Origin of the sequence: Neochlamydia sp. EPS4 (genome assembly GCF_000813665.1) — a bacterium.
Classification (GTDB): Bacteria; Chlamydiota; Chlamydiia; order Chlamydiales; family Parachlamydiaceae; genus Neochlamydia.
The window spans coordinates 1-41806 of record NZ_JSDQ01000089.1; the positions used below are offsets into that span (position 1 = coordinate 1).

Consider the following 41806-nt stretch of genomic DNA (forward strand, 5'->3'; position numbering starts at 1 on the left):
AATTCATTGGGCAAGCTTTCAATAGATGTCGATGAGATAGGATGCATTTTATTTCTTTGGGGGAGGGATAACTTTTCAGTATTTTTATTTTCTAGAACAATATAATAATTAAAAAAGCAAGTCAAAAGAATTCGTATCCTTATCAATAGACCTCTTTCGAAATTCACTCAATCAACTCTAAATTATAAATTCCTGCGATTAAATTGAACCTTAACGAAAATCTTTTGCGCCTATTTCGGTAGCGATCGCATATAATTTTAAATCGCTTCAGATTACCAATAACCCACATTCCGCAGGTTAAAACAATGGTTGGATAATTTTTTTTATTATTTTGAGAAATTAACTTAAGTTTTTTTTAAGAAAAAACTAAGCTTGTTCCTCTCAAAGCAAAGAAAGAGAGGATATAAACGATGGAAGAGTATAGTAGCAAAGATCTTGACCACTTAGGGATTGTTTCTGCCATGTGTGACGAAATCAATTTAGTGAGCATGATAGATCAGCTAATTCCCCCCCGATCCCCGAGCTATTATGACAACAGGAGAATGTATCAAATTAATGGTCATCAATGAGTTAGGTTTTACTTCGTGTCCCTTATATTTAGAAGCACAACTTTATGCAAGTAAACCTGTGGAACGATTATTAGGAAGAGTATGTAAATCTGAAAATGTATCTGATGATCGTTTAGGTAGAGCGCTAGGCCGCTGCTACGGATATGGATGTGATGCTATCTTTTCAGCCATTGCCTTGCAAGTCTGCTCAAAATTTAATGTTAATAAAAAATTTCAACATTTAGATACAACAAGTATGTCTGTTCAAGGTCAATATTCATCGGAGGAGCAAGTTCCTATTATTACGTTTGGACATTCAAAAGACTATCGACCTGATCTTAAATAATTTATGATTTCTTTAATTTGCAGCCAAGATGGAGATGTTCCTTTATTAGCCCAAGCGCTTGCAGGTAATACCTCGGATAAAAGCCATTTTAGGAAAACTTTAAAGGAGCTTAAAGCCCAAATTAAAGATAGATCCAAACCCCATTATTTCGTTGCCGATAGTGCTATGTATACCGCTGACACACTAAAAGATATTTCCAATGGTATGAAATGGGTAACGCGTGTTCCAGAACAAATAGGAGCAGCCTATGAGCTTGTATCTAGTTTTTCTAAAGAAGAAATGGAAAAGCTGTCTGCGGATTACTGGGACGTTGAATTAGGTTCTATCTATGCAGGAATTCCCCAACGGTGGCTTTTAGTCCATTCTGAACAAGCTTTTATAAGGGAAAAGAAAACCTTAGATAGGCAAATAGAAAAAGAGCTGCAAGCAAAAGTCAAAGAATTAAAGCAGCTTGCCTCAAAAGCTTTTGATTGCGAAAAAGATGCTAAAGCAGCCTTGAAAGCTTTTGAAAAAAAGCTTAAATATCATCGTCTAGACAAAATAAATACTATACAAAAACGAAGCAAGCAAGAACCTGGCAGGCCTAAAAAAGAGCAAGCTTTATCGGTCCAGTATAGAATGGAGGCAGCCTTAGCAAAAGATGAGCAAAAAATTTCCAATAGCTTACAAAGAAAAGGAAAATTTATCCTGGCCACTAATGAGCTGAATGCCGAGCTTCTTTCAAATGATGATCTGTTAGACAATTATAAAGGCCAACAATCGGTGGAAAGAGGATTCCGCTTTCTAAAAGATCCATTATTTATGACTTCTTCGGTATTCCTTAAAAATGAGCAAAGAATTATAGCTTTAGCCATGATCATGTGTCTTTGCTTGCTAGTTTATACCCTTACCCAGCGCCATTTACGTCAACAATTAGAAAAGCTGTCTACCTCTATTCCTAATCAATTAGGAAAACCTACAAAGATGCCTACCATGCGCTGGATTTTCCAAGTTTTTGAAGGTGTACACCTTTTAATCAAACGGACTCCTGAAGGCATAAAAGAGTTAATCCTTAATTTAAATCCTAATATGAAACACATTTTACATGTTTTAGAGCCTCCTTTTTCAGAAATTATATACTCATGGAGATTAACTTGCGGAATGTGGGTTTTTGCCTCGATAGAAAAGCTTTCAAAAATTAAAAAATATTTTTTATCCTAGCAAATTAAAAATATGACGACTTTTTACCGAGAAGGCTAAAGCAAAAAGATATATTAAAAAATATTTGTTTACTTATGGGGATAAAGGAATAATTTTCCAGCAACGATGAATTTTAGGATCATGAAAATCTAAAGGCAAAGTTTTAGTAGAGATGTCGATAATCGAACAAGTGCTAAAAAGGCTTTTATCAAAAATAAAGGTGCGCGAATTCGTGCTGAAAAATATTATTCCTTTTTTGCAAAGAAGTTTAATAGCTTTAGACAATAACTCTACATAATCGATTTGAATATCAAACATTTCAAGCATTTTTTTCGAGCGCGAGATAGTAGGAGGATCGATAATGATAATATCGTATTTAGTGCCTGTACGGCTTTCTTGGTTTAGAAATTTTAAGCAGTCTTCACGAATAATAGGATTTTTTTTCAAGGGAAGAGCATTAAGCTCAAAGTTGTCAGCTCCCCAGGCGGTGTAAGTGTTCGACATATCCACGCTTTTTGTAAAAGTTGCTCCAGCTCTCGCCGCATGTACACTAAAAGCGCAAGTGTAGGCAAACAGATTTAAAACCCTTTTGCCTGGACAGGCTGCCGCCACTATTTGACGAGTCTCCCGATGATCTAAAAAAAGCCCGGTATCTAGGTAATCACGAAGATTAATTTTAAACTTCACCCCATATTCATGCCCGATAAAATACTCTTTAGAGCTCTCCTTCTTCTCATATTGCTCCATTTTTTGTCGCCGCACACGCGTGCGCCAATAGATCAACTCAGGGGTGACGCAAAAAAGAGATCCTAAGACTTGCTCAACTTCTTCCTTTAATTCAGCGGAAGGTTCAGGAGCTTCTCTCGTGCGAGAAAAATAATGTACACAAAACCTTCCTGCATAAAAATCGATCGCTAAAGGATAATGCCTTATCTCACGATCATAAATGCGAAAGCAATCAGTAATCGTGCGCTTTGCCCATTTGCGAATGTGACGGTAATTCTTTCTAAGGCGATTTTTAAAAGAAGAACTTTTATCTTCTCCATCTGCTATGGACGGAAGATATAAGGCGGCTTCATTCATGACTATTATCTCATTCCTATTTTTTAGAAAAATTGCATTAGAAAGGCTATTAAAAATCAGTAGACTTCGTAAGAATATCTGACAATAATAAAATATTTTTAACGTTTAAGGAAAGCTTTTTAATAGAAATCTCTCTTCAAACAATTAATCTTTAGGGCGAAAAAATTCTATCTAAAATCCTAGGTGCTGTCGTAAGGGCTTAGAAGAGTCTAGCTACTTGCCTACCAATAACTGAAGGGAAATGACCTAAGAAATTATTAATATTTAGAAGGGGAATATTTATGGAAGAATAGGTAGAAAAGAGAATAGAGGCACAATAATCTACCCTTTAATAAGGTGTTTAAGAACGTTTACTTTATTATCCTAATTTTTAAGTAAAAAACTACTCAGGGGTGCTTTAAGGCACCCCTGAACATCAATTCTTAAAGTTTGCTTTCCGATGTCTCGTTTGTGGAAGAGATATCTTTAGCTCCTTCGTTTTTCATGATCTCGTAAGCACGAGTCACTTCCTCACGCGTATCAGCATGCGCGCTGATTAAAATATTGCCAGCCTTTAAGCCAGCTTCATATCTTTTTGCTTCATTTTCTGGAATTCCTGCACCAACAATGGCTCCTACCAAAAGACCTAAGCCTCCCCCTACAGCCGAACCACTTAAAGCAGCCATAATCGGGCCAGCAGCAATAAGAGCTCCTAGTCCGGGGATAGCTAACGAACCAATTCCAGCCAGCAATCCCAAAGAACCACCAAGCACTCCACCTGCCGCAGCTCCTACAGCTCCCATTTCAGAAGCTTTGGAGCCCGTGCTGCTAGAAGAGAGGTCCTTATCAGCCGTTCTTGCAAAGTCTCCTTCCACAGCTTCGCCATACCTATTGGAGGTAGCTGTCGGCTGATTTTGATCAGGAGAAAGGATAGAAATATCCTCATTATGAAATCCGGCAGATAAAAGTTGTGATACAATTCGTTGAGCCTGAGCTTCATTACTAGCTAAGCCAAAAACTACTTTTTTCATAACAGCCTCCATAAATTAATATTTTTTTCCGGTTATTTCTAGTTGATTTTCTATTTTTCTTATTCCAGGAATCTCTTTGGTTTTTCCAATAATAATTTCTCTTTCTTCAAGTGTGGCAATAGGACCCCGTAAAGTTACCACTCCATCAATTGTTATAATTCTAATGTTCTTTGCATTCATAGACAAAGAATCATCTTTCACTATAGCCTGGCGAATTTTTTGGGTAATGGTACGATCTGCTTCACTTTCCGATTGATCTAATGGAGTTTTTTCTACTGCATAGCGATCAGCTTTATCCCTTAAATAATCTGAGGGCTCTCCTTTGGGTGAAGAAGGGACAGATTTATCCTTGGTATCACAAGAAATAACAGCTAAAGATAACAGCGTCATTAAAAAAACTTTTTTCATAGAAACCTCCTAAAAGTTAACCATAGTTTGTAAATAGAGACTTATATGCAAATCTTAATTTCAATCTAACGTGGTGGCATTATCTAACAATACACCCAGTAGAATAAAAATTTTCCTCGCAAGATCAAATTAACAACAGGGCACACTGTCACCTATCGAACGCCATTTCTAACCTTAACTTTAGTGTCAGGAGATGGCGGGATAGGGAACACTCAATAAAAAAAACTAAACTAACAAAAACTCTTTAGAGTAAAACCTAATTCTTTAGTATTTCAGCTTTTAGCACTTTACTCACTTCTTCTTTTAGATTTATAAAAGTATAGTTGTGTCGGCACAGCTTTTTTGTTATTAAAGTCCTTATTTAATTTAAGGCTTTTTCCAGTGCTTTAACTTTTAAAATATTTTCTCTTAATTTTTAATTTTATCAATTAGGCTGTATGAGATATACAATCTATCTTAAAGTAATTTTTGTCTACAGTAAATGTTGCTTTCTTGATTGAATAAATGCTTTTTCAAAAAACAAATTATTACATTAAAGAATCAGGAAAAACGCTCTAAAAGAGGCTTAAACTCATTCTTTTTAAAATTATTCATAATAATGAGCCTTTGAGTATCACCATCGCCAAGGTAAAATAGATGACAATTCCTACTACATCTACAATGGTAGCCACTAAGGGAGCTGAAGAGGTAGCGGGATCAAATCCTAGACGGCGTAAAACAAAAGGCAACATAGCTCCTGAAAGTGATCCCCATAGTACCACTCCTATTAAAGAAAAAAAGATAGTAACGGCCATTAAAAACCAATGTTCACCATATACATGCCCTAAAGTCCCCCATAGCGAAACCCGAATAAACCCAACCACCCCTAATACTAAGCCTAAGGAAGCGCCTAAAAGAAATTCTCCCCGCATAATATTCCACCAATCTTTGAGCTTCACTTCACCTAAAGCCATTGCGCGAATAATGAGGGTAGAAGATTGTGAGCCCGCATTTCCCCCACTGGAAATTATCAAAGGAAGAAATAAAGCTAAAACGACAGCTCGTGAAATTTGATTTTCGAAGAAACCCATGGCTGTAGCTGTAAACATTTCGCCTACAAATAGTATGACCAGCCAACGAGCTCTTTTTTTTATTAATTCAAAAAAAGGAGTCTCCAAATAAGGCTCATCTAGAGCATCACTTCCACCAATTTTATGCACTTCGTTAGTATTTTCTTCAGAAGCTAATCGTAAAATATCATCAATGGTGACGATACCTAGCAAAACTCCTTCATCATTTATAACTGGTAAAGCAACGCGATTATACTCTTTAAATAGATTAATAGCTTCTTCAGCTGCATCATGAACGGATAAAGCTAAAAATTTTTGATCCGTAATTTGGGCAATTTTATACTCTTTTGGATGAAAAAGTATCTCTTTAAGCCTTAAATCATCAATCAAGATACCTGCATCATCCACCACGTAAATTACATCAATCGTTTCACTATCTTTTCCATACTCTCTAATATAATCAAATACCTGTTCTATACTCCAATTCATCTTGACTGCTATATAATCCGTAGTGATCAGCCGTCCTACGCTATCTTCCGGATAGCCTAGCAAGGTTAAAGTTTCAAGGCGTTGCTCAGGGGGCAAAAGTTTTAAATAATCTTCCACCACCTGCTGAGGTAATTCCTCTAAAAGAGCAGTACGATCATCAGATCGCATAGCTGTTAGCATGCTTGCAATTTGCGTAGAAGATAATGAGCGCAAAATTTGCTTTTTTTGCTTATCAGAAAGGTAATCAAATGTTTCAGCTGCTTGTTGAGGAGATAACAAAGTAAAAACAAATAATCGATCAGGCATAGTTTTTTTTTCTATCAGATCGGCTATTTCAAATCCTGAGAGAGATTTTAAACTCTCCTGTAATTCTTGATCTTTTTTATCTTTAATTAAATGATTGAGGGAGGTCAAAGGGGAGACTTTCATGAAAAAACCTTCTTCTACTCTTTTGTAAGCTTTTATTCATAGCCTATGTGCGATTATCTTCACAATTTATTTCTTGGCCTTGCCCACCTAAGGTCCCCCAAGATAAGAAGCTTTTTATTTGCTATGGCTTCCTTACAAAAAAGTTATAAGCTTGCTCCTGTTTATATATAAACGGTCTTGATAAAAATAATTAAATTTCCAATCAATTGGACATACAACATAAAAAAACGGATAAGAAAAAACTTCTTACAGCTTATTCCTCCAAGCTAACTTAAAGGATATAAATCAAAGAAGAACTTGTAGATGAAGATTTCTTGAAAACTACTCAGAAAGATAAATAAAAAGAATACTTTTTATTTTTCAGCAAACCAAGAAAAAAGGATTTTTGGATGGAAAAACACTATCAAGGTGCCTCTCCTATTTTTTCTATTTCATGCTCACTCAAGAGATTACATAAAAAATTTAAACAAACCTAAACGGTGCCAATTATATTTATATGTATATAAAATAAATTTTAATGTATTTTGAGGTTAGCATACATAGTTTTTTTTTAAGAGGTTTTATGAATATAAGCTTTACTCGTTGTTGTGGTTTTTCTCTTTTCATTTTAGGGGGAATTTTATTACCTCTTCAGGCTGATCCTAGTGATCAAGGCAAGCATACTCTTTCGCAATATCCTCAGCCCAGTCCTAAAAAATCGCAAGCTTATAGGCCTCCGTCTGATGATCAAAATTATAATAACCTTACTGACCCTTCTGCTAATCCTAGCAATATTCCCCCTTCTAATCCTCCTGGCTTTTATGGCGGTTTTTATGGGTCACCGCCACCCCCTACAGCTAAGCAGTCATTTCCCGATAAAGCTGCAGCAGATGAGCTCTATAAGCATATTCAAAGCAGGTGAGCCTTAATTAAGGCTAATCTGCAATTTTAGCCTTAAAGTGGATAGAAACCGGCAAGGGGTAAGAGCCAGATATAAGGATTTTTATCGTATTTAAGTTAAAAGAGGATTTTGTCTGATAGCCAATCCAAAGATTTTTTTTCGTAGCGCCTCATCTTTTTTGCAGAAAAATGGGTTCAAGACGCCTTTTTTTTGAAAAAAAAGCAAGGTAGGGAACGGAAATAATTTTAGGAGCAGCTGAGTGTGTTTAAAATGACTCAGTCCGCTCTATTAGCTATATTTTAAGAGTTTTGTGTAGTAGAAGGTAATATACCTTTTACCTCCACCCCTCTCCCTGTTTATTATTTTTCACTTTTAACAGAGATCCGCTTAGCTTCAGAAGATTTGGCTTTTTGAAAGCTAATCTGTAAAACACCATCTTTATAAGAGGCTTGAGGTTCTTCACGATCGTTAACTTGTTCGGGGAGAGCTACGCTATAAGAAAATGAACGCATCGATCTTCTATAAAATTTCTTATCTCTATCACTTTCTTCTTCTTTTTTCTCGCCTTTAATCCAAAGAACACCTTTATTTAAATTAATTTCAATCTCTTCTGGATTTAAACCAGGCATAGCGGCTTCTACGATAATGTTATTATTTTTATCCTCATAAATAGTAAGCCCTTGATCTCTTTCCTCACCATAAAATTGCTCAAGCTCACGCATGAGGTTTTTTGGAAAACGAAATAAGGGGTCACGATTGAAAATGGAAGGGAATAGGTTAAAAGACATTTTATACCTCCTTAAAATCAGTTATAGGATTAAACGAACGATATAAATTAATACTTTTTTATCATATCTAATGATTAACTGTCAAAAGGATACGCGTCACTAATAATTTGAAAAGTGACTCGGCAGATTGCCGGCAATTTTTCGGACTTGCTGTGGAAACAACCCAATCTCTTGTCTTTTATGGCCCCTCTTATACTAGCCTTTATTCCCTATATTAACGCCTCTTAAGCTTTGAGGCCTTGAATCTCTTTCATTTTATTTATAGTTAAAGGCTTAATGGAGAATCCTGCTTGTTTTGCAGAACGAAAATTTCCTCCAAAGCACCGCTTCATGCAATCCATAGCTATGCCAGCAAGAAAGCTTTTTTAATACTCGTAAGTCTTCTGCCAAAACTTCCTAGCGCTATTATCTTCTCCCAGCCTTTAGTAAATTTTGAGCCATCTTTTCTCTTCTCCTCTATGAATGGCTCGCCTCTTCTCTTAACCTGACTCCTCGTCGCATTCTTGGTATTTATGGATGATTTGTCACCCCGTTTTTCCTATTATCTATCGATTTATCTATCGATCGATAAGCTATTATCCCTCTCCTGGCACAAATTCTGTTTGCCTTCAGGCCATGGTCTAATTGTATATAGGAATAGATCATAAGCAAAAGGAGTAAGGATTTCTCTGGCTCTCAAGTGTCGTATCCAACAGGACAGCTTGATCCCTAATCCCTAGGATTATAGAGTTAAATACAATTTTTGAGAAAAACCTGCCAAAGAAAAGAAAAGCCCATAACTTGGTAAGTTTCAAAAGCTTTTGAATAAAATGTTAACTTCTTTTTCTTAGAATAAATTTTTACCACCCAAGTTTTCAGAAAACTTAAGTCATCTACCCCTGTAAAAAATTATATTTATGAAGCTTGGTTTTTTGCTAAAATCAGGCTTTGAAGCCTTTTTTACCCAACTACAAGCAAGCTAAATAAGCAAATAAAAAATATAATTAATATTTTTTTCATCAACTTTGGTGACACAAAAAAGACAAAAATGTAAAAGGAGTAAGCCAAGCGTTTGACATAAACAAAGCACTTATTTAGCATAAGTGTCATTTTTACTGTAATCTCTCGAGTACTAGGCTATAATACTAGAGCATTATTAAAATTGCCCATTTTTATTTCATAAGCTGACCCTTACACGAGAAGCTGAAAACTTAATCTACAAGCCTTAAGGAAACATTACCATGCTAATTCACAACTTTTTTCTCCAGCTTGTCATTATTCTATTTATGGCTAGAGTGTTAGGAGAATTTTTCGCTAGGTTTAATATTCCCTCTGTTATTGGTGAACTTTTTGCCGGCGTTCTCATTGGACCTAGCCTATTTAACTTAATAGAGCCTAACGAGATGATTAAGTTATTGGCAGAAATAGGAATTATTCTTCTTCTTTTTGAAGTAGGACTTGAAACGGATATGGGAAGGTTAGCAAAGACAGGCAGCAAACCTTTTATAGTAGCAGTAGGAGGAGTTATCATTCCTTTTACGCTCGGTTTTCTTGTCAGCTACCAACTATTTGACTTAAGCCTACTTGTATCTTTATTTATTGCAAGCACATTGACAGCGACTAGCATTGGAATAACAATTCGAGTGCTTACTGATCTTAAAAAACAGAGTAGCGATGAAGCTCAAATTGTACTTGGCGCAGCTGTCATCGACGATATCATAGGTATTATTTTGTTATCTATCCTTTATGAATTCTCTCAAGGAGGAGGGATTAGCTTTATAAATATTGGCAAAGTGCTCGTATTTATCTGTTTATTTCTTATTTTAGCCCCTATCGCTGCTAAATTTATTTCTAATGTTATCAAACATTATGAAGAGAAAAGTGAGATTCCAGGACTTCTTCCCACCACTATCGTTTCTCTAATATTATTGTTTGCTTGGCTAGCTCATCAGATGGGAGCTCCTGCACTTTTAGGAGGATTTGCAGCAGGCCTTGCGCTTTCTCGACAATTCTTCCTACCTTGGGGAACTTATTCTCCTCTTAACGAAGAGTTTTCTCATAAAGTGGAAACCCAAATGAAGCCAATTGTTCATTTATTTACTCCTCTATTTTTTGTCACGATAGGTTTATCTTTAAACCTTAGCGAAATCAATTGGGGCTCAACCTTCATTTGGCTACTCTCTATTTCTATACTTATCGCCGCAATAGTGGGTAAGCTATCATCAGGCTTCCTTCTTTTTAAAGAAAGCAAATGGATCAAATGGGCTGTGGGTATTGCGATGGTGCCTCGAGGAGAAGTAGGGCTAATTTTTGCAGAAGTTGGGAAAGATAGCAAAGTTTTTGATAACGATTTGTACGCTTCTATGATCATTGTGATTGCCATTACTACGGTCTTTACCCCCTTCTTTATGCGATTCTTCTACAATCTTCAAGCTCAGGCAGAAAATGAAGTAAAAAGCTAATCGATAGGTAACATTAATGATAATAAAAAAGGGCTCTAAATGCTGCTATTTAAAGCAAAATTTTTTGTTAGCTTGCATAGTGTACCTTTCGTAGCCTTCTACCCCTAGCTTTGCTAAGAGTCTAAAGTACCAAATTGCATAGGGAAATTTAATAAGAAGATAGGAAAAACTTATCTCAGATGGCCTTAAGTTCTTATTTGTAAGAAACGCTTTAAGGGGGCTTTTCTTACAAAAAATTATAAGGGATCAAGGAGACACTAGTATTGCTTGGCATGTAAAACAATTTCTAGGCTTTTGATTTTCCCATCCCCTGCTGGCTTATAAGGTTTTTTTATACAAGCATTTTTATATCAAAATGCTGCACAGGCCTGTTGGTTGATTCTAGGAGCAACGGTTATTACCTCTTGCATAAAGCCAGGCATGGTGCTAGCTTGAAGTCTTAAGCTCGCTTAAGAATTAAAGAATAGCTAATAAGCTTTAAAAAAACTAAGCCTGCATACCCAGCCCTCTGAAAGCTGTCTCTTTACCTAAGGAGATTCATTTATAAGGCATGCGATTGCATAAAGGGTAGCTCAAACGCTTGGAAAAAGCTACTTCTGCCGATAGAAAAGTCAAGCCTTCATCTGCTTGTTAGTGCAGAGGGTTGACCTCATTAGCTTTAGGGTAACCATTAAAAGGCTCACAGCTAGGTAGAAATATTTAGTTTATCATTTGCAAAAACACTTATGGGAGTAGCCTAGGAGCATACAGCATTGCAAATAGGAAAATTCCATCATTTATACTATTTAATGCAAACTCTTCTAAAGTCTAAATTTTGCTTAATCCCCGAACCAACAGGCTTGACATTACGAGGTTTTTCTTGTATAAAACCCTTAAATATTAGGGGATTTATGACAACTCCAGAGTCGGAACTTTTTGAAATAGCAGAAACCCAGCAAGGATATTTTACCTTTCAACAAGCGACAGCTGCTGGATTCTGTGATAAAAATCATGCGTATCATATCAAAACCGGTGATTGGGTTAAAGCTTTTAGGGGTATATACCGTCTCGCCAAATATCCGGTAGGCGAAAGAGAAGAACTCGTTCTTTGGTTCCTATGGTCTAGAAATCGATCAAATGTCCCACAAGGAGTATATTCTCATTATACAGCTCTTGATCTGTATGAGCTGTCGGATAACATGCCATCAAAATTACACATGACTGTTCCTTTGGGATTTAGAAGAATGGCAAAAATTCCAGAGATTCTGATTTTGCATAGAGATAATTTACACACCGATGAAATTGTGATGAAGCAAGGCTATAAAGTCACAACGCCGTTGCGAACCTTGATTGATGTTTTAGAAGATAGTGTGCTCTCTGAAGATTTATTAATGCAGGCTGTTCAGGATGCTAAGAAAAAGGGGCTAATCACAAAATATGCTATTAAAGCCAATCAAAGATGTCCTGCTAAAGTCGCTGAAAGGCTCCTAAAAATGATGGAAGAAGCATATGGGTAAAATATTTAAAACGGTAACAGCTTTATTGGAGAGGAAAACCTGTCTATAGTGGCGTGTGAATTATTTATAAAACCTGTGGACGGTAAGAAACGTCCAAAAGAATGGGGGCGGTTGGACTCGAACCAACGCAGACCGAAGTCGAGAGATTTACAGTCTCTTGCCATTGCCACTAGGCGACACCCCCAGAAGGATGCTGACAGTAGGAATTGAACCCACAACCGTCCGATTACAAGTCGGGTGCTCTACCAATTGAGCTATGTCAGCTTACACAATACTCGTTTAAAAGATAGCGTTTAATTATGCGTAATTTATAGCAAAAATGCATGATTAGCGGCAAGTTATTTTATAAAAAAATAACGGTATATTCTAATTTTTTAGTGTTCAAGAAGTTAGTGCATTTTTTTCAAGAATCGTTTGGCTTAACAATCCTACGCAGGCTATAGGCAAGCTTAAGAGAAGCCTTAAGCTTGCTCTATAAAAAGATCTTAATCAATCATTCCGTCTTCTCTAAAGAGGGGGCTTCTACAGAAGAGACTTCCTTTTCCACATGGAGTAGGGGCGGTTGCTGCTTAAAAGTTTTAGCAATAGAATCTCCGAAAGTGCGTTCCATAAGATTAGGCATAGCAGGCTGATTTAACCATTTAGCAGTAAGTTTCTTTTTAGTGTACTTTTTTCCCCAACAACAATTTTTATATTTCTTTCCTGATCCGCAGGGGCAGGGATCATTACGGCTCACTTTTTCTGTCATATCCATATCCTTTAGGCTATATTGGTAAGATTTAGAGCAAATTTTAGAAATGCCTTGACTCCGCCTCTAAGGGTACTATAAAGTATTTGGTAATTATTTTTAAATAAAAGTTAATTTTTTATGACTATCTCTATACCTATTGCTCAACCGCCCTGGTCGCGCTTAGGTAAAAAATTAGAAAGCACTTTTCGTCGAGCTCTTTATGACTATCAAATGCTAGAGAGCAATAATAAGATAGCGATAGCCCTATCGGGAGGAAAAGATAGCTTGACTCTATTATTTTTACTAAAAGCTATATCAGGTAAGGGCTTTCCTGAATTAGATATATATGCCATCCTTGTTAATGGCGAATTTTCTTGCGGTGCAGGCGTAAATGTCACCTACTTAAAAGCTATTTGCGATCAGCTAGGCGTCCATTTTATTGTTAAAGAATCTAAGCAAAAACTCGAAACACTTGAATGCTACAGTTGTTCTCGCGAAAGAAGATCTCTTCTTTTTGAAGCTGCTAAAAGTGTAGGAGCCACTACTATTGCTTTTGGCCATCACCGTGATGATAACATTCAGACCCTGTTAATGAATTTGTTGCATAAAGGTGAATTTGCAGGAAATTTACCCAAAATTTATATGCAAAAATATGGAATAACGATTATACGCCCTCTTATTTACATTCAAGAAGAAGATATTCGTGCTTTTGCAGAGCAGTATGGATTCATAAGAATTATGTGCCGATGTCCTGTAGGACAAAATTCCATGCGCAAGAAAGTAAAGGAACTAATTAAAGAAATAGAAATTCTTTACCCTTATGCTAGCGAAAATATTGCCCGAGCCTCTCTTTTATATGGCTCGCATAAAGCTGCTAAGCCCTAATACATAGTGTTGAAATGATCGATAAGAACTGCCAGGATGCTTTTTATAAAACATTCAGTTAGTTAGAAACATAAGCTTAAACTTACCTATAAAAAATCGATCGATTTTCCTTATCAAAATAAATCTTTCCTTAAAGTTTTATTTTGATTTTTTTTAATTCTCTCAAAAAGCTAATCACTTTTATTTTTACTGTTTACATTTGTTGTGGATCTTCATACACTTTTTATCAAAAAGGAGATCAATATGGTTTATTCCAGGTCCAATGAGCATGAAAATCATATCACTATTCAAGGAGTGGAAATTGCTTTAGGATTTCCTGACCAATTCAATTTTCAATGGATAGGTCAAAAAGATGTATTGGATCAACTTCTGGCAGCTTGGTTGGTCATTGATGAAAAAGATATACCTTTAAACCCTCGCTTAATTGGCAAGCCAGGAGTCGGCAAGACTACCCTTGCCTATGCAGCAGCAAAAAAGCTAAATAAAGAGGTTTATATTTTTCAATGCACGATGGATACACGTCCAGAAGATTTACTTATTAGCCCTGTTATAGATAAAGCAGGCGGAATCCGCTATGTAGCTTCCGCTTTAGTTACTGCCATGCTACGAGGGGGCGTCTGTATTCTTGATGAAGCTAATCGCATGAGTGAAAAGTCATGGGCTTCACTGGCTCCTCTTCTCGACACAAGACGCTATATTGAATCCATTGTAGCTGGCCTTAAAGTAGCAGCAGACCCTGGCTTTCGCATCTGTATTACCATGAACGATGATACTTCGACGTTCGAGATTCCGGAATATATTCACAGTCGTTTACAGCCTCAGATCTATTTGGATTTTCCCGAAGCCGAGGAAGAAAAACGCATTCTTAAAGAAAATCTCCCTTTTATTGATGAGTATATTGTTGAGTATGTTATTAATTTTTTACAAAAAGCCCATACTAACGCGGAAAATTATACGATCAGGGACGGAATCAATATTGCACGTTATGCGGCGAAGAGATTAAAAACTTTAGAAAACAGTAAAATTAATATTGATAATTTGCTACGTCAAGCCGTTCTCATGACGCTTGGTGATGAAGCACTTACCCACCTCATGTAAATTTTATGAACAATCTACAAGCATTTTATATTCAGAAGGGAGCTGTTTTTGCGGTACCCATTCTCCATTATAAAATGGAAATGGCAGCGCAGGTACGCATGGCTTTTGAGGCCATTCAACCTGATTGCGTTGCCGTGGAACTTGCAGAAACTATGCAGCTACAATTATTGCATGCCGCCTCTCGTCTACCGGATATTAGTGTGGTGATGTGCTATAATAAAGATCATACGCCTATCTATTATATGTGTGAACCTTGCGATCCTGCTTTTGAAGGTCTGCGCAGTGCCATGGAAGCTCAAATTCCTGCCTATTGTATCGACCTTGATGTCGATGATTATCCGGATAGTACAGAATATATGCCTGACACTTATGCCATACACAAAATAGGGTTAGAGAACTATTATAAAGCATATAAAGATTTTTTCTTAAAAAAATCAATCAAAAGTACTATGGATCAACAGCGTGAGATGTTCATGGCAAGACGCCTAAAAGAACTCTCTTTTAGCTATGAAAGAATACTTTTTATAGCCGGCATGTCGCACATAGAAAATATTCTTACATTGATGGATAAAGCTTCTTTTGCTCCTTTGAAGCATGCGCCAAGAGAGCATATTGAGCTGCTCACCTTATCGGACTTATCTACTCAAGAAGTTATGGCAGAATATGGATGGATTACTAAAAATTATGAACAAGCCAGGTGTGCCTATCCTTTAAAAAATAGAGAAGAGCCTGCTTTTTCTTCTTTTCCCCCTGATCGTCAAAAGCTCATCTATAATCTCTTTAAGTTGGCCGCTGAAAATTATACTAAGAATACGGGAAACAGCTTTCCAGGCTATAATTTTCGCAATATCATGAAATTCTCTCGCAACTATGCATGGCTCCATCAGCAACTTTTACCCGACTTGTATCAGCTAATCAGCGCTGCCAAAGGATGTGTAGATCACCATTATGCCTATGAAGTATGGGCTTTGGCAACAGAATATCCCTATAGACGTAATGTAGATCAGCTTCCTGAAATTGATTTATCTATTGAAGATATCTGGGGAGCTAGTAAAAGCATTCGTTTTCATAGAAAAGAAAAAAGCAGAAAAGATTTATCTTTTCATAAGCAACGCAAAAACCGAGCTCAGCTTCATTTTAGACCACCTCCCCTGTTTAGTATTTGCTCGTATCCTCCCGAAGACCTAGTGATTGAAAAATTTGGGGATTTCTTAAAGAAGAAGGGCACTCAGCTCATGCGCGAAGAAGCTGCTCGCATCGTTCCTTTTTCTTCAAGCCTAGAGGATGGAGTCGATACTAGAGAAACGATTCGCCATTGGCATGAAAAAAAGTTATATGTCAAAGTCTCAGGGAAGCCTCCAGGCGGAGTAGGGTCAATCGTAGTAATATTTGATGAAGATACCCCTAAAGAAAATGAATCTTACTTAGAAAAGTTTCCCTGGCGTACGACTTGGCTAGGAGAACATAGCCAGGAATCCGATATGGCTTTTTATGCTACCGATCTCCATGCTAATGTGGTCGGTCCCGGCATCTCGCGTTGTCAGTATGGAGGTTTTATGATGTCATATCCACCTCGTAGAATGTTTGATATATGGTCTGATGCTGATTATCAAAATTGTATTTCCAAAGCTGAGGTGCTTCTTATGGCAGCTATCGATTATGCTGTCCAATCGCTAGTGGTCTATGTTGCCAATCAACCACCTCGCTCCCTATTGAAAAGTTTTGCACGCCGCTATGGCAAAAAGATAGTTTACATTCCTTCAGGGCAACTATCTCCTCTTACCCTTAATAAGTTGCGTACATTTCATGTATTAGATGGGCAAAGCAAGAGAGAAATTGCTGGCGACTATATTTTTTAAAATTTTACCAGCAAACAACTTTTACAAGCTTAAAGATAGAAAGATTTATTAGCTGGACGAGTATTTTTTTTAAGACATCAGTTTATGCTGAGCATAATGAATGATTTCATTAAGAGTTTTAAGGCGCTCAATTAGCTCAGGGGTTAAACGTAGATCTAAGTTCAAACGATGGATTTTTTGTTCCCATAATTCAAGTTGGGATTTAAAATCAGCTTTCTGAGTAAAAGTTAGAGTTTCGGCTAGGTTAATTTCATCATACCAAGGAGGAATGTGTTTTTCTAAGTAGGCAATCTGGATAAGTGCATCTTTCAAATCCTCATTTTCTTCCTCATCGCGTAAGTCAGGTAATGACTGATTAACAATTTTATCAATTGCATGAAGAGCTGCATCAAAATATTTTTCGCGGCGCTTATCAACTTGAGCTTTCCATACAGCAATTTCTTTTAAGGGAAGGTTTTCTGGTTTTACCCTTAAGGCGTTAAGAGCATGAAGATAAGATTGTAAACGAACCTCAAGACGTTGGGCTAAATCTATCTTTTCCTCTTCATCTATCGAAAGAGCCTCTAGCATATGTTCTTGATAATCAGTGATTACTTGTACATCCCTGTCTATCACTTCAAGAAATTCATCGATCGTATAGCGGATAACAGCCTTAAAAAGAGCTTCTTTGTCGGTAGTCTTTGAGCAAATTTGAATCCATAACTTAGCTTTTTCTACCCATTGGCTATAACGCTGATAAGTTTTTGCTTGATGTAAAACCGAGCGCGGCTGCTCTATAGATTTATGTAAACGAGAAACCTCCTTAATAAGCGGATCTATTACTGCTTCAATGTAAACAAAAGCTTCAGCATCAATTTCTTTATGAAGCTCATTCTTAATAGCTTGTAATTGAATTAGTACCGCGCTAGCTTTAGATTGCAAATCTTGGATTCTCCCCACCAGCGGATGCTCTTGCAGAGGTTTACTTTGGAACCTTTGAAACGTTGAACGTATTCTATCTACAAAGCGAGCCAAAATGGTCAAACGTTTTTTTGCTGGCTCTTTTATAAAGGAATCTTGAGCATTCGAAGGTTTAGGTTTCTTTGGTGCCATAAAATTATATCACTATCCGGTAAAGACGCACTTTACCGTATAGTTTTATTTTTGTCAGGCGATAATTCTTAAAGGAGTTAATGTGATTATTATGATTGACTTATCATTAAAAAACATTTATATTTGCTCTTCAACTGCTATGGATTTAACATGTCTAAACGGCCTCATTTACTTATAACAAACGATGATGGCATTTATGCCCCGGGTATTCGACATCTCTGGAATGCTTTAAAAGATTTTGCAGATATAACAATCGTTGCGCCTGCAACCGAGCAATCAGCAGTCGGTGTTAGCATTACCGTACGTAACCCTCTTCGTTTACATCAGGTTGAATGGGCTGGCCAAACCCAAGCCTGGAGTCTTACAGGCACTCCTGCTGATTGCGTAAAGATGGGGCTCAAAGTAATCCTTGACAAGAAACCAGATTTGATTGTCTCGGGGATTAATCGTGGATCCAACGCAGGCCGCAACTTAATGTATAGTGGCACCGTAGGAGGTACTATTGAAGGTATTATTCAAGGTGTGCCCGGCATTGCTTTTTCTTGTGTAGATTACTTCAATACTGACTATCAAAAGGTAGAACACTATGTACCTCTTTTAGTAGATTATGTGGTGAAGCATCCCCTGCCCTCGGGTAGCTTGCTAAATGTTAACTTTCCCACTTATCAACATGAGATTAAAGGATTCAAACTGACCCGCCAAGGGAAAGAATTTTGGGCTGAAGATCCGTTAGAGCGTAATCATCCTGCTGAAGGACATTCTTATTACTGGCTAGGTGCTAAATTGCAGCAATTCGAAGAACATGAGGATAGCGACATTTCTTGGCTTGCCCGTGGATATATCGCGGCAGTACCTGTGCATGTAGGAGAATTAACAGACTTAGCTCATCTCAATGAGGCAAAAAGCCATTTTGAAGATCATCTAAATTTGCAAACTGAGCCTTAAGAAAAACAAGAAAAGAAGTTAATAATAAAACTTTTATTATTTAAGGAATTAGATCGATTCCAATAAAAGCTCTCCTACTTGGCTATCAATTCCAGCAGCTCTTGCTTTTACTCTCAATTTTTAAGATTTTATAATGTCTGGTAAAAGATCTTTGGCTTGTATCTTGCCTTCTTTATTTTTAAAGGCTAACCTGAGTAAGCAAAGATAATAGTTATACACTTTGAAAAAATTTAGTCTGCATAACCAACCCTTTGAAACATGTCTCTCTACTTAGTTCGAGGGATTTGTATAAAGTACGGGGCTGCATAAGGAGTCTCTCAAAGGCGTATCAAGAGCTCTTTAGAGCTATCCCTCTCACCCGTTTGGAAAAGCGTTAAGGAAAATTCCTAAATTAATAAAGTGGAATTTTTAAGGATGTTAAGGTCAAGGTAAGCTAATCTTCTCTAAGAGAAAAATAAATGAAATGATTAAAAGAAACGCGGGAGACGGGACTCGAACCCGCAACTTCCGGCGTGACAAGCCGGTGCTCTAACCAATTGAACTACTCCCGCGTATGCATAGTTGGGCGCAACAGGACTCGAACCTATGACCACCTGTGTGTAAGACAGGAGCTCTACCAACTGAGCTATACGCCCTCAAAAGGAAGCATTCAATATACCTTTTGCGGTTATTTATCTCAAGCATTTTCATTTTTTTCTTAGAAAAAAATAGTGCTCTTCGCTAATAACCAACTCATTGTAAAAAATTTATCTTTTTAATGAGCTAAGAAAAAAAGCTTAAAGAAATCCTTAAGAGCAGTAAATAATCTTCAAAATAGTCTCATCTTTTTCTTTACATTTAATTGAATTTTATTTATACTGTTTTCTTTGACAAACCCCTAACTAATTTTAGATTATGCACCATCCTACCTCAGCTAGCGCTAAATCCATCGGTTCAGAGCTTATTATTTATCTCTTTTTAATTACAGGTGCTTTTTTAGCTGCTTTTGCGATTCAAGTTTTTCTGATCCCCAACCGTTTAATCGATGGTGGAATTGTAGGAATAGCCATGGTATGCGCTAATATTTTTGGCACTCAATATTTAGGATATTTTACTTTTGCTTTAAACTTGCCCTTTGTTTTTCTGGCTTACAGGTATATAGGCAAAGTTTTTGTCCTCCATATGTTTTTTGCTCTTCTTTTCTTTACCGGCTTTATTTTTTTTATTGAGCATTATATGCCCTGGGCAGAATTTAAAGGAGAAACGCTTGAGGTAGTAGTGATTGGCGGGGCGCTTTTGGGAATAGGCATAGGCTTAATCATTCGCTATGGTGGCTGTCTTGATGGCACAGAAATTCTAGGGATCATCAGTAATCGTCTCACCGGCTTTACCGTTGGACAGGTTGTCTTGGTTATTAATATTTTTGTATTTAGTGCTGCTGGAATTGCCTTTAAAGATTGGCATCCTCCTCTTCTCTCTTTGATTACCTACATGGTAGTTAGCAAAATTATGGATACTGTCATTGTAGGTTTAGATGAGACTAAATCGGTCATTATTATTTCTTCTAAATCAGAAATTATTGCCAATGCTATCGTCCATGAACTAGGCTTAGGGCTAACCATTATGTATGGACGGGGCGGCTTTTCAGGAGATGAGCGAGAGATTCTTTATGTAATCGCCGAACGCCTTCAGCTTGCTGATCTGAAAGAGCTTATTTATAGAGAGGATCCTGCAGCTTTTATTGCTATTGAAAATCTTCATGAAGTGGCCAATGGCAATCAAACGGGAAAATACAAAAAAACAAGTCTGAAAGAGCTATTTTCACGGATGTTAAGTATAAAAAAATGACTTTATCCTTTGATGAGATCAAAGTAAAAGCATTAGAATTAGGGTGGGATGATGTAGGAATTACCCCAGCCAATGTTCGCCAAGAAGATATTCAAGCCTACAAAGAATGGCTCGCCGAAGGAAAGCATGCAGATCTGGCCTACATGGAAAAGGAAATACGTTGTTATCCTCAGCAATATTTCCCCCAGGCAAAGACGGCACTTATTTTTCTTAGCTACTATAAGCAACCTAAAGAAAATCTCCTGGCAGGCCAAGGGTTGATAGCTTCCTATGCAAGAGGAAGAGACTATCATCATGTCCATCGTAAACGACTAAAAAAATTCATTCAATGGCTAGAAGAGCGTGTAGGTGAACAGGGAATAGCTAAAGGATTCAGCGATTCTAGCCCCCTTTTAGAAAAAGCTTTGGCCGTACAGGCTGGGTTGGGTTGGTTTGGCAAAAACACTTTACTTATCCACCGACGTTTTGGCACTTACACTCTGATTTCAGGCATATTGACCTCTTTAGAGATACCCGGAGCTGTGATTTCTCTACGGCTACCGCGTTGTGGCAGTTGTACACGTTGTATAGATGCTTGTCCTACTCAGGCCTTAACTTCCCCCTATAAGTTAGACGCTGCTAAATGCTTATCTTATCACCTAATCGAATCTAAAAAACCCATTCCTCTAGAAATACAACAAAAAAATCCTGGTTATATTTTTGGCTGTGACATTTGTCAAGATGCCTGTCCTCATAATCAAAGAACTTTACCCTCTCTCACCGCAGCTTTTTCTCCTGCGAGCGGCAATGGAACTTATTTAGATTTGAAAAAATTAGAAGAATGTGAGAAAAATCCTGAGAAGCTATTTGGCACACCTTTGCAACGCCGAGGGATTACAGGATTAAAATATACCGCCGAAACTTTAAAACTAAAGTAAATGAATAGCCATTATACTTTCACTCTCTTCCATCACTAAGTTATACCTTTTAAAATAACTGCGCCTGTATAGCCAAAAAGAAATCAACCTTTTTCAAGCTGACTCTTTCCCTAAACACAAGCTTTTTACTAAGTATATGATTACATAAAGAGCTATTCAAGAGCGTATTGCTTTGGCAGTAAATAAAATTTAATTTTCATTCCTTTGATTCATAATGGCTGCTCATTTTTTAAGCGACTTTTCTATAGAATTTCTAGCAGCTTCTTTAAGATAAATGCCTGTTGTAAATTTTTTAGTTGAAAATTATCTCTATATACATACACTCACGAACAACTGAACGCACGCCTAATTTCATTGAGGAGCTACATGCTATATAATAATGTCGAAGATGAAGCTCATTTGTTTAAAACTGATTCATGGCGCTTATTTAGAATTATCTCTGAATTTGTAGAAGGCTTCGAAAATATGACCACCCTCGGGCCTTCGGTATCTATCTTTGGCTCTGCTAGATTACAAGCTAGCCATCCTTATTACAAGTTAGGCATTGATGTAGCAGGACATATTGCTAAAAAAGGTTTTGCTATTATTACCGGTGGCGGGCCAGGCCTTATGGAAGCGGCTAATAAGGGAGCTCAAATGACGCAGGGCAAATCGTGCGGATTAGGAGTAGACCTCCCTTTTGAAGCAGAGTTAAATCCTTATATTGATAGAAAGTATCGCCTGAATTTTCGCTACTTTTTTATACGTAAAGTGATGTTTATTCGTTATGCTCAAGGGTTTGTCTTTTTGCCCGGCGGTTATGGCACATTGGACGAATTATTTGAAGCTCTTACCCTTATTCAAACTCATAAGATTCACCCCTTCCCTATCTATCTAGTGGGCAAGGATTACTGGAAAGGAATAATAGATTGGATTAAATCTACAATGCTTACTCAACAATGTATCTCAGAAAATGATTTAAAGTTAATTTCTTTGACGGATGATCCCGAAGAGGTAGCTAATGGTATTGAACGCTATTACCAGCGCAATCACACGCAAAAAAATTTTTAAAATTTAAGTGAAAATTACTAACTGATTTGCTCATTGAATAGACTAAGCAGTTTATCTTAAAACTGTTCACTCATTTCCATTAATTTTTTCGCTTCCATAGAATAGGTAGCTCTAGAAGTTAAACAGCGTTTGTAAATCGCCTTTTAAAACGAGCAATTATCAATCTCCTTTTTCCGAATTTGCTAAGCTATACTCTTTCTTCTATCTGTAAGCGCATCTTAACTCTCTACTTTCAAATAAGTTGATGTGCTAATAGCCTTTTTATCAAGTGCAGCGTTAAGAAGGAGGCAGGTAAAAGTAAAACTACTTCTAAAGGCATTCTTACAAAATGAAAAAAAATTTGAATGAAAGAAGAGCTTTTATCTCTTTTATACTATTCTCACTAGAGGGCCAAACGCCCATCTTCTAAATGCCTAAAGAGAGCAGCTAATTCTTTCCTAAAGGAAGGGAATTTAATTTTAACTAATCCTTTAATCTTCTGAGCATCCTGGCAAGCTCTATTTCTTATATGTTATTTCTAGCAAACTTTGTAACCCTCGCGGTTTGTTGCGCCCGTTTAACTCATTCTGCTTTTCTTATAATAGTTTTTATTAACTTTTTTATATTTATTAATTTAAAAATTAATTTTTTATAATTAAAATAATTATTATTAATAATAACAAAAATATTTTATAATAAATATAGAGATGTTTAAAAGGAGAACTATCCATGGAAAATGCATCCCCTCTATCTGATCCTTCAGCCCATGGTCTATCTATTTATTCCTCCTCTTCCTCTATTCAAACCTCTTTGAATGCAAGCCAAGCCTCCAAGCCACATGATAAAATAGAAGCAGTTTTTCAAAGCATTAAAACTCTAAAGGACAATCGTTCGCCTAGTTTTCAATCAGATAGCACCCATACATTGTCTGCAAAGCATGAAATTTGGGAACTTAAAACGAGTGTACTTTCTGAAGTTTTACATCAAGAATCCTCTCCTCATGTTACTATTCAACAAGCAACTTCCGGTACAAATGGTTGCTATATTATTAAATATAATTTTGAAGGTAAAAAGATCGAAGGAGTATTTAAACCTATTAATGAAACAGAAAAGACACGAAAGGGTATTCCTGCAAATCAGCAAGCGACAAGAGAATATTTGGGATACATGTTAAGTCAATATCTTACTGCCTCTTTAATTAAAAAAGGCATAAAGATTGAAATTCAAAATTTTGGCGTGCCTCCTACCAGTATCGCTACTGTTGATAAAACCATTTCCATTCTTGAGGAAGGGCAAATAGGTTCCTTTCAAAAATTTAAAAAAGGTATTCCTTTAGCAGATCTTGAAAATGATACATTAATGAACATTCATATAAATGAATTAATGAAAATGTTGGTCATCGATATTATTATGCTTAATACTGACCGCCATTTAGGAAACGCTTTTCTTACCGACAAAGGAAGCATTGTTTTAATCGATCAAGGAAGTACTTTTCCTGGCTTAGATTCATTAAAAAAAGGCAAGACAAATGACAATCTAGGATTTGACTGGATGTTTATCAATTTTACTAAAGAAAAAATTCCAGTTGCCTGGCATGAGCTAATTTTAAGTATTCCTCCTCGCGAGCTTTATACAAATTTAGTAGAAAGTTTAAATGAACTTCAATCTATTCATCCTCATTCTTCTGATTTAAACATCAGTGGAAATGTGCTCTTTAATTCAATGACTTCGTTACTTTTTCTCCAGCATTGGGTAAAAAATGCAGGGCAAGAGTTACCTAGCCGCGAACTACTGCGCTGTTTTATCTCCGAGCGTATTCCCTACCTCTATGCTGTGAAAAAAGATGCTTCCAAAGAGATTACCACCCTCCAGGCCCAATCTATTCACAACTTTGAGCGTAATAAAAATACTCTAGCTAATACTTTAGATAACGATCTGCAAGAAGGGAAAAGTGGCTATTACGCCACCGATCCTGTCTTTCTAACTGTTGTCAAAGAGGCTTGGAAAGAATTTGAAAGTACTCTACCTCCTAAAGAAAGAGGGGAAATTAGCCCTAAAACTTTTCTAGACCATTGGGAGAGTGCTGAACAAATTGTAAGCACAAAATTGACACGTCTGACTTTCAAAGAAACAAACCAACTAGCAAGAGAGTATTTTTCTGCTAAATAAACATTTTCTAAAGCTTTTTAAGTTCGGCTTTATACTCGTATTGAGCAGGCGGAAATCTATGAGGAGCAAGAACTTCAAAAAATGCAATAGGAAAAAGATTATCTTCCATAGTAATCACCTTGCGTCCTTGAAAAAAGCTCCTTTTATCTTTAGGAACAGCGATTCCCTTCTGATAAAAACTCTGATAAAGAGCAGAATTAGCACAAGTCATTTCCCATTGATCATTAAAATAAGTGAAAGCGACGACAGGAATGTGAGTTTGTTTGCTAATTAAAGATTCACACTTAAGCAAGCTTTTTTCCTTGATTTTCTCCGCCAGTAAAATATTATCATTAATAGGGATCATATACTTAACTACCTCGTAATTAAAAAAAAGCAAATATAATTGATAAGAAACAAAATGTCTATAAAAAATTGACTTATTATAGGTTTGCGCAGCCGTAGACAAAACCACTCTTACCCTTTAATTAATATTCAACTAGGCATGAAGCTTATCTTTTTTGTTTTCAAGAAAATAGATAAACTTAAGTCAAAAAAAATCTTTGCATAATTAAAACCTTAGCCCCTATAACCCTCTTTACTCGGAAAGGTCAAAAAGGGAGATAATAGGACGGATTGATAAAGCAAAAACGAAGAAGGCTTAAGACATCTTTTAAGCAGGCCCATAGAGCTTTTAAACTAATAACAAACGTAAAGGAACGTGGATGTTTATTCTCTACCTTATCAATCTAAATTACATATGCTTGCTGCATTGTTTTTCTAGCAATTTTTACTCTTCTAAACTAAAAGAGCATCCTTCTGCAATCAAGCCATCAATGTAGCTTAGATGAAAATCGGAATGAAGAAATTTTTTATCATGGAGCATATAGAGATGGAAAGGAATGGTTGAGTCTACGCCGCCAATATGGAACTCTCGTAAAGCTCGTTTTCCTATAGCTATCGCTTCTAAACGATCTTTGCCATGGACAATTAATTTAGCAATCATGGAGTCGTAATTGGGAGGAATTTGATAGCCTGAATAACAAGCACTATCTACGCGAACATGGGGGCCACCAGGAGGTAAATAATATTCAAGTCGTCCAGGAGAAGGTGAAAAATTTGCTGCAGGATTTTCCGCATTGATGCGAAATTGGATGACATGTCCCTTAAAGTTAATCTCTTCTTGGGCATAGCGCAGTTTATTACCCATTGCTACACTCAGTTGCTCTCCAAGAAGATCCACTCCTGTTAGCTCCTCTGTCACCGTATGTTCTACCTGGATCCTTGTATTTACTTCCATAAAATAGAAATGATGATCAGCATCCAATAAAAATTCAACGGTAGCTACTGAATGATAATTAGCCTCTTTAACAACACTAATCGCTGCTTGGCCAATTTTTTGCCTCAGTTTGCTATTTAGTAGCGGACTAGGGGCTTCTTCAATAAGTTTTTGACGACGCCGTTGGATGGAACAATCTCTCTCTCCAAGGTGAATATAGTTGCCATATTTATCTCCAATAACTTGGACTTCAATATGCCGAGGATCAACAATCATCTTCTCTAGGTAGACATCAGGATTACTAAAGCTTGCATCTGCCTCAGCACGTGCAGCAGGAAAAAGACGTATGAATTCTTCTTCACTATAAGCAATGCGTATTCCTTTCCCCCCTCCCCCTGATACGGCTTTAATAAAAATTGGGTATCCAATCTCCTTGGCCACTTCTAGGCCCTCTTTTAGATCGCTTACAATCCCCTCCGAGCCAGGAATAACAGGACAGCCGGCCTTTTTTGCCGTGGCCTTAGCCTTAGCTTTATCTCCTAACAATGTGATCGAGGCAGGAGCAGGCCCGATGAAATTTAAGCCGCAACTTTCGCAAATGGAAGCAAAATTAGCATTTTCGCTTAAAAAACCATAGCCTGGATGTATGGCATCTGCTCCTGTTATTTCACAGGCAGAGAGGATGTTAGAGATCTTAAGATAAGATTTAGCAGCAGGAGCTTCGCCGATACAAATGGCTTCATCGGCATGCAACACATGAAGAGCCTCGGCATCTGCTTGTGAATAAACTGCTACTGTTTGTAAGCCTAAATCGTGACAAGCACGGATAATCCTAACGGCAATTTCGCCACGGTTAGCAATAAGAACTTTTTGCATATTTCAATACTACGTAATTCGAAAGAGTTTTGTTCCAAATTCTACAGGATGTCCGTTTTCTACTAGCACTTCCGCCACCGTCCCTGTTGCTCCAGCTTTGATTTCATTCATTACTTTCATAGCTTCTATAATGCAAACTACGCTATTTTTATCAATTTTACTACCTACTTTAACAAAAGGAGGTTCTTCAGGAGAAGGCGTATTATAAAATGTTCCTACCATGGGCGAAGTGACAAAAAATGTATTTGCATCTTCCTTATGCTCTACCGCTTGACCAGGTGGCACTGCCAAAGAAGCCACACTAATATTTGCCCGCCGCAAGGCCTCGTCTGTTTTATTAAAAGTCTCTTCTGGCGACTCAAACATTGACTCGGGAACCTTTAGGGTTCCCCCATCGTATCTTTCGATCTCAATTTCAAAGCCTTCTTTTTTGATAGTTACGCGTTTGGTTCCCGTACGTCCCATCGCCCCCATCAATTCCTTTATCTGCTTTAGCTCCACGCAACAATCCTCCCTATACCCTCTGTATGTATTCGTACGAACGCGTGTCTATTTTTATGATATCACCTGCTTCGATAAATGGTGGAACCTCAATTTTAGCCCCAGTCTCTAATAGAGCCGCTTTGGAAGCATTAGCTAATATAGATTTATTTTCTCCTCCTTCCACTTTTGCAACCATTAATTCTAAAAACTGAGGTAGCTCTACAGCAAAAATAGTTTCACCAAAAAAAGAAGCTTTAACTTCTACGCCTTCTTTCAAGTAGTTGATGCTATTGCCTATAATATGTTGAGGAATTAAGATTTGATTAAGGTTTTCAATGTCTAAAAAAAGGTAATCCTTTCCTTCTAAATAAAGAAATTCTAGACGACGTTCTGCTAGATTAACATCTTTAATTGACTGATTTAATTTAAAATTCTTTTCAATCAGTTCATTAGATGTTAAATCGCGTAACTTTGTTTTTATAAAAGGCGTACCCTTGGGTACCATCACTTTTACCGTAGTTTCCACGCGATAAAGTTTGTTATTGATAGAAATTGTCATTCCAGGAGTTAGCTGGTTACTCATAACCATAGACGTTTCTGTCCTTCAGTAAAAAATTTAAGCTATCCTTGACATATTAAGAAACTAGGGCTCAAATGTCAAAGAGAAAAATAGGGACAAAATTTCAAAAAAATTTCTTTTTTCTGGCTCTATAAAACAGTCTCTTTATAGAAACATTAAAAGGTAAGCTGCTTATGTTTCCAAGCGTAATAAAAAAGAGAGGGTAAAACTTTTTATATCTGCTAAGGATGGACTTACGGATTTCCAAGAGTAAAAAAATTTATTAGGTTCTCTCAAAGGCAGCGTAAGCTTTCTACTCCTTCATGCATGTTAGGGCTCTTAAATAAAAATGTTCCCGCCACTAAAATGTTAGCCCCTGCTTTTACACATAACCTAGCAGTTTCTGGAGTAATTCCTCCATCGACTTGAATATCAAAAGGAGGTAGCTTTTCAGGAGAATCTTCCTTAGCAGTCATCCCCCCTTGGCAAATATCAAGTTTAGTCAAGCATTCACGCGTAAAGCTTATTTTTTCTAGGACCTCAGGCATAAATTTTTGTCCCCCAAAACCTGGATGAACAGTCATAAGCAAGATAAGATCACACTTATTTAAATATTTAGGAATCATAGAGGCCGACGTCTCAGGGCAAAAAGCTAGGCCTGCTTTAATGTTGCACTTACGAATATATTCCAAAGTTTCATCTACCTCTTCGGTAGCCTCGAAGTGGATAGTGATATTGTCTGCACCTGCTTCAACAAAACGTTCGATATAATCAAAGGGATGATAAACCATTAAATGAACATCTAAGAACATATTCGTAGCACGATTAATAGCAGCAACAGCTTGTGGCCCCATCGTTAAATTGGGCACAAAATTTCCATCCATGATATCAATATGCAAAGAATCTGCCCCCGAGTCCTCAATTTTCTTAGCCGTATCTGCCAAATAGCCAAAGTCACCTGCTAAAATAGAGGTAGCCACTTTTATAGGGTGTGTTTTTATCATTGTTAATGCCTGGTCAAAATTATGTTCAGGGAGGTTAGCTTAAGCAACCCGAGCTTGTCAAGTAATACAATCCATAAGTGATTAATGGATGTTAAACAAGCAGGTAATTAAAGCCCTCTACTTAAATCTCTTCTCGCTGTCCCTTTAACCTTAAGCTAAAAAATGCCAACAAAGCCTATAAATTTTCTTCTTGGCCGCTTCTCTTTTTTTTCCAGTGCCACCTCATTCGACATTAAGAAAAACTTTTAAGCATTTACACAAACTTTATTTAAAAATTTTAAAGCCACAGCTTGCTATGTCTCCGTGTGAAACTCAAAACCAGGGATTAAACTTAAAGCTTAGGAGACTTTATTATCAAACATGTTGATTACTGCCTTTTGAATAATTGAGCCAAATAATTTTTGCCGTTTTCCATCCAAGCAGCGGTATAGATAACAATTATAATTGACCTCATGCACCTGCATATAGGCAGTGGCAATTTCTGAGGATTTAGCTTGCAAAACATCTAAAGCTTGAGCTAAGTCCTCGCGGTTTAAACGTTCTTCAGATTTCACTATTACATATATATAAGGCGTCTTGACTAATGTTTTCACGTGATAAGAGAGGGGCGGCACCATTTCTTCCTCAATTGTTTCTCTTAACAAGCTAAAAAACATTTTCAAAGTTTCTGCTTCTAAAACGGTGCGCATGACTATAGGGGTAATGGAAAAGAAGAAATTTTCTAATAACAGTTCATTAAAATCAGTCTCTTCTCCAAGGAGCACTTTTAGCTCGGCTAAAAGTTCATTTTGTTTTGAGATCATTCCTCCGTTAAAATCTCTAAATTCCCCTAGAATTCTTAGCAATTCAAAAACTACACTTTGACGGGCTTTATTTAGATCGATAGAATTATCTCGTCTAATGAAATCATCTTTTGAAATCTTTACAGTAAATACCGTGGCTTCTTTACTATGCTTTCCTCGCAAGTATCCTAGAGTTTTACAACGATCATGCGTATAGTCTAGAAAAGTTTCACTTTTATCAAAAAGTTCTTTTATAGAGGCGCCACTAGGCTCAACCACTCTAACTACAATGATAGTAAATACCAACTTAGAATAGGTTTGCTCGTCAAAATTAATGATGACTTGAGGTAAATCCCGTACAAACTTAACTTGGCTGCTTAAGCTAAAGATGTTACGCATAATCTCTTCTTCGTTGCGTGGCATGAAGATAGGGTGCACAATATGTTCAATGCTATCTAGCAAATCTACAGGTAAAGTTTTACGCAGCTGAGAGACTTCTTGTGAGGTAAATTTTTCTCCCATGCTTTTTTCTATTTCTATATAGAGAGTACAAAAGTTTTCTGGAGAGCGTCGATTATCGATAAAAGAGTTCTCTACCATCAGCGCATTGGGAATATGATTTTGAATCGCTCGAATTAAATGCCGTTTATCAAAAATTTCTTTTTCCCTTAAAAAATTGAAGCCAACAATGATCCCTAGCACCTCCTTATTTTGCTCTTGGTCGCGCAAATAGGTTTTAAATATTTTCAAGAAGAAGTGCCTTTTATTTTGAACTTGAAGCCGATCGAAAAGATATCTTCTAAAAAGATATTGAATGCAGATAATGCGACTAAGATGGCGGCTACTTCGTTGTGATTTAAAATCATCGTGGCATATTACCAACACATGTTGCATCTCTGTTAACAAATCAAAGTCAAAAAACTGAGGTTTACGCTCAATCAAATAGGCGATATTTTCTTGGATAAGAGCCGTTTTTGCATCAATGCTTAAGCCTTTAATTTCTAAAATTCTTTTAGCATAGTAAGAAGAATCCATTCCTAAGCGTATTTCTGCTTCGATAATAGGTAAATTAGCTTTGATTTGCTCTACATCGGAAATTAAATCCAGATGGATAACCACTTTGAACAATCGGTAAATTAGTGGGCTTAGAGAAGGAATGCAAAACTCAGAAGAAAATATCATCGATTGATTTAAACGTCGCCCTGGCACTAGCCAATTCGAAAGCATTTCGATAAAAAACTTTAGAGTATGTTTCTGAGATTTGCCAAAATAATAAAAGGTTAGATAGCCAGGAGCCTGGTTTGAAACTAAAGTCTTAAGGATAGGAAATTCACTCTCATAACTCTTATTTTTGAAAAAATTTAGAGGAACCATTTTCTTCAATGTGCTATGGATAGCTTCCTTGAATAAATGTATACTTATGTCATTATCTTGATCCTCAACAAGAATTTTTATTTCGGGAAAACACTCATTTTCTTGCATGGTTTAAGCTACTTATAGGCATATATTGTTAAATTTCATCTTCAAACAAATGCTTATCCGGCTGGCAAGAGTCTTCAAAAATTATTGTGCACCTTTCATTTTCTCCCATACCATATGTCTTAAAAGATCTTATCTTTAAGGGCAAATAATTCTTATAGGCCAATTCTATACAACGAGGATGTAATATCTTTCCACCTTTACCAACTACCTCTAAAGCTTGCTTATAAGTAAGCTTTGAATAAAAAGCTGCGTGAGGATTTTTTTTAGGGTCTTCTGCATAAACTCCCGGAACATCTTTAAAAAACTCTACGACCGAGGCCTTTAAAATCACTCCTAAAGCTACTGCTGTAGTATCTGAGCCACCTCGCCCTAAAGTAGTAATTTCTCCTAATCTGCTTACCCCTTGGAATCCTGCTACAATAACGATTTTACCAGAATCTAGCAAGGGCAAAACACGAGTAGGCCGCACATCGATAATTCTTGCTTCCGTATGCTTTGAACAAGTAATAATTCCTGATTGGCTCCCTGTAAAGCTTAAAGCCTCACATCCTTTAGCGGCCAAGGCCATTGCAAGCAAAGAACAGCTGATTCTTTCTCCTACGGTCACTAGCATATCATATTCTCGGCGAGGAGGGTCAGGGTTAACTTGCTTAGCTAATGCAATCAAATGATCTGTGGTTTTTCCCATCGCACTTACTACGACTACAAGACGTTGAAAATCTTTTTTTCGTGAAATAATAAGATCGGCTATATAGGAAAAATGCTCAGCAGTAGCTACTGCTGCCCCTCCAAATTTCATTACAAGTGTCTGCATAGGAATAGTTTTTTACTTTTTTATTATTTTTTTTCTGATAAGCTTGAGTTACTTATAAAAAAAAGCCTTCCCATCTGTCAATTTAAATCCTTATATTCCAAAGGCAAATGAAGTAAGATGTATGAATTGGAAAAAATTTTTTGTTTTGAAGCAGCCCACTTTTTAAACCATCATGATGGTAAATGCAAAAGTATGCATGGCCACTCCTATAGTCTCCATGTCATTATCCGAAAGGAATCTTTACAAAAAGAGGGGCCCAAGAAAAACATGGTAATAGATTTTCAAGATCTCGCTGATCTTGTCCAGCCTATGCTAAAAAAATATTTAGATCATCAGTGCTTGAATGAGACCCTACAGTCAGATTCTACGACGGTAGAATTTGTGTGCAAATGGATTTATGATTATCTTAAGCCCATGCTACCCGAACTGCATGCTATCACCCTTTATGAAACAGCCTCTTCAAAAGCCACTTACTGGATATAAAGTTTTTTTTTCAAACAATCTAGATAGCTATGGGTCAATTTTCATTTCAACCCCTCATCGATAAAGAGAATATTTAATAAAAAAATTTATTAAATTAAATAAGCATTTTTTATATTCTTCTAGATTCGGTTTTATCCATATTTCCTTTCCTGCCCTCTCCTGTTTTCACTTTAGTTTTATATATTGCTATTTTTCTTTCACATCTGATATCTTTACTCCATTAGTATGAAAAATAGGAGTAACCTTTAAATGTCTAAAAACCCCCAACACACCTGGAATGAGAGCAAGATCGTCGATGATGTCTCTTACCAGCAAACAGATGCAGAACTTTTTAAAGCTTTATTAGAAGGCCAGTCATCCAATAATAACATTGAAGACAGCACTGCATTGATCCCAGGAACTATCCTCAAGGGAAGGATTGTCGAAATCACAAAAGATCATGTTGTCGTAGATGTAGGCTTAAAATCAGAAGGTCTAGTCCCTATTGAAGAATTCTCTGATCCTTCAAATGTGGTATTAGATGGGGAAGTCGAAGTGCTTCTTGACCAAGCAGAAGATGATAATGGGCAGATTGTTCTCTCTCGTGAAAAAGCTGAAAGAATGCGTCAATGGGAATATATTCTTGAACATTGTGAAGAAGGTTCTATTGTCAAAGGCCGTGTCCTCCGTAAAGTTAAAGGTGGCTTAATGGTAGATATCGGAATGGAAGCATTCTTGCCTGGCTCTCAAATCGATAATAAGCGCATTAAAAACCTCGATGAATATCTCGGCAAGACATATGAATTTAAAATCCTTAAAATTAATATTGAACGTAAGAACGTGGTCGTCTCCAGACGTGAGCTTTTAGAAGCAGAAAGAATTTCTAAGAAGGCTGAGCTTTTGGAAAATATTAAAGAAGGTGATGTGCGTGATGGGATTGTTAAAAACATTACCGATTTCGGTGTTTTCCTTGACCTCGATGGTATTGATGGCTTATTACATATTACGGATATGACTTGGAAACGTATTAAGCATCCTTCTGAAATGGTTCAACTTGGACAAAAACTAGAAGTGATGATTCTAAGCGTCGATCGCGAAAAAGGTCGTGTGGCTTTAGGTTTAAAACAAAAAGAATCTAACCCTTGGGATCAAATCGAGCAAAAATACCCACCTGGAACGCGTGTGAAAGGTAAGATTGTTAACTTGCTCCCTTATGGTGCCTTTATTGAAATTGAGCCAGGTATTGAAGGCCTTATTCATGTATCAGAAATGTCATGGGTAAAAAACGTCACCGATCCTAGCGAAGTAGTCAAAAAAGGTGATGATGTGGAAGCTGTAGTCCTTTCAGTACAAAAAGAGGAAGGGAAAATTTCTTTAGGAATTAAACAAGCGGAACATAATCCTTGGGATGATGTAGAAAAAAGATATCCAGTGGGTACTAACGTTAAAGCAGAGATTCGCAGTTTAACTAACTATGGCGCTTTTGTCGAACTAGAACCAGGAGTAGAGGGCTTAATACATATTTCGGATCTAAGCTGGATTAAAAAAGTCTCTCACCCTTCTGAAGTTCTCCGTAAAGGCGATGTCGTAGATGCCTGCATCTTATCCGTCGATCGAGATAGCAAGAAAATTACTTTAGGTGTTAAACAATTAAGCAATAACCCTTGGGAAAGCATTGAGAAAACGATGCCGGTGGGATCTTTAGTTAAAGGAAAAGTAACTAAAATAACTGCATTTGGAGCTTTTGTAGAACTCGATAGCGGTATTGAAGGACTCATCCATGTCACTGAATTATCTGATCAGGCCTTTGGTAAAGTTGAAGATGTTGTTTCTAAAGGAGACGATGTAACAGCTAAGGTGATTAAATTAGATCCTGAGCATAAAAAAATTGCTCTTTCTATTAAGGAATATTTAATTGATCAAAATCACACCAGTCATGATGACATCATTTTAACTTCCAATAAACGCAAAAAGAAATCTTCTGAAAAAGATAGAGAAGATAGCGAAGATTAGAATACGTTCTGAATCGCATCCAATCGGTAGAAAAGCTAGCTTTTCTACCGATTAACGCACCTTACATAGATAAATACCCTCTTGTAAGTTGCTTTACAAATCTTCTTTAATATATAATTCCTATCTTAAGAATTTGAGGCAAAAAAAACGATGAATAAAGATCTCATAGCTATTTTTGAGTACCTAGAAAGAGAAAAAGGCATTAAGCGAGAAATCGTAATCAGCGCCATAGAAGAATCTCTTCGTGCCGCCGCCCGTAAAAGTATTAGCGGAGCCTCAAATGTTACTGTGACTATTCATCCCAAAACAGGTAATATTGACGTTTACTGTGAAAAAGAAATTGTAGACGAAGTGGAAGTGCCTGCTCAAGAAATTTCATTAGAAGAAGCTCGCGAAATTGATCCTGAGAGCCAAGTGGGCCAATTTATTGATGTAATAGCTACTCCTAGAGATTTTGGTCGCATTGCGGCTCAAAAAGCACGCCAAATTATTACTCAAAAGTTGCGTGGGGCGGAGCGCGATGTAATTTATGAAGAGTATCGCCATCGTGTAAATGAATTAATCTCTGGTACTGTCAAACGCTTTGTCCGAGGAGCTAATTTAATTATTGATTTAGGTAAAGTAGAAGCGTTAATGCCAATGAAGCACTATCCTAAAACTGAAAAATATAATCTAGGAGATAAAGTTTTAGCCTTGCTGTTAGAAGTTAATGATACAGAGAATGGCGGCGCAGAAGTTATTCTCTCGCGTAGCCATCCAGAATTTGTTCGTCAATTGCTCATCCAGGAAGTACCTGAAATTAATGATAATATTGTGATTATCGACAAAATCGCTCGTGATCCCGGCTACCGAACTAAATTGACTGTCCGTTCTACAGATCCTAAAGTTGATCCAGTAGGTGCTTGTGTAGGCATGCGTGGGGTGCGTGTTAAAAATGTAGTCAGAGAATTACATAATGAGAAAATTGATATTATTCCTTTTTCCGCCGACCCTATTGAACTTTTGCAGAATGCTTTATCGCCGATCGAGATTCGTAAAATCAATATTAGCGAAGACGATCAGACGATCTCTATAGTCGTGGACGACGAAGATTTTGCCGCTGTGATTGGTAAAAAAGGAATGAATGCAAGGCTTAACAGCGAATTGATTGGTTATGAGCTAGAAGTGCAACGGATGACGGATTACAATCGCACCATGGCTTTACAGCGCACAGAGCTAGCCGAATCCGATGATCCTTCTCTCAGCGAGCCTTTAGAAGGGATCGATGGTCTTAACAATCTGATTTTCCAACATCTGATTGCCGAAGGCTACACTACTCTCAAATCTCTCTTGATTGCAACTCCAGAAGAATTGGCAAAAATTCCTGGCATAAGCCTAGATACCGCCGATAAGATTATAGAACAAATTAGAAAACAAAGGATAGAAAGCCTTGGCAAAAAACCTGAAGCTAACAATTAAAAACACTCAAATTGCTGAAGCCATCAATTTAGGTAAACTTAAAAGCAAAATCGCAGCAAATAAGGCTTTAGAAGATAAAGAAGAAAAGCCTGTAAAAAAAAGTGCGCTGACTAAAGCACCTAAAGTAGAATTAAATGAATCTACGAAAAACGCTTCAGTTCATTCTCCAGCTAAGGAAGAAGCTACGCCTCGAATCCGCGCGCGTTCTAAATCTGCTTTTGCTGAAGGCTCTGCCCCTGAAGCTAAGCCTAAGGTAGAATTTGCGGAAACCTCAAGAGCAGGTGAAGCTGAAGATACCGAGGAAGAAGGCATTAAAGTTAAAAAATCTAGTGAAGAGCTACGTAAAGAAATTTTTGCTGAAGAACTGGTAGAGCTATCTGAGAAAAAGATTTTTGAAGAAAAGCCAGCGGCGGAAGAAGCTTTTTCTGAAGCGGGTAAAAACGAAAAACCTCCTGCTCCTACTGAGGAGCCCCCTCTTATAGCAAAGGAATTAATTCCTTCCCGAGAAGAAAAACCTGTAGCAGTATCTCGCCAAGAAGCCCCTATACCTGCAATTAAGCCTATGCCAGAATATGTCAAGCTAGGGCCTACAGGTCGGCATGTTAAGGATCTTTTACCTCGAAAGCCAGCTCCACGGCCTGCTTATGTTCCTCCTCAGGCACCTCACAAACATAAAGGCGAAGCAGCTTCTGCCCTCGATAAAGAAGCAGCAGCCAAAGCTGCGAAAGACAAATTTAAGCCCAAAGAGGGTGAAGAAGTTGCTGTTAGCGATGAAACTCTTCCTAAAAAAACTTTTCCAGGCAAAGCTAAAGAGTTTCGTGATCTAAAACCTACCCGGCGTCTTGAACCCACTCGAGCATTTGATGCACGTGATCGACAAGGCTTGCGAGCAGACGATGATACTTCTCAATGGAGAAAAAAACGCAACAGACAGATCAAGCAAGTTCAGGAAGATACCACTATTCGACCTACTGCGCTCAAAATTAGAACGCCTATTAGCATTAAAGATCTGGCTGCTGAAATGAAGTTAAAGTCCTCCCAGCTAATCTCTAAATTGTTCATGCAAGGGCTTGTCGTTACTCTTAATGATCTGCTAGAGGATGAGACCACTATTCAACTACTAGGTCATGAATTTGGATGTGAAATTAGCATTGACACCTCGGAAGAAAAAAGGATCCGCATTACTGACCAAAGTGCTAGCGAAGAGATCAAACAAACATCTCCGGAAAAGCTACACATCAGGGCACCTGTAGTTGCCTTCATGGGACATGTAGACCATGGTAAAACCAGCTTAATTGACGCAATAAGAAGCAGTAACCGTGCAGCTGGCGAAGCAGGAGCTATTACTCAGCATATCGGAGCGTTTAAATGTCAAACGGCGGTTGGAGAAATTTGCATCCTTGATACCCCAGGACACGAAGCCTTTTCAGCTATGCGTGCCCGCGGTGCGGATGTCACTGATATCGTCGTGTTAGTGGTAGCCGGTGACGAAGGCCTTCGCCAACAAACAGTGGAAGCCATCCAGCATGCTCGTGAAGCAAAAGTCACCATCGTAGTAGCTATTAACAAATGTGATAAGCCTAATTTTAATGTTGAAAATGTCTACCGCCAGCTTGCAGAGCAAGAACTTCTCCCAGAAGCATGGGGCGGGCAAACTATTACTGTTAATTGCTCCGCAGTCACTAAAGAAGGAATTAACACGCTGCTAGAAATGTTGGCCTTGCAAGCAGAAGTGTTGGAACTGCGCGCAGATCCTACTAACCGGGCGCGAGGGCGTGTTCTAGAATCTGAAATGCATAAAGGCATGGGCGCTATGGCTACTATGCTTATTCAGAATGGAACTTTAAAAATAGGCGACTCTCTTGTATTTGATCAATACTGGGGACGTGTTAAAACTATGCAAGATGAATACGGACATAATATTCAGCAAGCGGGACCTTCAACGCCTGTAGCCATTACAGGTCTTTCGGGTCTTCCAGAAGCAGGCCAAGAGTTCATTGTAGTTAAAAATGAAAAAGAAGCTCGTGAGATTGCTGAAGCTCGTATGGTGGGTATGCGCCAAAATAACTTGCTTAAAAAGAAGCTCTCCATGGAAAACTTGATGATGCAAGCTTCAGAGCCTTCTAAGAAAATTCTTAATATTATCTTACGTGCTGACGTACAAGGCTCTCTTGAAGCCCTAAAAGTAGGGCTGTTAAAGATCTACTCGAAAAAAGCCGAAGTTAATATTATTTCTGCAGGAGTAGGAGAAGTTTCGGAGTCAGACGTACAAATGGCTGCGACCTCCAAAGCGGTCATTATAGGCTTCCACACCCAGATTGAAAGCCATGCGGATGCCCTTATTAGACAACATGGAGTACAGGTTAAAATGCATGACATCATTTATCATGCTATTGATGATGTTAAAGCCATGCTCGTAGATCTGTTAGATAAGATTGCTATTGAAACAGAAAAAGGGAAGTTCCAGGTGAAAGCGCTCTTTAAGTCCTCCCATTATGGGCAAATAGCCGGAGGAATTGTTACTGAAGGAGCGATTAATCGTAATAACCAGATGCGCATTATACGCAATGGTCAGCTGATTGGAAAATCATCGATTTCCTCAATAAAACGCGTAAAAGACGATGTACGAGAAGTTCAAAAAGGCCTTGAATGTGGTATAGTTCTTTCCAATTTTGATACTGCACAAGAAGGCGATGTATTTGAAGCGTACGAAGTTACTTACATTACCCAAGAATTATAAGATTCTTTATAGAGGCAGGTAAATCATGGCAAAACAACGCACGGATAGGCTTAATTCCCTACTTAAAGAAGTTATTTCAGATGTTATTCGTAAAGACGTGCGCAACCCGCACGTCAATGAGCTTATGACGGTCACAAGGGTAGAGATTACTAAAGACTTACACCATGCCAAAGTATTTGTCAGCGTGATTGGCAATCAAGAGGAAAAAGACCAGACTATCCATGCTCTTGAAACAGCAGCAGGGTTTGTCGCGGTCACCGCCTCAAAAAAAGTGGTCATGCGTTATTTTCCAGAGCTTCACTTTAAGCTTGATGATAGCGTAGATAAGCATATGCGTATCGAGCAGCTCCTCGAAAAAATTAGTAGTGAGCGTGAGTCGCGAGGCAATGATTAATCGTTTAGCAGACTCGATAACTCCTGACCCTCAAGGTATTTTGCTTATAGATAAGCCTATAGGCAAAACATCTTTTAGCCTCGTAGCGGCATTAAGACGTATTCTAGGAGTACGTAAAATCGGTCACGCCGGTACGCTCGACCCTTTTGCCACAGGCGTCATGGTTTTGCTCATCGGACGCAACATGACTAAGCTTTCCGATCGATTTCTATGCGAGGATAAAGAATACCTTGCTCAAGTGCATTTGGGAGAAGCTACTGATACCTACGATTGTGAAGGAACTATCACTTTCCAATCCCCTCTTGTTCCTACTCCCTCTGAAATTAAGGCTATTATCCAAGAATTTCAAGGAGAAATACAACAAATTCCCCCTATGCATTCTGCCAAAAAAGTTAATGGAAAAAAACTTTATGAACTGGCTAGACAAGGAAAAGTTATAGAACGCCAACCTGCCAAGGTGACTCTGCAAGTAGAAATATTAGATTATCACTATCCTTATCTAAATCTTCGGGTGAAATGTTCTAAAGGTACTTACATACGTAGTTTAGCTGATGATATAGGTAAAAAGCTAGGGTGCGGGGCTCATCTTTCCAATCTTAAAAGGACGCGTAGCGGGCCCTTTAAAGTCGAAGATTGCTTAGATGGCAGCCAATTATTTATTGCCTCCCCTGATACTCAAGAAATTAGCAAAGCTCTTTTTTACCCTGCTCTATAGGATATTTTCCAAAACTTTTTTAGCTAATTATTTATAATTAGCTCCAAAAAAATTCTAATAGACAGCTTATAAGCCATTTATGTTAAAAGATGCTTGCTTTCATCAACCTATCATCCTCATCAATAGCCTTATCAAAAAATTATATTTATTTGCATGAAAATGTTTTATATGTATGTTGTAGGCAAAGCCTTTACAAAGGAAAAAAAGGCTGTTTTTAAACCTAGTTACCAACCTAAAGATTAATAAATTCTTCATTATTTTTTGAACCATGAAACTCCTTCACGAACTTCCATCTACATCGCTTTTCTCTACCTCTTCTGTTCTTACCTTAGGCAATTTTGATGGCATGCACATTGGGCATCAAACTATCATCAAAAAAGTAGTGGAAACTGCTAAAGAACAACACAAGGCCAGTGTAGTTTTATCCTTTGAAAATCACCCTTCCGAGGTCCTTTATCCTGATAAGCCGGTAAATAAAATCTGCACTAATACGCATAAAATTCAGCTGATCAAAAATATGGGTGTAGATTTATTAATCTTGCTTAAATTTACTAAAGAATTTTCTGAGCAGAGTGCTGAGCAATTTATCCATCATTTGCAAACTCTCCTCCCCTTTTCTCATCTTATCCTTGGATGGGACGCTACGTTAGGTAAAGATAGAAAAGGCAATAAGGAAACCATTAAAGCTATTGCAGAAAGAGAACATTTTAGTGTGGAATACATCGAACAGCAAACTGTCGACGAAGTTGCTGTTTCTAGCTCCCTGATTCGTAAATTCATTCAAGAAGGACGATTAGAGACCACCCAGAAGCTCCTAGGACGTCCTTATAGTGTCTTATCTACCGTTTATAGAGGCCTAGGAAAAGGAAAACAGCTAGACTGTCCTACAGCCAACTTGGACGTCAAAAGTTTGTGTATTCCTCCTTTAGGAGTCTATGCTGTTAATATCTTTGTTGATCAGCAGCTGTTTAAAGGCGTGGCGAATCTAGGGATCGCGCCCACCGTCCGTGAAGATAAAGTCCCTCTTTTAGAAGCTCATATTTTTGATTATGAAGCTAATCTATATGGTAAAACTATCGAAGTTATTCTTACTTCTTACTTAAGGCCTGAAAAAAAGTTTGCTAGCCTTGAAGAATTAAAGTTACAAATTCAACAAGATATCTTAAAAGCTAGATCTCTTGGTTAAATTTAAATAAAGAAAGTACTTTATTTATTTTCCTTTTAGCTTGCTATAGCCTTAAAGAAAGAAAAAATATTAAAACTTAGAAAAACCTTTTATATCTTCTCTTCTTAATCCCCCCACCGCTTCCATTACACTCACCCCGCAAAAAAATATTTTTTTGTTTTAGGTTGACAAATTATAACGCTTCTTTAAAAAATTGAGGATAAAGCAGATAGAGCTTTGAAGTGTAGTTGAAAATAAAGCTAGATAAAAGGAGGATAAGCTTATGAACTTAGAAAGTTCCTCTATTAACTCTTTTATATTTACAACGTTTAAAGAACTAGCAAAAGAAAAGCCTTCTCTAAGGCTAGGCCCGTATGCAGAAATTAGCTTAAAGATTTTCCAGGAGCTGAGCCAGCAAGATTTAACTAACGCACGAGGTGTTTGTAAAGAGTGGAAGCAATTAATTGAGCAGACGGATGGATGGAAAAGGCTTCATTCAAAGAAAATTAAAAGCAATTTACCCACATCTAATCAGCTTGCTGCTAATGCAGCAAATTCCTTGGATCCTTCTCCGCCTCACTGGAGCCCCCCTCAAATAGCTAAATCCTTATGGTGTAATCCAGCGACTATTATTAGCGGCTCACAGGAATCAAAAGTAAATGCTGTAGCTGCTTATCTACATAAAGAAGGCTTTGAATTAAAAGGTGTTGCAAGTGACGGCGACTGCTTTTTTAATGCTTTTTTAGGAAGCTATAAAGGGCTTTCTAGAAAGATTCCATTACTTGACATGCCCAGCGATAAAATTTCTTATTTAAGACAAGTGCTCTCAAACATTATTAAGCACACTAACAGTAAAAGAGCAGAAGAAATAATAGAAAAAGGAAGTTGGATAAGCGGCTTAGGA

35 protein-coding genes, 4 tRNA genes and 2 pseudogenes are annotated in these 41806 nt (G+C 37.5%); 22 read left to right on the top strand and 19 right to left on the bottom strand.

Annotation, left to right across the window (positions count from 1 at the left end):
• Nucleotides 1-163 precede the first annotated feature (163 nt).
• Nucleotides 164-283, bottom strand: a pseudogene (locus DB42_RS11020) (IS5/IS1182 family transposase); the annotation flags it as partial.
• Nucleotides 284-410: 127 nt separating this feature from the next.
• Here DB42_RS11020 and DB42_RS11930 point away from each other — a divergent pair.
• From DB42_RS11930 to DB42_RS08540, 3 genes and pseudogenes are all read left to right on the top strand, one after another.
• Nucleotides 411-569 (top strand): DUF4277 domain-containing protein, encoded by a 159-nt coding sequence (locus DB42_RS11930; RefSeq protein ID WP_080502345.1) that lies wholly within the window; start codon nucleotides 411-413, stop codon nucleotides 567-569.
• Nucleotides 520-894, top strand: a pseudogene (locus tag DB42_RS10635) (DUF4277 domain-containing protein); the annotation flags it as partial. The gene DB42_RS11930 and the pseudogene DB42_RS10635, both read left to right, overlap by 50 nt.
• A 3-nt stretch (nucleotides 895-897) precedes the next feature.
• A complete protein-coding gene (locus DB42_RS08540; protein WP_052436100.1) occupies nucleotides 898-2094 on the top strand; it encodes an IS1634 family transposase in 1197 nt (398 codons plus the stop codon).
• Nucleotides 2095-2166: 72 nt separating this feature from the next.
• On the opposite strand, the gene DB42_RS08545 is transcribed toward DB42_RS08540, so the two are convergent.
• The 4 genes from DB42_RS08545 to mgtE all read right to left on the bottom strand — a co-directional run bounded on the left by DB42_RS08545 (nucleotide 2167) and on the right by mgtE (nucleotide 6541).
• Nucleotides 2167-3156 (bottom strand): class I SAM-dependent methyltransferase, encoded by a 990-nt coding sequence (locus DB42_RS08545; RefSeq protein WP_155117490.1) that lies wholly within the window; start codon nucleotides 3154-3156, stop codon nucleotides 2167-2169.
• A 422-nt stretch (nucleotides 3157-3578) separates the two neighbouring features.
• Entirely contained in the window at nucleotides 3579-4166 is a 588-nt protein-coding gene (locus DB42_RS08550) for a hypothetical protein (protein WP_044882618.1), read from the bottom strand.
• A 15-nt stretch (nucleotides 4167-4181) separates the two neighbouring features.
• Nucleotides 4182-4574, bottom strand: coding sequence for a BON domain-containing protein (locus tag DB42_RS08555; RefSeq protein WP_039383961.1), 393 nt, complete (start codon nucleotides 4572-4574; stop codon nucleotides 4182-4184).
• Between the two features lie 590 nt (nucleotides 4575-5164).
• Entirely contained in the window at nucleotides 5165-6541 is a 1377-nt protein-coding gene (gene mgtE / locus DB42_RS08560) for a magnesium transporter (protein ID WP_044882619.1), read from the bottom strand.
• Nucleotides 6542-7103: 562 nt separating this feature from the next.
• On the opposite strand from mgtE, the gene DB42_RS08565 reads away from it, so the two are divergent.
• Entirely contained in the window at nucleotides 7104-7442 is a 339-nt protein-coding gene (locus tag DB42_RS08565; protein ID WP_052436101.1) for a hypothetical protein, read from the top strand.
• A gap of 338 nt (nucleotides 7443-7780) precedes the next feature.
• Here the strand turns inward: DB42_RS08565 and DB42_RS08570 are convergent, their stop codons facing one another.
• On the bottom strand, nucleotides 7781-8209 hold the full coding sequence (locus DB42_RS08570) for an Hsp20/alpha crystallin family protein (protein WP_044882621.1): 429 nt from the start codon (nucleotides 8207-8209) through the stop codon (nucleotides 7781-7783).
• Between the two features lie 1220 nt (nucleotides 8210-9429).
• On the opposite strand from DB42_RS08570, the gene DB42_RS08575 reads away from it, so the two are divergent.
• Both DB42_RS08575 and DB42_RS08580 read left to right on the top strand, forming a co-directional pair.
• Nucleotides 9430-10650: a cation:proton antiporter gene (locus DB42_RS08575; RefSeq protein ID WP_044882622.1), complete on the top strand. Its 1221-nt coding sequence runs from the start codon at nucleotides 9430-9432 to the stop codon at nucleotides 10648-10650.
• Between the two features lie 890 nt (nucleotides 10651-11540).
• Nucleotides 11541-12146, top strand: coding sequence for a type IV toxin-antitoxin system AbiEi family antitoxin domain-containing protein (locus tag DB42_RS08580; protein WP_044882623.1), 606 nt, complete (start codon nucleotides 11541-11543; stop codon nucleotides 12144-12146).
• Nucleotides 12147-12248: 102 nt separating this feature from the next.
• On the opposite strand, the gene DB42_RS08585 is transcribed toward DB42_RS08580, so the two are convergent.
• From DB42_RS08585 to DB42_RS08595, 3 genes are all read right to left on the bottom strand, one after another.
• Nucleotides 12249-12330 (bottom strand) — tRNA-Tyr (locus DB42_RS08585).
• 7 nt (nucleotides 12331-12337) lie between these two features.
• A tRNA-Thr gene (locus DB42_RS08590) sits at nucleotides 12338-12410 on the bottom strand.
• A gap of 229 nt (nucleotides 12411-12639) precedes the next feature.
• Complete coding sequence (locus tag DB42_RS08595) at nucleotides 12640-12894, bottom strand: SEC-C metal-binding domain-containing protein (RefSeq protein ID WP_044882624.1); 255 nt, start codon at nucleotides 12892-12894, stop codon at nucleotides 12640-12642.
• Between the two features lie 120 nt (nucleotides 12895-13014).
• On the opposite strand from DB42_RS08595, the gene DB42_RS08600 reads away from it, so the two are divergent.
• The 3 genes from DB42_RS08600 to DB42_RS08610 all read left to right on the top strand — a co-directional run bounded on the left by DB42_RS08600 (nucleotide 13015) and on the right by DB42_RS08610 (nucleotide 16718).
• A complete protein-coding gene (locus DB42_RS08600; RefSeq protein ID WP_044882625.1) occupies nucleotides 13015-13761 on the top strand; it encodes an ATP-binding protein in 747 nt (248 codons plus the stop codon).
• Between the two features lie 243 nt (nucleotides 13762-14004).
• On the top strand, nucleotides 14005-14859 hold the full coding sequence (locus DB42_RS08605) for an AAA family ATPase (RefSeq protein WP_044882626.1): 855 nt from the start codon (nucleotides 14005-14007) through the stop codon (nucleotides 14857-14859).
• Between the two features lie 5 nt (nucleotides 14860-14864).
• Nucleotides 14865-16718 carry a hypothetical protein gene (locus tag DB42_RS08610; RefSeq protein WP_044882627.1) on the top strand — a complete coding sequence of 618 codons (1854 nt, stop codon included), beginning with the start codon at nucleotides 14865-14867 and terminating at the stop codon, nucleotides 16716-16718.
• A gap of 69 nt (nucleotides 16719-16787) precedes the next feature.
• Here the strand turns inward: DB42_RS08610 and DB42_RS08615 are convergent, their stop codons facing one another.
• Nucleotides 16788-17810, bottom strand: coding sequence for a hypothetical protein (locus DB42_RS08615; protein WP_042242308.1), 1023 nt, complete (start codon nucleotides 17808-17810; stop codon nucleotides 16788-16790).
• 150 nt (nucleotides 17811-17960) lie between these two features.
• Between DB42_RS08615 and surE the strand changes: the two genes are divergently transcribed.
• Complete coding sequence (gene surE, locus DB42_RS08620) at nucleotides 17961-18755, top strand: 5'/3'-nucleotidase SurE (RefSeq protein ID WP_044882628.1); 795 nt, start codon at nucleotides 17961-17963, stop codon at nucleotides 18753-18755.
• A gap of 477 nt (nucleotides 18756-19232) precedes the next feature.
• Here surE and DB42_RS08625 read toward each other — a convergent pair.
• Together DB42_RS08625 and DB42_RS08630 are read right to left on the bottom strand one after the other, a co-directional pair.
• Nucleotides 19233-19306: transfer RNA gene (locus tag DB42_RS08625), tRNA-Asp, on the bottom strand.
• A gap of 11 nt (nucleotides 19307-19317) precedes the next feature.
• Nucleotides 19318-19390, bottom strand: a tRNA-Val gene (locus DB42_RS08630).
• 259 nt (nucleotides 19391-19649) lie between these two features.
• Here DB42_RS08630 and DB42_RS08635 point away from each other — a divergent pair.
• From DB42_RS08635 to DB42_RS08650, 4 genes are all read left to right on the top strand, one after another.
• Nucleotides 19650-20582: a YitT family protein gene (locus DB42_RS08635; RefSeq protein WP_039383938.1), complete on the top strand. Its 933-nt coding sequence runs from the start codon at nucleotides 19650-19652 to the stop codon at nucleotides 20580-20582.
• A complete protein-coding gene (gene queG, locus DB42_RS08640; protein WP_044882629.1) occupies nucleotides 20579-21499 on the top strand; it encodes a tRNA epoxyqueuosine(34) reductase QueG in 921 nt (306 codons plus the stop codon). The genes DB42_RS08635 and queG overlap by 4 nt, the downstream gene beginning before the upstream one ends.
• Nucleotides 21500-21865: 366 nt before the next feature.
• Entirely contained in the window at nucleotides 21866-22549 is a 684-nt protein-coding gene (locus DB42_RS08645; protein WP_044882630.1) for a TIGR00730 family Rossman fold protein, read from the top strand.
• 708 nt (nucleotides 22550-23257) lie between these two features.
• Nucleotides 23258-24697, top strand: a complete 1440-nt coding sequence (locus DB42_RS08650) for a hypothetical protein (RefSeq protein WP_044882631.1) — start codon at nucleotides 23258-23260, stop codon at nucleotides 24695-24697.
• Nucleotides 24698-24704: 7 nt separating this feature from the next.
• Here the strand turns inward: DB42_RS08650 and DB42_RS08655 are convergent, their stop codons facing one another.
• The 7 genes from DB42_RS08655 to DB42_RS08685 all read right to left on the bottom strand — a co-directional run bounded on the left by DB42_RS08655 (nucleotide 24705) and on the right by DB42_RS08685 (nucleotide 31955).
• Nucleotides 24705-25043 (bottom strand): hypothetical protein, encoded by a 339-nt coding sequence (locus tag DB42_RS08655; protein WP_155117491.1) that lies wholly within the window; start codon nucleotides 25041-25043, stop codon nucleotides 24705-24707.
• 423 nt (nucleotides 25044-25466) lie between these two features.
• A complete protein-coding gene (gene accC / locus DB42_RS08660; RefSeq protein WP_044882633.1) occupies nucleotides 25467-26831 on the bottom strand; it encodes an acetyl-CoA carboxylase biotin carboxylase subunit in 1365 nt (454 codons plus the stop codon).
• A gap of 9 nt (nucleotides 26832-26840) precedes the next feature.
• Nucleotides 26841-27332, bottom strand: a complete 492-nt coding sequence (accB, locus tag DB42_RS08665) for an acetyl-CoA carboxylase biotin carboxyl carrier protein (RefSeq protein ID WP_044882634.1) — start codon at nucleotides 27330-27332, stop codon at nucleotides 26841-26843.
• A gap of 13 nt (nucleotides 27333-27345) precedes the next feature.
• Nucleotides 27346-27903 carry an elongation factor P gene (locus tag DB42_RS08670; protein ID WP_039383902.1) on the bottom strand — a complete coding sequence of 186 codons (558 nt, stop codon included), beginning with the start codon at nucleotides 27901-27903 and terminating at the stop codon, nucleotides 27346-27348.
• Nucleotides 27904-28166: 263 nt separating this feature from the next.
• Nucleotides 28167-28877, bottom strand: a complete 711-nt coding sequence (gene rpe / locus DB42_RS08675) for a ribulose-phosphate 3-epimerase (protein WP_042243528.1) — start codon at nucleotides 28875-28877, stop codon at nucleotides 28167-28169.
• A 338-nt stretch (nucleotides 28878-29215) separates the two neighbouring features.
• Nucleotides 29216-31141, bottom strand: a complete 1926-nt coding sequence (locus DB42_RS08680; protein WP_044882635.1) for a hypothetical protein — start codon at nucleotides 31139-31141, stop codon at nucleotides 29216-29218.
• Between the two features lie 28 nt (nucleotides 31142-31169).
• Complete coding sequence (locus tag DB42_RS08685; RefSeq protein ID WP_044882636.1) at nucleotides 31170-31955, bottom strand: aspartate kinase; 786 nt, start codon at nucleotides 31953-31955, stop codon at nucleotides 31170-31172.
• A 126-nt stretch (nucleotides 31956-32081) separates the two neighbouring features.
• Here DB42_RS08685 and queD point away from each other — a divergent pair, with 126 nt between their 5' ends.
• From queD to DB42_RS08725, 8 genes are all read left to right on the top strand, one after another.
• Nucleotides 32082-32438: a 6-carboxytetrahydropterin synthase QueD gene (gene queD / locus DB42_RS08690; RefSeq protein WP_162180776.1), complete on the top strand. Its 357-nt coding sequence runs from the start codon at nucleotides 32082-32084 to the stop codon at nucleotides 32436-32438.
• Nucleotides 32439-32687: 249 nt separating this feature from the next.
• Complete coding sequence (gene rpsA / locus DB42_RS08695; RefSeq protein ID WP_042243514.1) at nucleotides 32688-34430, top strand: 30S ribosomal protein S1; 1743 nt, start codon at nucleotides 32688-32690, stop codon at nucleotides 34428-34430.
• Nucleotides 34431-34580: 150 nt separating this feature from the next.
• Nucleotides 34581-35888 carry a transcription termination factor NusA gene (gene nusA / locus DB42_RS08700; RefSeq protein ID WP_044882638.1) on the top strand — a complete coding sequence of 436 codons (1308 nt, stop codon included), beginning with the start codon at nucleotides 34581-34583 and terminating at the stop codon, nucleotides 35886-35888.
• Nucleotides 35860-38628 carry a translation initiation factor IF-2 gene (infB, locus tag DB42_RS08705; RefSeq protein ID WP_044882639.1) on the top strand — a complete coding sequence of 923 codons (2769 nt, stop codon included), beginning with the start codon at nucleotides 35860-35862 and terminating at the stop codon, nucleotides 38626-38628. The genes nusA and infB overlap by 29 nt, the downstream gene beginning before the upstream one ends.
• A 25-nt stretch (nucleotides 38629-38653) precedes the next feature.
• Complete coding sequence (rbfA, locus tag DB42_RS08710; RefSeq protein ID WP_042243506.1) at nucleotides 38654-39022, top strand: 30S ribosome-binding factor RbfA; 369 nt, start codon at nucleotides 38654-38656, stop codon at nucleotides 39020-39022.
• Nucleotides 39015-39737 carry a tRNA pseudouridine(55) synthase TruB gene (truB, locus tag DB42_RS08715; RefSeq protein WP_044882640.1) on the top strand — a complete coding sequence of 241 codons (723 nt, stop codon included), beginning with the start codon at nucleotides 39015-39017 and terminating at the stop codon, nucleotides 39735-39737. Before rbfA ends, truB begins: the two co-directional genes overlap by 8 nt.
• A gap of 268 nt (nucleotides 39738-40005) precedes the next feature.
• Entirely contained in the window at nucleotides 40006-40923 is a 918-nt protein-coding gene (locus tag DB42_RS08720) for a bifunctional riboflavin kinase/FAD synthetase (RefSeq protein ID WP_044882641.1), read from the top strand.
• A gap of 262 nt (nucleotides 40924-41185) precedes the next feature.
• A partial coding sequence (locus DB42_RS08725) for an F-box protein (protein WP_044882642.1) occupies nucleotides 41186-41806 on the top strand: 621 nt, incomplete at its 3' end.

Coding starts and splice junctions, on each gene's coding strand:
- DB42_RS11930 (WP_080502345.1), top strand. CDS start 411: ATGGAAGAGTATAGTAGCAAAGATCTTGACCACTTAGGGATTGTTTCT.
- DB42_RS08540 (WP_052436100.1), top strand. CDS start 898: ATGATTTCTTTAATTTGCAGCCAAGATGGAGATGTTCCTTTATTAGCC.
- DB42_RS08545 (WP_155117490.1), bottom strand. CDS start 3,156: ATGAATGAAGCCGCCTTATATCTTCCGTCCATAGCAGATGGAGAAGAT.
- DB42_RS08550 (WP_044882618.1), bottom strand. CDS start 4,166: ATGAAAAAAGTAGTTTTTGGCTTAGCTAGTAATGAAGCTCAGGCTCAA.
- DB42_RS08555 (WP_039383961.1), bottom strand. CDS start 4,574: ATGAAAAAAGTTTTTTTAATGACGCTGTTATCTTTAGCTGTTATTTCT.
- mgtE (WP_044882619.1), bottom strand. CDS start 6,541: ATGAAAGTCTCCCCTTTGACCTCCCTCAATCATTTAATTAAAGATAAA.
- DB42_RS08565 (WP_052436101.1), top strand. CDS start 7,104: ATGAATATAAGCTTTACTCGTTGTTGTGGTTTTTCTCTTTTCATTTTA.
- DB42_RS08570 (WP_044882621.1), bottom strand. CDS start 8,209: ATGTCTTTTAACCTATTCCCTTCCATTTTCAATCGTGACCCCTTATTT.
- DB42_RS08575 (WP_044882622.1), top strand. CDS start 9,430: ATGCTAATTCACAACTTTTTTCTCCAGCTTGTCATTATTCTATTTATG.
- DB42_RS08580 (WP_044882623.1), top strand. CDS start 11,541: ATGACAACTCCAGAGTCGGAACTTTTTGAAATAGCAGAAACCCAGCAA.
- DB42_RS08595 (WP_044882624.1), bottom strand. CDS start 12,894: ATGACAGAAAAAGTGAGCCGTAATGATCCCTGCCCCTGCGGATCAGGA.
- DB42_RS08600 (WP_044882625.1), top strand. CDS start 13,015: ATGACTATCTCTATACCTATTGCTCAACCGCCCTGGTCGCGCTTAGGT.
- DB42_RS08605 (WP_044882626.1), top strand. CDS start 14,005: ATGGTTTATTCCAGGTCCAATGAGCATGAAAATCATATCACTATTCAA.
- DB42_RS08610 (WP_044882627.1), top strand. CDS start 14,865: ATGAACAATCTACAAGCATTTTATATTCAGAAGGGAGCTGTTTTTGCG.
- DB42_RS08615 (WP_042242308.1), bottom strand. CDS start 17,810: ATGGCACCAAAGAAACCTAAACCTTCGAATGCTCAAGATTCCTTTATA.
- surE (WP_044882628.1), top strand. CDS start 17,961: ATGTCTAAACGGCCTCATTTACTTATAACAAACGATGATGGCATTTAT.
- DB42_RS08635 (WP_039383938.1), top strand. CDS start 19,650: ATGCACCATCCTACCTCAGCTAGCGCTAAATCCATCGGTTCAGAGCTT.
- queG (WP_044882629.1), top strand. CDS start 20,579: ATGACTTTATCCTTTGATGAGATCAAAGTAAAAGCATTAGAATTAGGG.
- DB42_RS08645 (WP_044882630.1), top strand. CDS start 21,866: ATGCTATATAATAATGTCGAAGATGAAGCTCATTTGTTTAAAACTGAT.
- DB42_RS08650 (WP_044882631.1), top strand. CDS start 23,258: ATGGAAAATGCATCCCCTCTATCTGATCCTTCAGCCCATGGTCTATCT.
- DB42_RS08655 (WP_155117491.1), bottom strand. CDS start 25,043: ATGATCCCTATTAATGATAATATTTTACTGGCGGAGAAAATCAAGGAA.
- accC (WP_044882633.1), bottom strand. CDS start 26,831: ATGCAAAAAGTTCTTATTGCTAACCGTGGCGAAATTGCCGTTAGGATT.
- DB42_RS08670 (WP_039383902.1), bottom strand. CDS start 27,903: ATGGTTATGAGTAACCAGCTAACTCCTGGAATGACAATTTCTATCAAT.
- rpe (WP_042243528.1), bottom strand. CDS start 28,877: ATGATAAAAACACACCCTATAAAAGTGGCTACCTCTATTTTAGCAGGT.
- DB42_RS08680 (WP_044882635.1), bottom strand. CDS start 31,141: ATGCAAGAAAATGAGTGTTTTCCCGAAATAAAAATTCTTGTTGAGGAT.
- DB42_RS08685 (WP_044882636.1), bottom strand. CDS start 31,955: ATGCAGACACTTGTAATGAAATTTGGAGGGGCAGCAGTAGCTACTGCT.
- rpsA (WP_042243514.1), top strand. CDS start 32,688: ATGTCTAAAAACCCCCAACACACCTGGAATGAGAGCAAGATCGTCGAT.
- nusA (WP_044882638.1), top strand. CDS start 34,581: ATGAATAAAGATCTCATAGCTATTTTTGAGTACCTAGAAAGAGAAAAA.
- rbfA (WP_042243506.1), top strand. CDS start 38,654: ATGGCAAAACAACGCACGGATAGGCTTAATTCCCTACTTAAAGAAGTT.
- truB (WP_044882640.1), top strand. CDS start 39,015: ATGATTAATCGTTTAGCAGACTCGATAACTCCTGACCCTCAAGGTATT.
- DB42_RS08720 (WP_044882641.1), top strand. CDS start 40,006: ATGAAACTCCTTCACGAACTTCCATCTACATCGCTTTTCTCTACCTCT.